We start from the raw sequence: 56,475 nt of genomic DNA on the forward strand, positions 1-56,475 counted from the left end.
GCGGAAACATTCTGGCCCGGCCCCCTGACCATCGTTCTGCCGCTGAAAGACTGGCAGGATACGGATCGCCCCATCCATCCGCTTGTGACGGCGGGACTGCAAACGCTTGCTATCCGTATGCCGCTTGGCCGTGTGCGCGATATAATCAGGGAGCTGGATAGTCCGGTGGCGGCACCAAGCGCCAACACGTCCGGCCGCATCAGCCCGACAAGCGCCCATGCCGTTGCGGGCGATCTCGGCGACAAGCTTGATCTGATCCTTGATGCCGGTCCGTGCGGCGTCGGCGTCGAATCCACCATCGTCAAGGTTGACGGCGATAGGGTGCATCTTCTGCGTCCGGGCGGGCTGGCCGCGGAAGAAATCGAGGCTGTCATCGGTGAAAAGCTGGTGCGCGCCGACCACACTTCCGCAATTCAGGCGCCGGGCATGATGACGTCGCATTATGCGCCTGATGCGGCGATGCGGCTCAATGTCGGTTCGGTGAAGCCGGGCGAGGCGCTGCTTGCCTTTGGCCCGCAGCGCGTGGCCGGTGCGGAAAGCGCCGCAACGATGATGAACCTCAGTGCCGACGGCAATTTGCGCGAAGCGGCAGCCAATCTGTTCGATTTCATGCGCAGGCTTGATGCAACGGGTGCCGCCACCATCGCTGTCGAACCAATCCCTTTTGACGGTCTCGGCGAGGCCATCAACGACCGTTTGAAACGCGCGGCGGCCCCGCGCTCATCCTCCCTTTGAATTCAAGAGACAGACTATGCTGGACACCGCTCTGATCGAACGCTTCTCCGCCATCGTGGGTGAAAAGAACGCGCTGACCGCGCCGGAAGACCTCGCCGCTTATCTCATTGAGCAGCGCGATCTTTATCATGGCCGCACGCCGCTCGTTCTTCGTCCGGGTTCGACGGAAGAAGTTGCGGCGATCATGAAGCTTGCCACCGAGACCAAGACGCCTGTGGTGCCGCAGGGCGGCAATACGGGCCTCGTCGGCGGGCAACAGCCGGACGAAAGCGGTACGGCCATCATCCTGTCGCTGGGCCGCATGAACCGTATCCGCAATCTCGATACGGTCGGCAATCTGGTGACGCTTGAAGCTGGTGTGATCCTGAAAAACCTTCAGGACGCCGTTGAAAAGGCCGGTCGCCTGTTTCCGCTGTCGCTGGGTGCCGAAGGCTCGTGCCAGATTGGCGGTAATCTTGGCTCCAACGCGGGCGGTACGGCAGTGCTAGCCTATGGCAATATGCGCGAGCTTTGCCTTGGGCTTGAAGTCGTGCTGCCGACCGGCGAGATTCTCAACGATCTTCGTTACGTGAAGAAGGACAATACCGGCTACGACCTGAAAGACCTTTTTGTCGGTTCGGAAGGCACGCTCGGCGTCATCACGGCGGCGGTGCTGAAGATATTCCCGCAACCGAAGGGCAAGGGCGTGGCCTATGCGGGCCTGCGCAACCCGGAAGATGTGCTGCGCCTGTTCCAGCTTGCGACTGAACATGCTGGCCCGTCGCTGACCGGCTTCGAACTGATGCCGCGCGTCGGGGTGGAGTTCACCGTGCGTCATGTCGACGGCGTGCGCGATCCGCTCGAAAGCCCGCATGACTGGTATGTGCTGATCGACATTTCATCCTCGCGTTCGGAAGAGGATGCGCGCACGACGCTGGAAACGATCCTGACCGAGGCATTCGAGAACGACATTATTCAGGATGCGGCCATCGGTGAAAGCGTGGCTCAGGCGCAATCCTTCTGGAAGATGCGCGAGGAAATGTCCTGGGCGCAGAAGCCGGAGGGCGGTTCGATCAAGCACGATATTTCCGTGCCGGTCGCTTCCATCCCCGCCTTCATCCATGAGGCAAATGCCGCGACGCTGGGAATGATCCCCGGCGCACGCGTGGTCTGCTTCGGCCATATCGGTGACGGCAACCTGCATTATAATGTTTCGCAGCCGGTCGGTGCCGACAAGGAGGCATTCCTTGCACGCTGGCACGAATTGAACCATCGTATCCACACGATCGTTGCGAGCTATGGCGGCTCAATCTCGGCGGAACATGGCATCGGCCAGTTGAAGCGCGAGGAGCTGGCTTTCTTCAAGCAGGATGTCGCGCTCGACCTGATGCGCCGTATCAAGTCGGCCTTCGATCCAGCCGGCATCATGAACCCCGGCAAGGTTCTGTAGGTGCCGCATAATTTCGGGAAGCAAGAACGGGCGGGTTTACCGCCCGTTTGTTTTAGTAAACGCTTCTTCAGAAGAATTTCCGAATTCTTACACCCGGTTGCATTCTGCTAACCAAAGGAAAAGGCAGGAAAAAGTTAACCCAACTCATTAAGCCCGTCGGTAATAAACCGCGCCTATTCTCCGTCTCAACAAGGGCAAAAAGCCCAACCGGGAAACCGGACATAGGACAGAGAGACAGAGGCGTCGAAAATGATGAGCAAGGGACTGAAGCCCGAGTGGGCAGGCCGGGAATTGCGGCTCGATCCGTTTCACTTTCCGCAGGTTGTGAGCTATGCGACCCGCGACGGCGGCACCGACGTTACCTTCACCATCAACGAGCGCGGCGCGGTGATCCGGCAGGTTCTGCCTTCAAGCGGCTTGCCTATGTCCATCGCACTTCCGGCCAATGCATTTGTGGGTGTTGCAGCCCGTGCGGTGGAGGACGAATTCGGCGAAATCACGGTGACGCTGGAGCTGATGCATGAAGATCCGCAGCTTTCGGTTCCCCTGCTTGTCGCGCATGATCTGACCGACGTTGCGGCCGACTGGCGCGCATGGGCCGCAAGCTTCAACCTGCCGATGATGCTCGTCGAGGAAGATGGCGTCGCCCGCCCGCTCTACGAAAGCACCGGCGCTGTCCGCACCGGCCAGCCTCAGGCTCGCCGTCAGGGACAGGAGCCGCGCCGTCGCCGTCCGCGTTTTCTTGCCCGCCGCAAGACGGGTACGCTTGGCGTTCGTCTGGTGATCTCCGGCAAGGAAATCATTGCGCGGAACTAAATCGAAAAGGGTCGCCCGATAAAAGGCGACCCTTTTAAAAACTTTGGCTGACCTCCAAAGAGCCCCCCGAATGTCTTGAGGCGCATCCCGAAAAGTGGAAACCGGTTTTCGGAAAAGATGCGCCCGGAAAAAGACGTTCGGGTTTATTTTTTTCGGCTGAGAAAGGCCATAACGGCCTCGCGGGCTTCATCCGAGGTCAGTCGCTCGGCAAAATGCCTGGCTTCACGCGCAATGCGTTCGGAAACTTTTTCAGCGGGCATGCGCATCAGCGCGCGGGCAATCTGCATGGCCTGCGGCGGTTTGGAGGCGATTTCTTCCGCTGCCTTCATCACATCTGTTTCCAGCGCATCGTCGGCAACGACCTGACAGACAATACCGGCTTCCTGCGCAGCTTCCGCGCTAAAACCGTGGCCAAGCGCCAAGAGAGCGAATGCCTTCTGATGCCCCATCAGCGGCGGAGCCAGCAGGCTGGAAGCCGCTTCCGGTACAAGGCCGAGATCGACAAACGGCGTGCGGAACAGGGCGCGCGACGTTGCAAATGTCAGATCGCAATGCAGGTGGATGGTCGTGCCGATGCCGATGGCCAGCCCGTCGACGCCGGAAACGATGGGCTTCTTCGCGCTGGAAAGAGCGCCCAGAAAGTCCAGAATGTCGTTGCCGAGATCGCCGCCCGACGCCGCGACCATGAAATCCTGCATGTCGTTGCCGGACGAGAACGCCCCCGGAACGCCGAGAAACACATGCACGCGCACCGCGTCATCGGCGTCGCCATCCTTGAGCGCCTTTGCCATGGTGGCATACATGGCGCGCGTGATGGCATTCTTCTTGTCGGCCCGGTTGAGGCGGATGATCTGGATCGCGCCTTTGCGCTCGATCAGGATATGTTCGCTCATGCTTGCGCCTCCAGCGCGGATTTGGCGGCGGCAAGGCTGGCGGCGCCCGTAATGACCGTGTCCTTCAGCGAGGACACTTCGGCGAGCATGTTTTCCGCGAAGAAGCGGCTCAGAACCGCACGTCCGCTATCGTCACCGGCAAGCGCCGCACGCGCAAGGTACGCGCCGCCTGAAACGAGCGACAAGAGGCGCTGGTAAGGCGTGGCTCCGGCAAGGGCAGCCTCAAGCTGTCCTTCCGCCACAGCCTTTTGCAGCCATTCGGTGGCCTCGCGGGCTTGCGCGATCGCCGCGGAAAGACGCGCGCCGGTTTCGCCCAGTTCCGGGCGATTGGATGCGGTCGCCTTGTCGGCATCATCCTGCAATTCTGCGAGAAAGCCCTTGATGTGCTCGCCTTGTCCAAGCGGCAGTTTGCGCATCACCAGATCGATGGCCTGAATGCCGTTGGTGCCTTCATAGATCGGGGTGATGCGGGCGTCGCGCAGCAATTGTGCCGCACCCGTCTCTTCGATGAAGCCCATGCCGCCATGAATCTGAACGCCCAGCGATGCGACATCCACGCCTGCATCGGTTGCAAAACTCTTGGCGAGCGGCGTCAGCAGCCCGGCGCGGTCCGACCAGAACTGCTGGTCCGCGCCGTCCGTCGCATGGCTCATGTCGATGGCATGGGCGCAGGAATAGGTGATGGAGCGGGCAATCTGCGTCAGCGCCTTCATGGTGAGCAACATGCGGCTCACATCCGGATGCTCAATGATGGGGCTCATGCCGGCTTTGGGGTCTGCGCCGATAGCGCGGCCCTGTTTGCGCTCCTTGGCATAGGCGAGCGCCTGCTGATAGGCGGCTTCGGCCACGCCGACGCCCTGAATGCCGACCAGAAGGCGGGCATTGTTCATCATGGTGAACATGCAGGCCAGCCCGCGATTTTCCTCGCCGATCAGGTAGCCGACGGCACCCTGTTCCTCGCCCTTCACGAAACCGTCGCCATAGATCATGGTGCAGGTCGGAGAGGCGTGGATGCCCATCTTGTGTTCAAGGCCGGAACAGAACAGATCGTTGCGGCGTCCAAGCGAACCGTCTTCATTGACGAGGTATTTCGGCACGAGGAAAAGCGAAATACCCTTTGTGCCGGCCGGGGCATCGGGCAGGCGCGCCAGCACCAGATGCACGATATTGTCGGTCAGGTCGTGTTCGCCATAGGTGATGAAAATCTTCTGGCCAAAAATGCGGTAAGTGCCGTCACCGGCGCGTTCTGCACGGGTGCGAAGTGCGCCGAGATCGGAGCCTGCCTGAGGTTCGGTCAGGTTCATCGTGCCCATCCACTCGCCGGTGATAAGCTTTTCGAGATAGACGTCCTTCAATTCCTTGGAAGCGTGCTTTTCAAGCGCCTCGACCGCGCCCATGGTCAGCGTCGGAGCAATGGCGAAGGCCAGCGTGCCGGAATTCCACATTTCGCTGACAGCCACCGACATCATGGTCGGCAGGCCCTGACCGCCATATTCCGGCGTGCCGGTGAGCGAGTTCCAGCCGCCGTCAATCCAGTCGCGGTAAAGCTCTTTCCAGCCCGGCGCGGTTGTTACGACGCCATCCTTGACTGTGGCGCCATGCTTGTCGCCGGTTATGCGCAGAGGCTCGACGCGCTCAGAGGCAAATTTGCCCGCTTCTTCCAGAATGGCGGCGGCAAGATCCGCGGAAAATTCAGGGAAACGGTTGTCGTCCAGGGCCTTTTCCAGCCCTGCAACCTTCATCAGCGTATGGGAAATTTCAGAAACCGGCGCGCGATACATCTTTCCTCCAAAATATGATTTGCTAGCTTCTCCTCAGAAGCCTCTCCTGCATCGGCGCTGTTTGCATTCCGGCAGGCGCCAAAACGGCCATCCGACATAAGAGCTATCGGCTTATTACGTAAACGTCAATGTTTTCGATACACGTCATCGTGATGGGATGGCGGTCGGGCATCCACGGGCAAAAGCCCCATCCGCAATGGCGAGAGCGCTTTAAAAAAGTGGATTATTGCGCGGTGATGAGGCCGATAGGCGATGTTAGGACTGCTTTTCCCGCTCCACGGCACGCCAGCCGATATCGGAGCGGTAGAATCCTTCCGGCCAGTCGATGCGCTTCACGGCTTCATAGGCTTTGGCCTGTGCCTCGGCGACCGTGTCGGCGATGGCCGTGACATTCAGCACGCGGCCGCCATTGGCAATGATGTTGCCGTCCTTCTCCGCCGTGCCTGCGTGGAACATCTTGACGCCATCCATGCCTTCGAGCTTGTCGAGGCCACGGATCACGCTGCCCTTCTTCACATTGGACGGATAGCCTTCCGCAGCCATCACCACCGTCAGCGCTGGCTGGTCTTTCCAGTCGAGCGAAACTTCATCCAGCTTGCCGTCCACGGCGGCATTGATGAGAGCGAGCAGGTCGGTGTTGAGGCGCATCATCAGCACCTGACATTCCGGATCACCGAAACGGGTATTGTATTCGATGAGCTTCGGGCCGTCTTTGCCGATCATCAGGCCGAGAAAGAGGATGCCGGAAAACGGCGCGCCGATTTCGGCCATGCCGCGCATCGTTGGTTCGATCAACTCGCGCATGGTGCGTTCGACGATTTCCGGCGTCATCACCGGAGCGGGGGCATAGGCGCCCATGCCGCCGGTATTGGGGCCGGTATCGCCATCGCCGACGCGCTTGTGATCCTGTGCCGAGCCGAGCGGCAAGGCGGTCTTTCCATCGCAAATGCAGAAGAAGCTTGCTTCTTCACCGTCCAGAAACTCCTCGACGACCACTTCGGCACCGGCGGACCCGAATGCGCCCTCGAAACAGGCGTCAACGGCGTCGAGCGCTTCATCGAGCGTCATCGCCACGACCACGCCCTTGCCTGCGGCAAGCCCGTCGGCCTTGACGACGATGGGTGCACCCTGCTGGCGGATATAGGCCTTGGCCTTGGGCGCATTGTTGAAGCGACCGTACGCGCCTGTCGGAATATCGAAGTGCGCGCAGAGATCCTTGGTGAAGCCTTTGGAACCTTCAAGCTGCGCCGCAGCCTTGGAGGGACCGAACACGCGGATACCCTCAGTGCGCATTTCATCGGAGAGGCCAGCGACGAGCGGTGCTTCCGGCCCGACCACCACGAGATCGATCTTCTCGTCCTTGGCAAAGGCAATCAGCGCCTTGTGGTCATCCACGCTGATATCGACCAGCTCGGCGGCTTCCGCGATGCCCGGATTGCCGGGTGCGCAATAGAGCTTTTCGAGCAGGGGAGAGGCGGCAAGCTTCCATGCCAAGGCGTGCTCGCGTCCACCGGAACCGATCAACAGAACTTTCATGCCTTGCTCCCTGCGCTTGAGGTAAGTAAACGTTTACTTACCTCGGCTCTCTATTGCCCATCGCACACGCGGGCAAGGGCAGGCTCGCGATTTTTCCAGAAAAAGCGGGTAGAGTCGTTCAGTTTCGAGAAAGCAGACGACCATGCAGCATCCGCAAACCAACCCACAGGTCAACTCCGGCATCCAATCCCGCGATGCGCGCGGGCGGGTAAAGGACGCTCCTTCCGGTCATTGGGTATATCGCGTCCTGCCGCACTGGCTCTGGCCTTATGCGCAGCTTGCCCGCTGGGACCGTCCCATCGGCTGGCAGCTTCTGCTCTGGCCATGCTGGTGGTCGGCGGCGCTCGTGGCGGGAGCGGGCGCAAAACCCGGAGACGGCGCCTGGGCCGTATTGCCATCTTTCTGGCATCTGTTTCTGTTTCTTATCGGCGCCATCGCCATGCGCGGTTCCGGCTGCACCTATAACGATCTGGTCGATCAGGATATTGACGACAAGGTGGATCGCACGCGCTCGCGTCCGCTGCCCTCGGGGCAGGTCACACGCGGGCAGGCAAAGCTGTTTTTGGTCTTGCAGGCACTGGTCGGCCTCGTGGTGGTGCTGCAGTTCAACTGGTTTTCCATCGGCCTTGGCATTTTCTCGCTTCTGATCGTCGCCGCCTATCCCTTCATGAAGCGCATTACCGACTGGCCGCAATTCGTGCTCGGTCTTGCTTTCTCATGGGGGGCGCTTATGGGCTGGGGCGCGGTGGAAGGCTCGCTGAGCCTGGCACCGGTGCTTCTCTATATCGGCGCGATCCTGTGGACGATCGGCTACGACACGATCTATGCGCATCAGGACAAGGAAGATGACGCGCTGGTGGGCGTGCGCTCCACGGCGCGTCTGTTCGGCAAGCATACCAAGACGGCGCTGATGATCCTCTATGGCGGGGCTATCGGCTTCTTCGCGGCGGCTTTCGCCGTGGCTGAGGTGCCGATGCCAGCCCTTGCCGGATTGCTTGCGGCGGGTGTGCATCTCTATCGCCAGATCATCGTGCTCGATATAGACAACCCCGACCAGTGCCTGAAACTGTTCAAATCCAACAATATTGTCGGCTGGCTGATCTTCCTCGGGCTGGTGTTCGGAAGCCTCTGGGTGGCGGTCAAGCCGCTGGTATAAACAAAAAGGCCACCGGAGATGGTGGCCTTGCTTTATCGGATCAGGGATAGAGCCTGTCCTTGTTCCAGTCGCCCTCCGGCGTTGGCCGCGTGAAGAGCACGCGGTCATGCAGGCGAAAGGCCCGGTCGTGCCAGAATTCAATCGAGACCGGCCGGATACGGAACCCCGACCAGTAGGGCGGGCGGGGGATGTCGCCGATGGCATATTTCGCGGTATATTCTGCAACAGCCTTTTCCAGCGCGAACCGGCTTTCCAGCGGGCGTGACTGCTTGGATGCCCATGCACCGATGCGGCTGCCGCGCGGGCGCGAGGCATAATAGGCATCGGCTTCGGCATCGCTGACTTTTTCCACCGGTCCACGCACGCGCACCTGACGGCGCAACGTCTTCCAATGGAAGCACATCGCGGCTTTTTCCGCCGACAGGATTTCCTTGCCCTTGGTGCTTTCATAATTGGTGTAGAAGACGAAGCCCTGCTCGTCAAAATCCTTCAGCAGCACCATGCGCACATTGGGCAGGCCATCCGGGTCAACCGTCGCCAGCGCGACCGCATTCGGGTCGTTCGGTTCGCTCTGTTTGGCATCGGCCAGCCAGTCGGCAAAGAGTTTGAACGGCTGGGAGGATTCGGTGAAGTCGTCGCTTGCGTTTGTCATTTTGGATTTTCAACAGCCTGTCGGAAATATGCGGATCATCCTGGAAGGGAATCTTCACCGGAGACCCAAGAGATAGGGGGGCGGGCCGAGCTTCTTCGATAACCGGCATTTTGTCCATGGCCTTGCCGGGATGTGTCGTCGCAGGCAGCGATTTGGTTCTTCCGCCTGCCGCCAATCGGTGCGAGGTGGCGGCTTTAGTTGCCTATGGTCACAGAAAGCCGGGCGCATCCTTAGACAACTGAATAAAGTAAGGAGTTGGGCGTTGTGCTCTGATTCCGATTTGTTTACCTTTCCGGCACACCGCTTGTTAACTCAAGCGCACCCATAATCCCTGCATCTTTAGCGTGTAGAACAAGGGAATAGCGTTGGCCGTCGAGACGCTTCGCCAGAAGGACAAATTCCGGAGCCCGTGCCGTGGCGCCAATGCGCTGCGCAAGGCTGCGATTGGCATAGGCCTTTTCTCGCTCGCCGGTTGCGCCATGGGCGGGGTGAGCATCGAAAAGGCAGTTCCTGATTCTTCCATGGTCACCGGGTCCGTGAAGTCGCAGCAGGTCGAGACCGATACCGGCAAGCTTTCCGATCAGTCCGCCATAAAGAACGTCGTTTCCGCGCTTGATTTCACGCAATGGGGAAAGAAACCGGTTCCGTGGGCCAATCCCGACACGGGAAGCCAGGGCACCATCACGACGATTGCCGAGAACAACAAGAACAATCAGCTCTGCCGCGAGTTCGAAACCTCGCGCGAGGCTTTTGACGGCGTTTCCATCTATCGCGGCGAAACCTGCATGGAACGCGGCGGTCAATGGACGGTGACGTCTTTCGCCCCGATCTGAAAAGAAAAGCCTGACCTGACTGGAACTTTGCGGGTCAGATGCGCATATTGTGGGCAACGAATCTTGTTCATCTCACAATTATTTCCTGAAAGAGGAACTATATGCGCGATCCCTATAGCGTGCTGGGCGTCGCCAAAACGGCGAAGCCCGAAGAAATAAAATCGGCTTTTCGCAAACTGGCCAAAAAGCACCACCCGGATCAGAACAAGGATGATCCGAAGGCGCAGGAGCGTTTTGCAGAACTGAATCAAGCCTACGAAATTCTGGGCGACAAGGACAAGCGCGGGCAATTCGACCGTGGCGAGATCGATGCCGAAGGCAAGCCTGCTTTCCAGGGCTTCGCAGGCGGGCAGGGCTTCGGCGGCGCTCATGGCGACCCCTTCGCCGGTTTCCGGCAGGGCGGCGGCAACAGCCATTTTGAATTTCGTTCCGGCCCCGGCGGGTTTCAGCAGGGCGGTGGCTTCGGCGGTGCAGAAGATATATTGAACGATCTCTTTGGCGGCGCTTTCGGCGGCGGTGCCCGCGCGGGCGGCGCGCGTCAGCGTGGCCCGGCGAAGGGAGCCGATCTTTCGGCATCCATTGATATCACGCTGGAGCAGGCTGCCGGCGCGGAAAAGGTCGAGGCGATTTTTCCCAACGGCAAGCACCTCAAGATCAAGCTGCCCAAATATGTCGAAGACGGTCAGACCATTCGCCTGAAAGGGCAGGGCGAGACCTTGGTGGGCGGAACGGCCGGTGATGCGCTGGTTACGATCCACTTCAAGGCGCATCCCCGGTTTCGTCTGGAAGGCCGCGACGTCCATGTGGACTTGTCGGTCGAGCTTGTCGACGCCGTTCTGGGCGGCAAGCAGGAGGTCGAGACGCTCGACGGGCGGATTGCGGTGAAAATACCGGCATGGTCGAGTTCGGACCGTGTGCTGCGGCTGAAAGAAAAGGGGCTCCCTCTCAAAGCCGGTGGACGTGGCGATCTTTACGTGCATGTGCGGATCATGCTGCCGGAAGGCGGCGACCGGGAACTGGAAGAATTCCTGCAGAAACGCAAACAAGCCTGAGCGCGTCTTCAATCGTTTGAAGCCGGGTGTTGTCTCTTTGCGGCAGTAAGGTGACAATGCCCGGCTTTTTCACTGCAATTGCTTGAAGGAGAGCCGAGGCTGTGCGATAGGGCAACAAGTTAATTGTTTTCAATGAGGACCCCTAATGACCGCACAGTCAGGTTTGTTGCAGGGCAAGCGTGGATTGATTCTGGGCGTCGCCAACAACCGCTCCATCGCATGGGGTATTGCGAAGGCCGCTCGTGATGCAGGCGCAGAGCTCGCATTCACCTATCAGGGCGATGCATTGAAGAAGCGTGTCGAGCCTCTGGCAGAAGAGCTTGGCGCGTTCGTTGCCGGACATTGCGACGTGGCGGATGCCGCCAGTATTGATGCTGTTTTTGAGACGCTTGAAAAGAAGTGGGGCAAGCTCGACTTCCTGGTGCACGCTATCGGTTTTTCCGACAAGGACGAACTGACTGGCCGCTATCTCGATACGTCGGAAGCCAATTTCACCAACACGATGCTGATCTCGGTTTATTCGCTGACGGCGGTTGCGCGCCGGGCGGAAAAGCTGATGAACGACGGCGGATCGATCCTGACGCTGACCTATTACGGCGCCGAAAAAGTCATGCCGAACTACAATGTCATGGGCGTGGCCAAGGCTGCTCTTGAAGCAAGCGTGAAATATCTGGCCGTCGATCTTGGCCCGCAGAACATTCGCGTCAACGCAATCTCGGCAGGCCCGATCAAGACGCTCGCTGCCTCCGGCATTGGCGATTTCCGCTATATCCTGAAATGGAACGAGTACAACGCGCCGCTGCGCCGTACCGTTACCATCGAGGAAGTGGGCGATGTCGGCCTCTATTTCCTTTCCGACCTGTCCCGTTCGGTGACGGGCGAAGTCCATCACGCGGATAGCGGCTATCATGTCATCGGCATGAAAGCGGTGGACGCGCCGGATATTTCGGTCGTGAAAGATTGAAGCAGCGAATACAAAATCCCGAAAAGCTGACCGGCTTTTCGGGATTTTTCTTTCCCAATGCGGGAAAGCTATCCACACATTGACTGACGGCATATTGAGGTAGAGCTGTGGCTCGGGAAATCATCTACTTTTCGCGTCACGGCGAGACGGACTGGAATGTCTCGCAGCGCATTCAGGGACAGCTCGACATCGATATCAATGCCCATGGCCGCACTCAGGCAGATCGCAATGGCGATATGCTGAAGTCCCTGATCGGCGACGGCGCGGGCTTCGACTTCGTGGCAAGCCCCTTGCGTCGCACCCGCGAAACGATGGAGCGCATCCGCCTACGCATGGGGCTCGATCCTTATGATTACCGCACCGACCCCCAATTGATGGAAGTCAACTTCGGTGACTGGCAGGGTTTCATGATGGAGGACATTGCAAGGGAACGCGAGGATCTCCTGGAAGCGCGAGCCCGCGACAAGTGGAATTTTGTGCCGCCCGGCACGACCGCTGAAAGCTATATGAGCCTGTCGCGCCGTATAGGGCGCTGGGTAGAGGCTGTGGAGTGGCCAACCGTTTGCGTCACGCATGGCGGCTGCATTCGCACCCTGTTTTACCTTTACGGCGATATGGATGGCCACGCCGCCGCTAATCTATCCATCCCGCAGGACAAGGTTCTGAAGTTCGAAAACGGCAAGCTTGAGTGGGTTTGAGAACAGCGGGCCTGACCAACAGTCTATTTGCGGGGGAGGCGCCGGTTTCGATGAGCCTTACGTTCAAGTTTCAGCAGGTCGATGTCTTCGCTTCCCGTCCGTTGGGCGGCAATCCGCTGGCAGTCGTTGTCGATGCAGACAGCTTGGACGACGCCCGAATGGCTGCGTTTGCAAACTGGACCAATCTGAGCGAAACCACTTTTCTGCTAAAGCCGACAAAAATCGGGGCGGACTATCGCGTCCGGATTTTCACCCCGTCGCGTGAATTACCTTTTGCTGGACACCCGACTTTGGGGAGCTGTCATGTCTGGCTGGCTTCGAATGGAAGAGCCGGTGACGGGGAAGTCGTGCAGGAATGCGAGGCCGGTTTGATCCGCATACGCAGGGACGGCGACATGCTTTCCTTTGCTGCGCCCGAACTGATCAGAAGCGATGCCCTTGAACCGCAATTGCTGCAACGCATCGCAGGAGCGTTGCATATCAGCATGGACGTCATTGTTGATGCGAACTGGGTCGATAATGGTCCGGGCTGGCTCGCCGTCCTTCTGAAAAGCAGGGAGGAGGTGCTGGCTCTGCGTCCGGATTTCGCTGCGATCTCTGGCCTCCGGGTGGGTGTCGTCGCGCCATGGAAACGGGCCGACGACGGTGACGCTGCCGATTTTGAAGTCCGCGCTTTTACCGCCGCTGGCTTTGAGGACCCGGTTACAGGAAGTCTGAACGCCGGCATAGCCCAATGGTTGATCGGCAGTGGCATAGCGCGCGCATCTTATATCGCCAGCCAGGGCACTGTTCTTGGGCGGGCAGGGCGCATCCACGTTCGGCGCGAAGCCGACGGAATCTGGATCGGCGGCAATGTCGTTACCTGTGTGGATGGCCACGTAACCCTTTAATCGACCGTGCTTGAGGGCGCTGCAGCTTACGGCGCTTCCTGAATATCGGTGATGAAGCGTGTGCTGTCGACCACATCATAGATGATGAGGACCTTCATGCCCTTGTTGATCGCGCTATAATCGAACTCGCCGGGCAGCTTGTATGTCTCGCCGTCATCCAGCGTTATGGTTTCGCTGTCCTTGTTGATGCCGGTGATCTTGCCTTCGGCATCGTCCGCCATCGCTACCGTGGAGAAAAGCGAAGCAATGATGAGGATTAATCCGACCAGATAATGCATGACGTCCGTTCCTTTGGTTGTGCCTCGGATTGGGTTGTCGCCTGACCGATTCGACACGATTGTCGCTGTTGATGTTCCGGCGCCCCACGCCTTCAGTCCCACAATGTAGCGTGCGGAATGTGTCAAAAAAAATGCCGTATACCGATCTCCAGAAGGAAATTTTACGTCACGGGGGAGCTTGATTTGACCGGCGTCGAAAAGCCCAATAAAACCGGCGCGTAAAGTAGCTGCTCTCTCCTTGGCCTGCTCCGGACAAGGACAATTTATTCAGGCGTCGCGCATGTCTCACAATAGTTTCGGCCATCTGTTCCGCGTAACCACCTGGGGCGAAAGCCATGGTCTGGCGCTCGGTTGCGTTGTTGACGGCTGCCCGCCCGGTATCACCTTCACGGAAGCTGAAATTCAGGCCTATCTCGACAAGCGCAAACCCGGCCAGTCCAAATATACCACGCAGCGCCGCGAACCCGATCAGGTGCGCGTGCTTTCCGGCGTTCTTCTGGACGATGACGGCGTGACCATGACGACGACCGGCACGCCGATCTCGATGATGATCGAGAACACCGACCAGCGCTCGAAGGATTATGGCGAGATTGCCCGCCAGTACCGTCCCGGCCATGCCGATTACACCTATGACGTCAAATATGGCATTCGCGACTATCGTGGCGGCGGCCGTTCTTCCGCCCGCGAGACCGCAGCCCGTGTTGCTGCTGGCGCCATAGCGCGCAAGATCGTGCCGGGGCTGGAAGTCAAGGGCGCGCTGGTTGCCATGGGCGTGCACGGCATCGACCGCCGCCGCTGGAACTGGTCCGAAGTGGACAACAATCCTTTCTTCTCGCCGGATGCGGGTTCGGTCGAATTGTTCGCGGACTATCTCGACGGCATTCGCAAGAGCGGATCGTCGGTTGGCGCGGTCATCGAGATCGTCGCTGAAGGCGTGCCTGCCGGCATTGGCGCGCCGATCTATGGCAAGCTGGATCAGGACATCGCCAGCCTGCTGATGTCGATCAACGCCGTGAAGGGCGTGGAAATCGGCAATGGTTTCGAGGCGGCGCGTCTTACCGGCGAGGAAAACGCCGACGAAATGCGCATCGGCAATGACGGTAAGCCGCTGTTCCTGTCAAATCATGCGGGCGGCATTCTGGGTGGCATTGCAACCGGTGCGCCGGTCGTGGCGCGCTTTGCCGTCAAGCCGACCTCATCGATCCTGACCCCGCGCCGCTCTGTCGATAAGGATGGCAAGGAAGTGGATGTGATGACCAAGGGGCGTCATGATCCATGCGTGGGCATTCGCGCCGTGCCGATCGGCGAGGCGATGGTGGCTTGCGCTATTGCCGATCATTATCTGCGTCATCGCGGCCAGACTGGCCGCGTCTGATTCATTTGGGGCCGGACTGGCCATAATCTAACCGGCGATTGGGCCAGTCGGTTGTCTGACATACAGAGGTCGAAATGAGCTATAATCAGAAACAGGTCGTTGATGCGCTTCGTGCTTTTGAACGCGGCGAGATCGTTGTGGTCATGGATGATGACGGGCGCGAAAACGAAGGCGACCTGATTGTCGCCGCCGTGCATTGCACACCGGAAAAGATGGCCTTCATCGTTCGTCACACGTCCGGTATCGTCTGCACCCCGATGACCCGCGAGGAAGCCAAGCGCCTCAATCTCGCGCCCATGGTTGCTGAAAACGAATCTGCCCATACGACGGCCTTTACGGTGACGGTCGACTACCGCCACGGCACGACGACCGGCATTTCGGCGGAAGACCGCACGCTGACCGTTCGCAATCTGGCGAACCCGAATGCCGGCGCTTCGGATTTCGTGCGTCCCGGCCATATTTTCCCGCTGGTTGCCCGCGAAGGCGGCGTTCTGATGCGGTCAGGCCATACGGAAGCCGCTGTCGATCTTTGCAAGCTCGCAAACCTGCCGCCCATCGGCGTGATCTGCGAACTGGTCAACGATGACGGTTCCGTCATGCGCGGCCCCGACGTAAAGGCTTTTGCCGAAAAACACGCGCTGCATCGGGTCACGGTTGCCGACCTCATCGCCTATCGCCAGCGCAAGGAAACGCTGGTCAAGCGCGTTGGCGATGCGCCGGTCAAGACCTGCGCAGGCGCCGCTCATGCTTATACCTATGAATTGCCATGGGAACCCATGCAGCACGTGGCTGTCGTGTTCGGCGACATTCGTGACGGCGAGGAAGTGCCGGTCCGCCTGCACCGCGAAGACGTGCTGAACGATGTGTTCGGCAAGGGCGGCAGCAATCTTGATGCCATCATGGAAAAGATGGGCAAGGAAGGTCGCGGCGTACTGGTTTATCTGCGCGAAGGCTCTGTCGGCGTGCGTTCCGATCATCATGATACCCGCGCCCGCGATGCGATCCAGAGCGACCATGAAAGCCATGCCGAAGCGGTCGCCCGCGAGGAAGAGTGGCGTCAGATCGGTCTCGGCGCGCAGATATTGAAGGATCTCGGCATCACGTCGATTGTGCTGCTGGCATCGCGTGAGCGCCACTATGTCGGCCTTGAAGGCTTCGGCATCGACATCGCCCGAACCGAAATCATCTGACCTCATTTCAGCGAGGTGGCACATGGCCGTCATGGTCATGTGCCGGTGAGATGCTATAGTGAAACTATGACGACACGGCTTTACTGGCATCCGATCTATCTTGAACATTTGACCCCGCCGGGCCATCCAGAGCGTCCGGATCGTATCCGGGCGCTGATGAGTGAACTGGAGGGGCCGGATTTCTACCGGCTCGACCGGGTGGAGGCACCGCGTGCCGACGAAGCGGCTGTGCTCCTTGCGCATCCTGAAAAGCATCTGGAAGCGATACGCGCCGGAATACCCGAGCCTGCTCCGGACGAGGAAGCGCCTGCGCCCGTGGTGCGGCTCGATGGCGATACCTATGTCAGCCCGAAAAGTCTGGAGGCCGCGCTGACGGCAATCGGTGCGGCCACGGCTGCGGTTGATGATGTATTTTCGGGTGCTGCAAATAATGTGTTCGTTGCGGCTCGCCCGCCGGGACATCATGCCGAACGTTCCACAGCGATGGGTTTTTGCCTTTTCAACAATGTTGCGATTGCTGCCCGCCATGCACAGCGCCGCTACGGTGCCGAGCGCGTCGCAATCGTTGATTGGGACGTGCATCACGGAAACGGAACGCAGGATATTTTCAAGGACGATCCAGGCGTCCTGTTCTGTTCGACGCATCAGTTTCCGCTATATCCCGGCACGGGGGCGAAGGATGAAACCGGCGTTGGCAATATCGTCAATGCGCCGCTTTCTCCCGATACCGGAAGCCGCGAATTTCGCGAGGCATTTAATAGTCGTGTATTGCCCGCCTTGGACAATTTCCGGCCAGATTTGATCCTTATTTCGGCTGGCTTCGATGCTCATTTTCGCGATCCGCTGGCCGAGCTAAATCTCGACGAGGCGGATTTTGATTGGGCGACAGGCAAACTCATGGAGCGGGCAGAAAGGTTCTGCGATCACCGGCTAGTGAGTGTGCTTGAAGGTGGATATGATCTAGAGGGCTTGTCGCAGTCCGCGTCTGCGCATATTACGCGGCTGTTGAAAGGATGAATCATGGTAACCGAACCGTCCAACGCCGACATTGCGGTAATGAGCTTCGAGGATGCGCTGAAGCAGCTTGAGAAGATCGTCGACGATCTGGAGCGGGGCGACGTGCCGCTGGAGGAGTCCATTCGCATCTACGAACGCGGCGAAGCCCTCAAGAAGCATTGCGACACGCTTCTGAAATCTGCCGAGGACAAGGTGGAGAAAATCCGCATCGGCCGCGATGGCCAGCCGGTCGGCACCGAACCGCTTGACCCCGAATAATCCTGCCCGAATATACTGGCTGCAATAAGACTGACCGGGCCAATCCGGTCAGAAAAGTGTCTTGAGCTGGGCGACATAGGGCGCCAGAGCGCCACTCAGCAGATAGGGGCCAAGGCCCCAGGCCAGCGTCCATCCCATAGCGCCGACAATATTTGCCGCCAGAAAATGCAGCGGGTCCATTTTCATCGAGCCCGCGATGATCCCGTTCAACTGCCGCAGAAGCACGACGAAGCGAGCAGTCGCCACCACATAAATTCCCTTGCTATCGAAAAGTTTCTCGAACTGCTCCAGCCGTTCCGGTGTGAGTTTGACAAGGTGCCCGTATCTGAGGATCAATCGTCGGCCACCAAAACGACCGATCAGGTATCCCGTACAGTCGCCAAGCACGGCGCCGATAAACACCGCAATCAGCACGGTTTCGATGTTGAGGGTGCCATGCAGGGCGAGCAGCGAGCTTGCAATGAGGGCGCTTTCACCGGGCAGGGGAGCGCCGAAGGATTCAAAATATACGATTACGAAAAGAGCAAGCGCGCCATATGCAGCAATATAAGGTTCCAGAAAGCTCATTGATTTGTAGGTCTTTCGGCAAATGTCGATCTGATCCCAGTCAGATCGAAACACGATAAAAGGCCCCGGACGAGCCGGAGCCTGAAATCTGTATCTAGCACATCAACCGATGGAACGCTTGCCGGTAATTGCGTGGTAGACCCACAACACGATTATCGAGCCGACTATCGCAATAACGAGGCTGATCGGATCGAATGCGCCGGTGACGCCACGTCCAAAAAGCTGAGACGAAAGCACACCGCCGACGATGGCGCCGACAATGCCGAGAGCAATATCCAGAAACAGGCCCTGACCGCTTTTATTGACGATCTTGCTGCCGATGAAGCCGGCAATCAAGCCCAGTATTATCCAGCTCATAACAGACATCTAATATCTCCCGATGCGCAAATGCACTTTTGCATCACGCACTTAGGAGATTTTCACACTGCTACAAAATTTGCAAGGTATAATGCTTGTCAAAATGGGAAACCCATTTACCTTTATCTTACCGAATGCACAGTTGGCATCGGATAACAGGGAGTATCGTGTGATGGGAAGTTATGATGACAACTCGGGCAATTCGCCTATTCCCGGCGGAAGCCTGGCGAAGCCGGTTCTGATTGCGCTTGGCGCCCTGCTGATCGGCAAGATGCTGAAGGGCCATGGAGATGACACGGCAGCTGCCCCGGCGCAGCCAGTACCGGCGCCGGATCAGTCGCAGGCAGGCGGCGGCCTGCTCGGTGGCATCCTTGGCGGGCTTGGCGGTCTGCTCGGTGGTGCGGCTGCTGGAAATGCTTCTGCGGCTCCCTCCGCGCCGGGGCCTCTCGGCGGCGGGCTTGGCGGTCTCCTCGATCAATTGAAACAGGCTGGCCTTGGCGACAAGGTGGATTCCTGGGTCGGTCAGGGCTCCAACCATCCCATCGAGCCGGGACAGCTCGGGGATGCGCTTGGCCAGAAAACGCTCAGTGAAATCGCGGAACATGCCGGCATCGACCAGCAGGAGCTTTTGAACCAGCTATCGCAGGTTCTGCCGGGTTTGGTGGACAAGCTGACGACAAACGGACAGGTTCCCGACACCAGCGCGCTTTCCAAGCTGCTGCAAGGCCGCTGACAAAATTTTGTATTGCGACTGGACCGCACCGCTTGTCGGTGCGGTTTTGTTTTGAACGTGCTTTCGATAAACTGCAATCAGCGCCTATATAAGCTCTACAGATTAATGGCTGGAGTCGCGTTTCATGAGTTTCTTTCCGTGTCCTGATCCGGTTCTTGGTGACAAGACGTCGGTAGACAGCATCGAAACGCTGGTCATCCCGCGTACGAGCGACATTGGCGGGCTGGAAGTGCGGCGAGCTTTGCCAACGGTGCGTCGCCGTCTGGTCGGGCCGTTCATTTTCTTCGATCGCATGGGGCCGGCTGTTCTGCGCGATGGCGAGGCGCTGGATGTGCGCCCGCATCCGCATATCGGCCTTTCCACGGTCACCTATCTTTTTGACGGACATATCCGCCACAGGGACAGCCTTGGCACCGAAATGGTCATTCGTCCGGGCGACGTGAACCTGATGACCGCCGGTCGCGGCATTGTGCACTCCGAGCGTTCGCCGGAAGAGGAACGCAATGGACCATTGCCGATTTCCGGCATTCAGACTTGGCTGGCACTCCCCGACGCGCTGGAAGAAATCAACCCGGAGTTTTTTCACACCAATGCTCCCGATCTGCCATTGATGGAGGATCGTGATTTTTCAGGACGGCTGATCATGGGCTCCATGCTGGGGCTCAAATCGCCGGTAATCCAGCACGCCGATACGCTTTATGCGGATATTCGAATTGAGCCGAACGGGCGTTTCCCGATCCCGCCCGCGGCCGAGGAGCGCGCTATCTATACGTTGCAGGGCAATGTCGGCATTGGGGGAGAAGTGTTCCCGCCGGATCGCTTGCTGGCCTTTCGTCCCGGCGACGATATCGTGGTGCAGGCCGGACCGGAGGGAGCGCATATCATGCTTTTTGGCGGTGCTGCCCTTGGCTCGAAGCGCTATGTATGGTGGAACTTCGTATCCTCTTCGCGGGAGAGGATTGAACAGGCCAAGGAAGAATGGCGCACCGGACGTTTTGATATTGTGCCCGGTGACGAGGAGGATTTCATACCTTTGCCTGAATAAGCATTATGAACCGAACCGTAGGACACGATGTCCCGCCCTGCTTGATCCCGTTGCATTGCTGCTATACCGACAACAAGACCTAACCAGAAACAGGTTGTTTGAATGTCCCGACCCTTGACCCCATTGCTTGACAAGGCGCCGACCCCGGATCGACTGCGTGCATTGCCGGAATCTGATCTGCCGCAACTGGCGGAAGAATTGCGCGCGGAGCTGATCGACGTGGTTTCGACCACTGGCGGGCATCTGGGCGCGGGACTGGGTGTGGTCGAACTGACGGTAGCATTGCACCATGTCTTCGACACGCCGCACGACCGCATCATCTGGGATGTCGGTCATCAGGCCTATCCGCACAAGATTCTGACCGGGCGTCGCGACCGTATTCGCACATTGCGACAGACCGGTGGCCTTTCGGGTTTCACCAAGCGCACCGAAAGCGAATATGATCCTTTCGGCGCCGCGCATTCGTCGACCTCGATTTCGGCTGGCCTCGGAATGGCCGTCGCATCGGATCTTTCGGGCGAAAAGCGCAATGTGATTGCGGTTATCGGCGATGGTTCAATGTCGGCGGGCATGGCCTATGAAGCGATGAACAATGCCGGTGCGCTCGATGCGCGCCTGATCGTCATCCTCAATGATAACGACATGTCGATCGCGCCGCCGACCGGCGCTATGAGCGCCTATCTTGCGCGCCTCGTCTCCGGCAAGACCTATCGCAGTGTCCGCGAGGCTGCGAAACAGGTTGCCAAGAAACTGCCGAAGTTCCTGCAGGACAAGGCCCGCAAGTCGGAGGAATATGCGCGCGCCTTCTTCACCGGCGGCACTCTGTTCGAGGAGCTTGGCTTCTATTATGTCGGCCCCATTGACGGGCATAATCTGGATCATCTGCTGCCGATCCTGAAAAATGTGCGCGATACGCAGGAAGGCCCGGTGCTGATCCACGTCGTCACGCAAAAGGGCAAGGGTTATGCGCCGGCGGAAGCCGCCGTCGACAAATATCACGGCGTCAACAAGTTTGATGTCATTACCGGCAAGCAGTCGAAGCCGCCTGCAAATGCGCCGAGCTACACCAAGATTTTCGGCACAAGCCTGATCGAGGAAGCCCGTCATGACGACAAAATCGTGGCGATCACAGCCGCCATGCCGTCGGGCACCGGGCTTGATCTTTTTGGCGAGGTGTTCCCGCAGCGCACATTCGATGTCGGCATTGCCGAGCAACATGCGGTGACTTTCGCCGCCGGCCTTGCCAGCGAGGGTTTCAAGCCGTTCTGCGCGATCTATTCCACCTTCCTGCAACGCGGCTACGATCAGGTCGTGCATGATGTTTCGATCCAGAACCTGCCCGTGCGCTTCCCTATCGACCGCGCCGGTCTGGTCGGAGCCGATGGCCCGACCCATGCGGGTTCGTTCGATACGGGTTTCCTTGCCGCTCTCCCCGGTTTCGTGGTGATGGCCGCTTCCGACGAGGCCGAGCTGCGCCATATGGTGCGCACGGCCGCTGAATATGACGAAGGTCCGATTTCCTTCCGCTATCCGCGCGGCGATGGTGTCGGTGTCGATCTGCCGGAACGCGGGCAATTGCTTGAAATCGGCAAGGGCCGCATCGTGCGGGAGGGCACGAAGGTCGCGTTGCTGTCCTTCGGAACGCGCTTGCAGGAATGCCTTGCCGCCGCCGATGAGCTGGGCGCTGCCGGTCTTTCGACCACGGTTGCTGATGCACGTTTTGCCAAGCCGCTCGATCATGATCTGATCCGCCGTCTGGCGCGTGAGCATGAAGTGCTGGTGATGGTGGAAGAGGGTGCGGTTGGCGGTTTCGGCAGCCATGTGCTGCAATTCCTCGCCACGGACGGCCTTCTTGATCGTGGCCTCAAGGTGCGCGCTTTGACTTTGCCGGATAGCTATCAGGATCATGGCAAGCCGGACGCCATGTATACCGAGGCCGGTCTTGACCGGGCGGGCATCGTACATGCAGTGTTTGCCGCTCTTGGCCGCGACCAACTGACCACCTCCCACCGTGCCTGAACCGGTTGGCGACAGGAACCTGCGGCTCGATCAGCTGCTGGTCGAACTCGGGCTGTTTGCAACGCGTTCGCGGGCGCGTGATGCAATTCAGCGCGGCACGGTCAAGGTGGACGGCAAGCCAGTCACCAAGCCGGGCCAGACGGTTTTTCGCACGGCAAACATCGCCGTTGACGATCCGGCAAGCGCATATGTCTCCCGCGCCGCCCTGAAGCTTATTGCGGCGCTCGACCATTTCGGCCTTGATGTGAAAGGGCGCACAGCACTCGACATTGGTGCTTCGACAGGCGGCTTCACACAAGTGTTGCTGGAGCGTGGCGCGAACCACGTACTCGCCATCGATGTGGGCCACGACCAGCTGCACGCGACCTTGTGCGCTGATCCTCGTGTCACCAAAAAGGAAGGGCTCAACGCCCGTGCGCTGGAATTTTCCGACCTGGATGGACGTGAAATCGATTGCGTGGTTTCGGATGTGAGCTTCATCTCGCTGAAACTCGCCTTGCCTGCGGCATTGGCCTTTGCGCAAAAAGATGCTATTTGCGCGCTTCTCGTAAAGCCGCAATTTGAAGCGGGCCGCGAGGCCATCGGCAAGGGCGGCATTCTGCGCGACCCGAAAGATGGTGAACGCATTGCAGAAGAACTGAGATTGTGGCTGGAGACGCAAGCCGGGTGGCGCGCGCTCGGCCTTTGCCCGTCGCCCATTGAAGGCGGCGACGGCAATCGTGAATATCTCCTGGCAGGAAAGAAAGACCGATGACGACGCCAAGTACTGGGCAAATTACAATCCGCTCGGTTGGTGCGGGCGGCGATGGCGTTGCCAACCTTTCCGACGGTCAGATTTACGTGCCTTTCACGCTGCCGGGCGAAGTGGCCAATGTCGCGCGCGACAAGAACCGCGCGACGGTTATGGCGCTTCTTGAAACATCGCCTGAGCGTCAGGCCCCTGCCTGCCGGCATTTCGAGGATTGCGGCGGCTGCGCCTTGCAGCATTGGCAGGATGAGCCCTATCGCCTGTGGAAGCGCGAACTGGTTGTTTCCGCGCTGAAGGGCAGGGGGATCGACACGGAAGTTGCCCCGCTGGAGGCTTGTCAGCCGCGCACACGCCGCCGCGCTGTTTTTGCGGCACGCAAGACGGAAAGGGGTGTGCTGCTCGGCTTCAACCGCCACTTGAGCCATGAAATCATCGATATAGTCGAATGCGCTGTAACTGTTCCCGAAATCATGGCACGGCTTGATGATCTGCGTGAAGTTGGGGCCTTGATTGCACCCGGTTCCAAGCCGTTCAAGCTGGCGGCGACACTGACGGCGTCCGGCCTTGATCTCGCGGCGAGCGGCTGCGGCGTGCTGGATGACAGCCAGCGCCGCGCCTTGACCGCGCTTGTCATGAAAAAGGGCTTTGCGCGTCTTTCGCACGAGGGTGAAATCATCGTCGAGCCGAAAAAGCCGCTCATTCATTTCGGCAAGGTGCCGGTTCCGGTTCCGCCCGGTTGCTTCCTGCAGGCAACGGAGGATGCCGAAGAGGCGATGGTGCAGCTCGTGCTGGCTCATGTCGGCAAGTCCAAGCGTGTCGCTGACCTGTTCTGCGGCGTCGGCACATTTGCGTTGCGGATTGCAGAAAAGAGCGCGGTTCATGCGGTCGAGAACGACGCGCTGGCGCTCGCGGCCCTTGATCGCGGCGTGCGCCATGTGCAGGGCTTGAAGCCCGTCTCGATAGAGCGCCGCGACCTGTTCCGCCGTCCTTTGATGCCGAAGGAATTGCTGCCCTATAACGCCGTGGTTTTCGATCCGCCTCGCGCAGGCGCGGAAGAACAGGCGCTTGAGCTGGCAAAATCCAAGGTGGAGAAGGTTGTCGCGGTTTCGTGCAATCCGGTGACGCTCGCCCGCGATCTCGCCATTCTGGTGAAGGGCGGTTATCGCGTCACGCGGGTCACGCCGATTGACCAGTTTCTCTGGTCACCGCATGTCGAAGCCGTGGCGACGCTGGTGAAGAAGTAAATCGATAAATGCCGGGCTCGATCACCCGGCATTTTCATTTCTGTCGGCAGGATCAGTTGGCCAGTCCGTCGAAATTCGTCAGAATGGTGGTCCAGCCTTTGATATGGCCGTCGCGGGCTTCAGGGCTGCGGAACTTGACCTGTTTCAGCGTAATGTCGGTGGTATTTGGATCTACTTCCTTGAGGTCTATCGTCACCACGCTGTCGTCCAGCGAGTGGGGCGAATTCCACGTGAACGCCAGGCGTGAATGTGGGTCGATTTCCAGATAAGTGCCCGAATGGGGCACGTCGCGATCGACCATGTGCATGACGATGGAAAAGCGACCGCCTTTCACCGCATCCGTGCTGACATCGGAAGGTCCGGTGCTGTCACTTGATGCACGCATGAATTTCGCCAGCGTTTCAGGCGACAGCCATGCGTTGAATACCTTCTCCCGTGGGGCCGCAATCCTGCGATTGACTGTCAGTTCGAGCTCACTCATTTTCATGTTCCTTAGAAACGAGTACATCTTCCAGCGCCGTGAGGCGCAGTTCCCAGACAGACTTCAGTTCCGCAAACCATGCCTCCACTTCCCGCACGGGCTCCAGCTCGGCGGCAATGAAATGCTCGCGTCCTAAAGTCTTGCGGGTGACCAGCCCTGCCTCCTCCAGCACCTTGATGTGTTTGGAGACCGAGTTGAGCGACATGTCGAAATGAGCGGCGAGCGCAGTCACCCTTGACGCGCCCTCCTGTACGAGAAGCGTCAAGATGTGCCGTCGGGTAACGTCCCCCACGGCCTTGAGAATATGCGACAAAGCATCATCGTTCATTATTCACCCGTGAGGTTGAATATACTGCATTGCGAAAGATAGTCAACCATATGGTTGAATATTTGCACGGCGCTCGACGGGAAGCAAGCGAATGGCATTGAAATTCCGGAAAGAATGGTTTTCCTGCCGGGTAAAATCTCCAGGGTTTTCTCAGGATTTTGAGGAAAGGGCGGCATCAACCGCCGCTTCGGCATGCAATCGTGTCGTGTCGAATACCGGCACGGGGCTGTCCTGCTGGCCGATGAGCAGCATGATTTCGGTGCAGCCGAGAATGATGGCTTCCGCCCCGCGCTCAACCAGACGATTGATGACAGCGCGGTATTTTTCGCGTGACGCATCGCGCACTTCGCCAACCACCAGCTCCTGATAGATGATGTCGTGCACGGTCTTGCGGTCGGCGTCGTCGGGCGTCAGAACCTCAAGCCCATGTTTGGCCGCAAGACGGCCCTTATAGAAATCCTGTTCCATCGTGAAGGCGGTGCCGAGGAGCCCGACTTTTGAGAGGCCCGCAGCCTTGATCTTTTCCGCCGTTGGGTCGGCGATATGCACAAGGGGGATCGATGTGGCGTTTTCGATGTCGTCAGCCATCTTGTGCATGGTGTTGGTGCAGATCAGGATGAAGTCAGCGCCGCCCCGTTCAAGGTTCTGCGCGGCCTCGATCATGAGCGTGGTCAGCTCATCCCATCGGCCTTCATGCTGGAGGCGCTCGATTTCACCAAAATCCATGGACCACATCAGGCTCTTGGCGGAATGCGTTCCGCCAAGCCGTGCGCGGATTTCCTGATTGATGATCCGATAATATTCCTGCGAGCTTTCCCAGCTCATTCCGCCTATCAGACCGATGGTCTTCATCAACCTCTCCCGGATAAGATTAAGGGCGGATCGCTCCGCCCCTGCCGTATGCTCATATGTTCTGGTGAAAGCCGCCGCGATCACATCTTTTCGATGATCTTCTGGTCGCCTTCATATGCCTTGCCATTGGCGGCGATGATGGCGGGAACGATATCTTCCGCCTTGTCGATGACTAGCGGTTTCACCTGATGCGCGGTGTGCAGAAAGCCTTCCGCCGTCATATGCTCAAGTAGCGAGAGCATCGGCTGCCAGAAATTGTTGATGTTTGCGAAAACCATCGGCTTGCGATGCTTGCCAAGCTGCGCCCAGGTCATCATTTCCACGATTTCCTCAACCGTGCCGATGCCGCCGGGCAGCGTGACGAACGCGTCCGATTTCTGGAACATGAGATGCTTGCGCTCGTGCATGTCGCCGACGACGATAAGTTCGGTCAGCTGTTCGGCCTTTTCAAGGCTTGCTTCCTTGTCGAGCAGGAAGGTCGGGATGATGCCGGTAACCTCGCCGCCAGCTTCCATCACGCCTTGCGCAACCGCGCCCATGATGCCGCGCGTGCCGCCGCCATAAACAAGGCGCAGACCGTGTTCGGCAATGGACCGGCCAAGCGCAACGCCCGCATCGCGATAGATGGGATTCAGGCCCGTAGACGAGCCGCAATAAACACAGATGGATCGAATCTCAGACATGATTTCTTGTGCTCTTTTGGTCTTTCAGCGTCAAGCGCCTCCGGTTTCATTTTGCGGAGAAGATTAGCGGCGGGCGGCGGTCGCGGTTGGACATTTGTGGAGATTGTTATATCTCAATCGGTATGTGTTTCAGATCGTGAAGTGGATTGGATATGAAGAACTGGGTTGTCTTTCTCGGGCTCATCTTTGCCGCGTCATCCGCAACAGCGGGCGAAATCAATATCAAGCTGCCGGACGACACCGAAGTGACGACCAACTCCGTTCTCTACAAATGCGGCGAGAAAAATATCTCGGTAACCTACTACAATGCCGGTGATATTTCGCTTGCGGAACTGGAGCTGGAAGACGAAACCGTCATCGCCTCCAACGTCATCTCCGGCTCTGGTGCCAAATATGCCGGCGGCGTTTACATCTGGTGGACCAAGGGCGAAACGGCCGATCTTTATAACCTTATGGACGATCCGGACCAGTCGAAGCCGACAAACTGTGTAGAACAATAACCCTGCTAATAAAAAGCCTCGTACCTTTTGCTGTTTCGGTGCAGATTTCTTGTGGGGGGAAGCCAAAAGCTATAAACCCGTCATTATAGTCTCTGGCGTGGGTTTCGAAACGAAATGCAAAAGAACAGTTTAGGATTGCTGGGTATCGGGTTCGTCGCGATCGTCGTCGGGCTCGGCCTTTATTGGAATGCGACACGATCTCGCGTTGAGGCACCCCAGTCCGATGTCGCCGCGCCAGCGTCGAACAATGCACCAGCCCAGCCCCAGGCGGCGCCGTCCGAGACAAAAGCACCAGAAGCGCAGGGATCCGCAGCGACGAAGCCCGCGAGCGAAGCCGCGACAGGCGATGCGAAGCCTCAGGCCGCGCCGACCCAAGAACCTGCTGCGCAGGTAGGCGCTGCTTCGCCACAACAGCAGAACAACACGCCGATTTTCGATCTCCTGCGGGTCGAGCCAGATGGTTCGGTGGTGATCGCAGGCAAGGCGCTTCCCAATGCCGATGTCGAAGTCGTGGCAGGCGCGACTGTTGTGGGTAAGGCCAAGGTTGGACCCAATGGCGATTTCGCCATCGTTCTGGATGAACCCTTGAAGGCGGGAGACCATCAGTTGGTCCTGCGTTCCACCGGCGCAGATAACAATGTTGCCACCTCCGCGCAGACTGCCATCGTATCGGTGCCTGAAACCAGGTCGGGGCAGGTGCTGGCGCTGGTCGAGGAGCCGGGGCAGGCGAGCCGTCTGATTACGAAGCCGGAAACGGCGCCGAAGCCGCAGGATACGGAAGCCGCTCCCGAAGCTGCCGCCAAGGCCGACAAGCCGGCAGCCAAGCCCGCGCAGGCTTTGCCGATTGCAATCGAGGCGGTGGAGATCGAAGGTCAGTCGGTTTTCGTGGCAGGCAAGGCCAATGGCGGCAATCGCGTCATCGTCCACGCCAACGATACATTGCTTGGCGCAAGCCTCATTTCGCCGGATGGCCGTTTCCTTGTGCAGAGCAAACAGCCGCTCAGTGTGGGTGACTATATCATTCGCGCCGACCTGCTCGACAACGCCAACCGCGTTCTGGCGACGGCACGAGTTCCGTTCCGCCGCGAAGCTGGCGAGAATATCTCCGCAGTTGCTTCCGATACGGAAGGCCAGACGACCACGCCTTCGGAAGTGCATGGTGAAGCTGCGGCTCCCCTGCAGAAAGTGGAAGGCTCCGTCATTATCCGGCGCGGAGATAATCTCTGGACGATATCCAAGCGCACCTATGGTAAAGGTACGCGATACACCACTATCTATCTCGCCAATCGCGACCAGATCCGCAATCCGGACCTGATCTGGCCTGGGCAGGTCTTCAATATGCCGAAGGAACCTTTGGGTGAGGATGAGGTGAAGCGCCAGTTGGAAGATCACGCCAACTGACCATGGCTTTCAGAGCGGTTTCGGCGGGGCCGATGGTCACGATAGTGTGTTTTCATATTGCCGTGCTTTTGGAGAAAGAACGCCTCGAAAACTTGAACTCTGGAGCATAATCGTATATCGTCGATATACGATGAAGATAATTCTCGACAAGAATTCAGCTGAGGCTGTTTCCGATCTCGCGCAGATCGGGATTGACGATGAAGCCGCGGCGCGCATTTGCGCGGCGCTCGGCCATCCTGTCCGTATTCGCATTATCCGGCAGTTGATAATGGAGGATGCCTGCTGCTGCAAGGATATTGTCGGCAAGCTCGACCTTGCTCAATCGACGGTCTCCCAGCACCTCAAGGTTCTCGTGCAGGCTGGTCTTATCGATTATCGGCCTGAGCGCCAGTCGTCGCGTTACAGCGTCAACTGGCAGCAAATGAACGCTGTCCGCACGCATTTTGCTTCGTTCAAAGGCGCATGCTGCGGTTAGAACCTATCCCGAGAAGCGGGAGCCGGTTTTCGGAAAAGATGTGTCAAACAAACAGATAAAGCGATGACGGAGTTCATCTCGTACGAAATCGCTTGAGCCCACCGACTTGAAAGAACGCACCATGAGTTCCCCCAAAACGGTTTCCGCCGATTCCGGCGAGACGTTCAAGACATTGCGAAATCTCTGGCCCTATATGTGGCCGTCCGACAGGCCGGATCTGCGCATGCGCGTCGTCTGGGCCACGTTCTATCTGGTGATTTCCAAGATTGTGCTCATCCTCGTTCCCTATTTCTTCAAGTGGGTGACGAATGCCTTGACCGGCCAGTTGAACCCGCCGGATTATATTCCGCTGTTTCTGGTCGGTGCGGTGATGCTGGTGCTGGCTTATAACGGCGCCAAGATTATACAGGCCGGCCTCAACCAGCTTCGCGACGCCTTGTTTGCGAGCGTCGGCCAATATGCGGTGCGCCAGCTGGCCTATAAGACCTTCGTGCACATGCACCAGCTGTCTCTGCGTTTCCATCTGGAAAGACGCACGGGCGGGCTTTCGCGCGTCATCGAGCGCGGCACCAAGGGGATTGAAACGATTGTCCGCTTTACCATCCTCAACACGCTGCCTACCATTCTGGAATTTGCGCTGACGGCGGTTATTTTCGCCTTCGCCTACGGCATTTCCTATCTGCTCGTCGTTGCCGCAACGGTCTGGCTCTATACCTGGTTTACGATCAAGGCGAGCGACTGGCGCATCAGCATCCGCCGGGAAATGAACGATTCCGATACGGAGGCCAACACCAAGGCAATCGACTCGCTTCTCAATTTCGAAACGGTCAAATATTTCGGCAACGAGCACATGGAAGCCAAGCGCTTCGATGCTTCGATGGCGCGTTATGAGAAGGCGGCTACCCAGACCTGGACATCGCTCGGCTGGCTGAACTTCGGCCAGGCCGTGATCTTCGGTGTCGGCATGGCAATTGTCATGGTCATGTCCGCGCTGGAAGTCCGCGCCGGAACGCAGTCCATTGGCGACTTCGTTTTCATCAATGCCATGCTGATGCAACTGTCCATTCCGCTCAACTTCATCGGCTTTATCTATCGTGAAATCCGTCAGGGCCTGACCGATATCGAGCAGATGTTCGACCTTCTCGACGTAAAGCAGGAAGTGGTCGATAAGCCCGGTGCGCCGGCGTTGAAGATCGACAAGGGCGCAATCCGCTTTGAAGACGTGCATTTCGCTTATGATGCGAACCGTCCGATTCTCAAGGGGATCAGTTTTGAAGTTCCCGCAGGAAAGACAGTCGCGATTGTCGGACCGTCAGGCGCAGGCAAATCCACCATCTCCCGGCTTTTGTTCCGCTTTTACGATGTCCAGTCCGGAAAGGTTTCCATTGACGGTCAGGATGTCCGTGATGTCGCGCAGGAAAGCCTGCGCAAGGCCATCGGCATGGTGCCGCAGGATACCGTGCTGTTCAACGATACAATAGCCTATAACATCCGCTATGGCCGGCCCGATGCAACGGATGAAGAAGTGGAAAAGGCGGCTGAACTGGCGCAGATTTCGAGCTTCATCAAACATTTGCCGGAAGGCTACAGATCCATGGTAGGCGAACGCGGCCTCAAGCTTTCGGGCGGCGAGAAACAGCGTGTCGCCATTGCCCGCACGATCCTGAAGGCTCCGCCGATCCTCATCCTTGATGAGGCAACTTCCGCACTCGATACGGCCACCGAACAGGAAATCCAGTCCGCGCTCGATATCGTCAGCCGGGGCCGCACCACGCTTGTCATCGCGCATCGTTTGTCGACGGTCATCGGTGCAGATGAAATCATCGTCCTGAAGGATGGCCTGATTGCCGAGCGGGGCACGCATCGCATGCTGCTCAAGCACAAGGGGCTTTATGCTTCCATGTGGGCTCGCCAGCGCGAGGCTGACGAGGCGGAAGAACGTCTGCGCCAGGTGCGGCAAAGCGACGAACTGGGCGTCGTGACCCGCGGTGTCCCGGCGGCGGAATAGTCGGTTCGCGGGGCGGCTTGGTATATTAGGGTGCGATCACGTGCCCTAACAGCCGTGAATAATTTGCGAAATGGATTTTGATTCCGGATAGGATGAGGTAAATAACGGCCAAACTCAAAGGAAGAGCGATGAGCCTTACTGACACTATCCGCAATACTTTCGTGCCGATCCATCGGGAAGGCTATCCGTTTATCGCGGGCTTTTTCGTGGTTTCGCTCATTCTGGGCTGGCTCTGGGACCCGCTGTTCTGGATCGGCATGGTGCTGACCGTCTGGTGCATCTATTTCTATCGTGATCCCGAGCGTGTAACGCCAATGGACGATGATCTGGTCATCAGTCCCGCCGATGGCAAGGTTTCCTTTGTCGGCCCGGCAGTGCCGCCAGCCGAGCTGGACCTTGGCGCCGAGCCGCGTATGCGCGTGTCGGTTTTCATGAATGTGTTCTCGGTACATATCAACCGTTCCCCCGTGCGCGGCAAGATCGAGAAGGTCGTGCATCGTCCGGGCAAATTCCTCAATGCGGAACTGGACAAGGCTAGCACGGATAACGAACGCAATAGCGTGCTGATCGAAAGCCCGCATGGCAAGATCGGTGTTGTTCAGATCGCTGGCCTCGTCGCCCGGCGCATTGTTTGCTGGTCGAACGAGGATGACGATCTGTCCGTTGGCGAACGGTTCGGCCTGATCCGCTTCGGATCGCGCGTCGATGTCTATCTGCCGGCAGATGCGACCGTTCGTGTCGCGGTTGGCCAGACGGCAGTCGCCGGTGAAACCGTGCTGGCCGATTATGGCAGCGGACGCGGCGAGCCAGTGGTGCGGATCGCCTAAGCCGATGGAAGCGCCTTTTCCGCCTTTTGAGCCCAACGGCCGCGTGGATTCATCGCGCGGCCCGAAGCTGTCGCAGATACCCCTGCGTATCGTCGTTCCCAATGTCATCACGGTCCTCGCCATCTGTGCCGGTCTGACCGGTATTCGTCTGGCCTTTGAAAACCGTTTCGAGCTTGCCGTCGTGATGGTGCTCGTAGCAGCCTTTCTTGACGGCATCGACGGGCGTGTGGCCCGCATGATGAAGGGATCGTCCAAGTTCGGCGCCCAGATGGATTCGCTCGCCGACATCGTCAATTTCGGCGTAGCGCCTGCTCTGGTGCTCTATGCCTTCATGCTTGATCAGGCGCGTTCCTTCGGCTGGATCGCGGCGCTTCTCTACGCCATTGCCTGCTGCCTGCGGCTGGCACGTTTCAATGTCATGCTGGAAGACCCGAACCGCCCGGCCTGGCAAAGCAATTATTTCATAGGCGTGCCCGCACCTGCAGGCGCAATGCTCGTCCTGCTGCCGGTTTATCTCGGTTTTCTCGGCCTGACCCCGACGCGGGCGCTCGCTTTCGGTGTGGCGGTCTATACCGTGGCCATTGCGTTTCTGCTGGTAAGCCGCCTGCCGGTTTATAACGGCAAATCGGCCGGCAGCCTTGTCCGACGCGATATCGTCATGCCGCTGATCCTGTTCGTGGTTGTTTACGTCGCGTTCCTGATGAGCTTCACCTGGCAGACATTGAGCATCACGGCGCTCGCCTATCTCGCTTTCCTTCCGTTCAGTCTGGCAGCGTGGAACAGGCGTGAAGCTGCTGACAGAAAGGCTGCGGAAGCGGCCAGCGCCGAAGAGGACGCGTCGTCAGAGGAAAACTGATGGCAACGCCCGTCTGATGAAACGAACGCGCTCCTCGACCGGTGATTTCGGGAGGAGCGCGATCTCATATCCGAGCCGCCTGTAGGTTTTGTCCATCGCATCGAACGTGCGCACGGCTTCATCGAAATCCTGTTGGCGTTCCGCATCCTGCCCGAAGATTTCAGCCCATGGCGGCGCCAGGAACACGGTACTGTTATATCTGATCCGGTGGGCGGCCTCTTCCATATGCTGTGGGACGGGCAGGTCGCACAGCATCAGATAGCCGATCACATCGGGAACGCCGCGGTCGAAGAAAACGGTACCAGCCTGTTGTTCTGCCATGGCGTGAGAGCGCATCTCCCAGCAAAGCATTAACTCGGCAAAAAGTGTGCGATCCTTCCAGGGCAGGGCATTGCCGCCAATAGCGACCTGATCCTGAATAATGGCGCGTCCGGCTTCAACGGTACGGGCGAAGCCGTCCTTTTCAAGGGCATCGATCAGCGTGCTTTTGCCTGATCCCGGTCCGCCGCTGATGACGATGAAACGCTCGTAATCCTTAGTCATAGGTCCTCCAATAGGAAAGGGCACGCGCACCAAACTGGCAGCACGTGAGGAAGGAGTCTGAGAGGGGAGAATGTCCGCTGAAAAAGAGCCGTCAGGCGGCTAGAGGCGGAAGATAGTTCAATAAATAGAACCGGCCTTGCATATAGGCAAGGCCGGAAGAAAGAAATCAGCTCGGCAAATGATAGTCGAGGAAGCGGTCTTGCCGGACGTCGAAAAGCTTGCCGCTGACTTCGAGTTTTGGATCGGCAAGCTTGACGATTTTTTCCGCGACGGACTGCGGCGTCGGCAGTGTTTCCGGATCTTCGCCCGGCATCGCTTGAGCGCGCATTGCCGTGCGGGTGGCGCCCGGATTGACCGAGTTGATCTTGAGCTTCATCTGTTTCGTTTCTTCGGCCCAACTGCGAGCCATGACTTCGACAGCAGCTTTCGAGGCAGCATAAGGCCCCCAGAAGGCGCGGCACGTATGCGCCACACCGGAAGACAGCAGAATGGCACGCCCTGCATCGGAAGCGCGCAGCAGCGGATCGGTAGAACGGATAAGGCGCCAGACGCTGGTGACGTTGACGTTCATGACTTTCTCGAAGGTCTTGGCTTCAACATGGCCGATGGGCGATATCGTGCCGAGAACCCCCGCATTGGCGACCATGATATCGAGCTTGCCCCAGCGCTCATGAATAGAACCACCGAGGCGATCGATCGCTTCCATGTCGGTAATGTCGAGGGGTACCAGCGTTGCGCTGCCGCCGAGTTTGCGAATGTCGTCGTCCAGCTCTTCAAGCCCGCCGACCGTGCGCGCAACGGCGATCACATGCGCGCCGCGTTTTGCCAGTTCTAGCGAAAGAAAATAGCCGATACCGCGCGATGCGCCTGTTACCAGTGCAATGCGGCCCGTAAGGTCGATGCTCATCTAGTCCCCATATGTCATTCAAACACAAGAAACAGGCGGCCTTTGGGGCCGCCTGCGTGAAAGGATTGGGCGATCAGCCGTTGCTGGCAAGCAGTGACAGCGTGTGCACGTTGCTCTCGCCTTCCTGATCGAGAAGACGGGTTGGATATTCGCCCGTGAAGTAGTGATCGGTAAAAGCTGGCGCTTTCGGATCACGCGGCTTTCCGCCGACTGCCTTGTAAAGCCCGTCGATGGAAAGGAACGCCAGAGAATCCGCGCCGATATAGCGGCACATGGATTCCAGGTCTTCATGCTGGTTTGCCAGCAGCTTATCGGCATGGGGGGTGTCGATACCGTAGAAATCAGGGTGGTAAATCATGGGACTTGCCACGCGAATATGCACTTCCTTTGCGCCTGCATCGCGGATCATTTGCACGATCTTGACGGACGTGGTGCCCCGCACGATGGAATCGTCCACCAGCACCACGCGCTTGCCTTCGATCATGGCGCGGTTGGCCGAATGCTTCAGCTTGACGCCAAGCGCGCGAATTTGCTGCGTCGGCTCGATGAAGGTGCGGCCCACATAATGGTTGCGGATGATGCCATATTCGAACGGAATGCCGCTTGCCTGCGCGAAGCCGAGAGCGGCAGGCGTGCCGCCATCGGGCACCGGCACAACCACGTCGGCCTCGATACCGGCTTCCTTGGCAAGCTCCATGCCCATGTTCTTGCGCGCGACATAGACGCTGCGACCGCCGACGACGGAGTCAGGGCGGGCGAAATAGACATACTCAAACAGGCAGAGCCGTTCCGGCTGCGGATTTTCAGCCTTGATGGATTCGGTGGTGATGGAGCCGTCTTTCTGGATCTCGCAGATAACGACTTCGCCGTTTTCGACGTCGCGAATATACTTCGCTCCAATAATGTCGAGGGCGCAGGTTTCCGAGCAGAAGATTGGTTTTCCGTCCAGTTCGCCCATGACAAGCGGGCGGATGCCGATGGGATCGCGGGCGGCGATCAGCTTGGTGCGGGTCAGCGCCAGCATGGCATAGCCGCCTTCGACCTGCCGGATGGCATCGACGAAACGGTCAGACGAGGATGAGTGGCGCGAGCGGGCAATCATATGCAGCACGACTTCCGTGTCGGACGTCGCTTGGAAGATCGCGCCGGAAGCGATCAACTGTTTGCGGAGTGTGAGGCCGTTGGTGAAATTGCCGTTGTGAGCGATGGCGATGCCGCCAACTTCCAGCTCCGCGAACAAGGGCTGCACATTGCGCAGAATGGTCTCGCCGGTGGTGGAATAGCGCACATGGCCGATGGCGCGGTCGCCCGGCAGGCGGTTCAACGTCGCCGCATCGGTGAAATGGTCACCGACGAGGCCCATATGACGTTCGGAATGAAAACGGCGATTGTGATAGGAAACGATGCCGGCGGCTTCCTGTCCGCGATGTTGAAGGGCATGAAGGCCCAATGCGGTCAACGCGGCTGCGTCCTCATGGCCAAGAATGCCAAATACGCCGCACTCTTCATGCAGGGTGTCTTCATCCAGCATAAAGGAGGCATTTTCAGAAGAATGGCTGGTCATTGCCGCAAGGCCTTTCGATTGCAGAGGCAACTAAAGCGCCTCTCTATCACAAGATGGCTTTTTGTTAAAAGCGAAGAGTTCGCCGCTGCGTCGATATAGTCTCATCCGCATCAGTATCACATGTTACAGGCGAATAATCTCGCAAATTCCCGCCTGAAATATGATCGCGGGACTAAAATAACAATGTTTGAGCGTCAACTTGGCTATTTTGCTTCCAGAATCAGAAAAGCCGCCAGCATGGCTGACGGCTTCCCGATAATCGAAAACAGCTTATTGCTGCGCAGGCGTATCGTCCGGAACTGGCGCTTCTTCCTGTTCGCCCGAAGCGGGAGCATTCTGCTGAGGCTTGAACCTGTCAATCATCTGGTCGGGATTGGCTGGAAGGAGATCAATCAACTGCTGGCCAAAGGAATCGAGCATCGGCTTGGATTTGGCATTGGTTACCCATGCTGGCTGGTTGGTTGGGACAAGCCAGTTGAAGAACAGCATGGCAACGACAACGAGAAGCACGCCGCGCACGCCACCGAACAGGAAACCCAGTGTACGGTCGAGTGCACCGATGCGGCTGTCGATGATGAAATCGGCAATCTTCATGGTGATCAGCGACACGACAATAAGCACGACCAGGAAAACCGCGCCAGCGGCGGCAATCTTCGCGATGGTTTCGTTGTTGATGTAAGGCTGCACGAAAGGCAGAACCGGTTGGTAGAAAAGATAGGCAGCAGCTGCTGCTGCCGCCCACGATACCAGCGACAGCACTTCGCGGGAGAACCCGCGAACCATCGCCAGAACGGCTGAAACCAGCGTTATCCCGAGTAGAATTCCATCAAGCATGGTTATCGGCATTCTGGCCTGTCCTCAGTTATTATGCGCAACTTGTTCCACGCGCAGGGCAGTCAAAGATGCTGGAGTTTATCACCGGAAGGTTGACAGATTCTTCCAGTCATAAAACTCCAGATTTATTGCTTCTTTCCGGAGCCTGAAGCCGCGATACGCGCCACCAGATCGGGCAAAGCCGAAGTTTCCATGAGGCGGAAGCTGCGATCTTTCCAGAGTTCGCCGCTGCCGCCGGGCACTTCTGCCTGCCGGAAGCCGAGTTTCTCCGCTTCCTTAAGCCTCTGTACCGCATGCGTTACCGCGCGAACAGCACCGGAAAGGCTGATTTCGCCGAAATAAACACAATCTGGCGGAAGGGCAATACCGGCCATGGATGAAACAAGTGCGGCAGCCACAGCTATATCCGCAGCAGGCTCGCTGATACGATAACCGCCTGCAACATTCAGGTAGACATCGTGCTGGCCGAAACGAACGCCGCAATGCGATTCGAGAACGGCGAGGATCATGGCAAGACGCCCGCCATCCCAGCCGACGACCGCACGACGCGGTGTGCCGAGCGAGGAGGGCGCGACAAGGGCCTGAATTTCCACCAGCACCGGGCGCGTGCCCTCCATACCGGCGAAGACGGCGGCGCCGGGAGCCTTGGCATTGCGCTCGCCGAGAAAAAGCTCGGACGGGTTTGAAACCTCGCGCAAGCCGCCATCCGACATTTCGAAAACGCCGATTTCGTCGGTCGGGCCGAAGCGGTTCTTCACCGTTCGTAGAATGCGGTAATGGTGGCCGCCTTCGCCCTCGAAATAGAGAACGCCGTCAACCATGTGCTCAACCACGCGGGGACCGGCAATCTGGCCCTCCTTGGTCACGTGGCCGACCAGCACAACCGCTGCGCCCGTCTGCTTGGCATAGCGGATCAGCGCTTGCGCCGACGAGCGCACCTGCGTGACCGTGCCGGGCGCGGAGTCTGCCATGTCGGTCCATAGCGTCTGGATCGAATCGATGATCACCAGATCCGGGCGTTTGCCGTCTGAAATGGTGGCGATAATGTCTTCGACATTGGTTTCGGCGGCAAGCTCCACTGCCGACGATACAACGCCGAGACGCTGCGCGCGCAACCGAATCTGTGCGACGGCTTCTTCGCCTGAAACATAGACAATGCGATGTCCGCGATTGGCGAGCGCCGCCGCTGCCTGTGTCAAAAGCGTGGATTTGCCGATACCGGGATCGCCGCCGATCAGAAGCGCGGAACCACGCACGAAACCGCCGCCGGTAACGCGGTCAAGCTCGCTGATGCCGGAAATGATACGCGGCGCATCCTCTATGTCGCCGGAGAGCGAGGTGAGGGCGACGGCGCGTCCCTTGCGCTTGGACAGCATGGCACCCGGCCCGGAGCCGATGCCGCTATTGGTGCCTTCCTCGACGAGCGTGTTCCACTCGCCGCAGGAGTCGCACTTGCCTGCCCAGCGCGAATGGACCGCGCCGCAATTCTGGCAAATGAATTGAACGCGCGCCTTGGCCATCAGACGCGCTCCATCGCGAATGTGAGTTTATTCATACTGTTCCGGGAGATAAGAACCCTCGGCCAAGTCTGCAAATCGCGTGAACTCGGACTGGAAAGCGAGCTTGACCGTGCCGGTAGGCCCATGACGCTGCTTGGCGATAATGACGTCCGCAGTGCCACGCACTTTTTCAAAGTGCTGCTTCCATTCTTCATATTTCGGGTCAAATTCGTCGCGCGGCTCGAGATTCTTGACGTAATATTCCTCGCGGAACACGAACAGCACCACGTCAGCGTCCTGCTCAATGGAGCCCGATTCGCGAAGGTCGGAAAGCTGCGGGCGCTTGTCGTCGCGGCTTTCCACCTGACGAGAGAGCTGCGACAGCGCGATGATCGGAACATTGAGTTCCTTGCCAAGCGCCTTGAGGCCGGTGGTGATTTCGGTGATTTCCTGCACGCGGTTCTGCGCGGAAGCTTTCGACGAGCCGGTCATCAGCTGTACGTAGTCGATCACCAGAACGTCGAGACCGCGCTGGCGCTTGAGGCGACGCGCACGTGCTGCAAGTTGGGCAATCGAGATGCCGCCGGTCTGGTCGATATAGAGCGGAATTTTCTGCATTACCTGCGAGCAGGCGACGAGCTTCTCAAAGTCGGTCTCGGTGATGTCGCCGCGGCGGATTTTCGAGGAGGAAACTTCCGTCTGCTCGGAAATGATACGGGTGGCGAGCTGTTCCGCCGACATTTCGAGCGAAAAGAACCCGACGACGCCACCATTCACGGCTTTCATCGAACCATCAGCCTGCTGTTCGCCTTCATAGGCGTTGGCGATGTTGAAGGCGATATTGGTGGCAAGCGAGGTCTTGCCCATGCCGGGACGACCGGCAAGGATGATCAAGTCGGAAGGCTGCAAGCCGCCCATCTTCGCGTCGAGCGAATGGATGCCGGTCGAAATGCCGGAAAGATGGCCATCGCGCATGAAAGCGGCGTTGGCCATATCCACGGCGGTTGTCACCGCGTCCTTGAAGGGCAGGAAGCCGCCGTCATACCGACCTGTTTCCGCCAGTTCGAACAGGCGGCGTTCGGCGTCCTCGATCTGTTCCTGCGGCGCCATGTCGACAGGCGCGTCATAGGCAACATTCACCATGTCTTCGCCGATGCCGATCAGCGCGCGGCGCGTCGCCAGATCGTAAATGGCGCGGCCATAATCTTCTGCGTTGATGATGGTAACGGCTTCGGTTGCGAGGCGCGTCACATACTGGAAGATGGTGAGATCGCCGACCTTGCCTTCGGTAGGCAGGAAGGTCTTCATCGTCACGGGGTTGGCCATCTTGCCGACGCGGATAAGATCGGTCGTGATCTCATAAATACGCCGGTGCAGCGGCTCGAAGAAATGGGTGGGCTTGAGGAAGTCCGATACCCGGTAAAACGCATCGTTATTGATCAGAATGGCGCCGAGCAGCGCCTGTTCCGCTTCAATATTGTGGGGTGCTTCACGATAGAGCGCGTCTTTCTGCTCCCGCGCGTCATCGAGTTTGCGTACCGCCGCTTCCGCCATGATTCCAATTCCTGTCCCTGATGCAACCAGCTAACCCTCAGGCGATGCCAAACGCAACGACGCTTCGGGTGATTCCTGCTGGAAGAGACAAGCTATACCATGATTCACACTGATCCACAGTTGGGATCGTCGTTCGGTCAGCCCGCTATTGACGCGGACTGACCTATCGAATCGGCGGAATTAAATTCAGGCGTTCATGCTTTTCCTGACGGCCCGCACCTCGCTATTGGCCCCTTTGGGGGCACTGTCGAGGCGTTTGAGGCGCTTCTCCTCGGCCTCGATATAGTTGCGGGTCAGCGGAACGGATTCCTGTTTGTGAGCGATCTGAATGTGGAACACCATCATGTTCTGCCAGCGGAACGCGCTCTCCGATGCAGCAAGATAAAATTCCCACATGCGGCAGAAGCGCTCGTCATAAAGCGCCTTTGCCTTGTCGCGATTGGCCATGAATGCCTCTCGCCACGCCTTCAGCGTTTCCGCGTAATGCAGCCGGAGGATTTCAATGTCAGTGACATAAAGCCCGGCCTTCTCGATATGCGGCAGAACCTCTGAAAGTGCGGGGATATAACCGCCGGGGAAGATGTATTTGCGGATGAACGGATTGGTGGCTCCCGGCCCATCGGCACGTCCGATGGCGTGCAGCAGAAAGACGCCATCCGGCTTCATCAGCCGCGCCACATGCTGAAAATATTCGGCGAAATGGCCGACACCGACATGCTCGAACATGCCGACCGAAACAAGCCTGTCAAACTTGTCGTTGATATTGCGATAATCGGTCAGCTCGAATTTCGCACTGTCGGCCAGTCCCTCATCCTTCGCGCGCTGGTTGGCGATAGCGTGCTGCTCTTCGGACAAGGTTACGCCCGTGACATTGGCCTTGAGATGGCGGGCGAGATAAAGCCCCATGCCGCCCCAGCCGCAGCCGATATCGAGCACCTTGTCGCCTTCCTTTACCAGCATCTTGGCGGCGATATGGCGTTTCTTGGCAAGCTGCGCCTCGGCAAGTGTGGCATTTGGCGGATCGAAATAGGCGCAGGAATACTGTTTGTCGGGATCGAGAAACAGGTCGTACAACTCGCCCGAGAGATCGTAATGACTTTTGATATTGCTCGATGAACGCGAAATCGTGTTCATCTGCTGGAAGCGGCGGAAGAGCACGCGCAGTTTCCCGGCGGCTTTCATCCACGGCTCGGTTGCCGCTGTCGGTCCGGTATTTTCAAACACCACCTGAAGCAGCGTATAGATATCGCCTTCCAGAAAGTCGATCTCGCCATCCATGAAGCATTCGGCAAGCTTTAATTCCGGGTCGAGCGCAACGGCCCGCTCGGCATGCCGGGTCTTGAACTGAACATGAACCGGCGCGCCGGTCCTGTCGCCATACTGAAATCGCGACCCCTCGGAATCGGTGACAATCAGGTCACCGATTTTAATCATATGCGAAAGAACAGTACGCAACATTCCATACATCGGCCCCATCTCCTCTCCAGGATGAAGCGAGTGCACGTCCATGCGTTTGCATGGCAGGCGGCGGTGCATGGTATCAGAGCCGCTCTGTCATCAGATTTCAGGCAATATCCCAATCGGTCAATCGGCCTAGGGAGTCGTGCCCAAGCAACGCAGACGTTTCCGTCGGCACCCTCTACAATCCAATACTAATGAACAGAATAGGGAGTTTTATCGATCTGAAAAGAGAAAATGCCCGGCGAAGGCCGCCGGGCACGATCATATAAAGTTTACCACGATGGGAATGAACGCCGGTTGGCCGGGCATTCCCGCGGATAATAGGTGGCTAATTAAGCCTGATCTTCAGCTTCGTCTTCGTCGTCGAAGACTTCTTCCGACAGAGGCTGTTCCTCGATGCCATAGATGGCTTCGATCGAGGTCAGGTCTTCACCCTTTGCCTGGCGTTCGGCTTCTTCGGTCGAACGGGCGATGTTGACGGTTACCTGAACCTGAACTTCCGGATGCAGCGAAATCGAGACTTCGTGCAGGCCGATGGTCTTGATCGGGTGGTTCAGTTCAACCTGATTGCGATGCAGGGTGAAGCCGTTGGCGGAAATGATTTCGGCGATGTCACGGGTCGAAACGGAACCGTAGAGCTGGCCGGTTTCACCAGCCGAACGCACGACGATGAAGCTTTCGCCATTGAGCTTTTCAGCAACGGCGCTGGCTTCGTTCTTGCGTTCCAGGTTCTGGGCTTCGAGCTGGGCACGCTGGCCTTCGAACTTCTTCTTGTTGGCTTCGTTGGCGCGAAGAGCCTTGCCCTGCGGCAGCAGGAAGTTACGGGCATAGCCGTCCTTGACCTTGACGGTTTCGCCCATCTGGCCGAGGCGGCCAATGCGTTCCAGAAGAATGACTTCCATTGGAGTTTCCTTTCGAGTTTCTGACTGGGTTTATTGACTGTCGGCACCCGGCATTTTCGAAACCGGCGCACCGCGCGAAGTGTCGAAAAGTCCAAGAACCATGAAGACGAAAAGCAGGAATGCGAAGAGTATGATCGCAAAATAGGCAAGCCATAGCGCCACCGGGCGCCATACCTTGCCACGCGTGCGAAAATGCATGATGGCAAGACCTGACATAATGAAGCCTGCGCTAAGAGCGCCGGCAACGACGGTTGCAATCAGTCCGGCTCCGCCGGGGAGAAATGCAACCGCAAGGGCGACCGCGAAGACAAGCAAAGCCGGACGCGGCATACGCAGCGTCGCTGGCCAGTCGTCGCGCGGTCGGCGCAGGCGGCCCGACATGGAGATCAGGCGCTGCGCCAGATAAAGATTGCCGACGAGAATCGCGAGGCACGTCGCAGGCTGGATTGCAGGCAAGGCGACCATCAGCAATGCGGTCACATTGTCCCGAATGTCCTCGCTGGCTGTGAACTGTGGATCGGCTTCGGCAACACGATCGATGAGCGTACTTGCGAGTTCGCGCGCCATGTCCGGGCCAAAGCCGAGAATTGCGCCGATAACGATGAAGCTGAGCGCCACCATCAAGGCGAGCCGGAACACGATGTCCGACAGTGGATACCAGACGAGAATATCCTTTGGTCCGCCCACTTCTTCCGCTGGCCGCGCGAGGCCGGACAGGTAGGCGCCGATTGCTGCTGGAATGAAGCTCGTCAATGCCATCAAGAGGGCTGCGAGCGGGACGGCGACAACGCCGACGGCAACCGTGGCGGTGGCGGCAGCAACGATGCCTGCGCTCGACCCCCAGCCAAGGGCAACAATGAAGATGGGAAGCGGTGTCAGGAAATAGAGAACCATGACCATAGCGGCCATCGCGCCACCCTGAACGATGACGCCGGACGACATCAAGGCCGAGGCAAGCCCCGCCAATATGCCGATACCGATAATGGTTCCGTTGAATTTCATCGCTGTCCTGCTCCGGTCTCGCCGGTTCGTGCAGTTAGAGGACTCTGCCCCAACTTGGGTTTTTGGTACGTCCGCTACGCCCATCGCAACGGAGGAAACGGGAGGAGGCGAACCACCTCCCGAATTCTTCTTACTTCACGACGTAAGGCAGCAGGCCGAGGAAACGGGCGCGCTTGATCGCCTTGGCGAGTTCACGCTGCTTCTTCTGGCTGACAGCCGTGATACGGGAAGGAACGATCTTGCCACGTTCCGAAATGTAACGCTGCAGAAGCTTGATGTCCTTGTAGTCGATCTTCGGTGCGTTTGCGCCGGAGAACGGGCACGTCTTGCGACGGCGATGGAAAGGACGACGGGTCGGGATCTGATTGATATCAACCATGATTATGCTCCTTCACCAGCTTCGTTGTCGCGTGGGCGACGTGGGCCGCGATCACCGCGATCGCCACGGTCGAAACCGCCTTCACGGCGGCGCGGACGGTCGTCGCCATCGCGTTCGCGACGGTCGTCACGGCGGGTGAGCATGGCCGACTGGCCTTCTTCGTGTTCTTCAACGCGAACGGTGAGGAAACGAAGAACGTCTTCGTTGATGCGCATCTGGCGTTCCATTTCGGCAACGGCTGCAGCCGGAGCGTCAATGTTTACGAGCGTGTAATACGCCTTGCGATTCTTCTTGATGCGGTAGGTGAGGGGACGCAGACCCCAGCTTTCGACCTTACCGACCTTGCCGCCATTAGCTTCGAGGACACCCTTGAACTGTTCGACGAGAGCGTCGACCTGCTGCTGGGAAATGTCCTGGCGGGCAAGAAGCACATGTTCATAAAGAGCCATTGGCTTTGCCTTTCTTCTGTTACAACATGCTGACACCAGCGGCTAAGCCTCTGCGACTTCTCTTGATCCGGCAAACCGGAGAAGAAAGGACGCGCAACTTGAGACGGTCGAGAGCGGAGACACGGGAGGCAGAAGCGCTTATGACTTCTACGGACAATGATGCAATTAATTGCACCGTTTGGCCGGCCCTCCGTTCAGCCCCCAGCTGGTGCCGAGCAATGAACGGGCGGCTATTACGTGTTTTTCCCCGGCTTTGCAAGGCGCAAACGGCACAAAAACCGGGAAATACTTGACTTTGCTGCCCGCGCTGGGGCACATCGCGCCAAATTGCGCAATTAGAGCGCATCCCGAAAAGTGTGAAACGGTTTTCGGATAAGATGCGCGTTAAAGTAAAAATTGGAGCGCCGGCCTGATACAGTCAGGTCGAAACGCGCTCCAATGGCAAAGATGAAAGAGGCTTTCATGGCGGTAGCATTCACTTTTCCAGGGCAGGGCAGCCAGGCTGTGGGCATGGGCAAGGCTCTGGCAGAGCAGTTTGCAGAAGCGCGCGCTGTTTTCGAGGAAGTGGACGCGGCACTGGGCGAAAAGCTTTCCGCTACCATGTTCGAGGGACCGGAAGACGTACTGACGCTCACCGCTAATGCCCAGCCTGCGCTGATGGCGGTCTCGATGGCCGTGCTGCGGGTCATGGAAGCGCGCGGCTTTTCCCTGAAGGATAAGGTTTCCTACGTCGCCGGGCATTCGCTTGGTGAATATTCCGCGCTTTGCGCAGCAGGAACGTTCTCGCTTGCCGATACGGCACGTCTCCTGCGCATCCGAGGCAACGCGATGCAGAAAGCCGTTCCCGTCGGCGAAGGCGCCATGGCGGCCATCATCGGTCTGGAACATGGCGACGTGGAAGCTGTCTGCACGGAAACCGGGGCTTCCGGTTCGGTCCAGATCGCCAATGACAATGGCGGTGGTCAGCTCGTCATTTCCGGCTCCAAGGCTGCGGTCGAACTGGCTGCCGGGCTGGCGTCCGAAAAAGGCGCCAAGCGCGCCATCATGCTGCCGGTGTCCGCGCCCTTCCATTCGACTTTGATGGGTCCTGCCGCTGACGCCATGCGCGAAGCACTCGCTTCGGTCGAAAAGCACAATCCAATCGTTCCGCTTATCGCCAATGTGCGCGCAGCGCCCGTCACCGATGCCAACGAGATTGCCGATCTTCTCGTCGAGCAGGTTACGGGTCAGGTGCGCTGGCGTGAAACTGTCGAATGGTTTGCGGCCAATGGCGTCACCACGCTTTATGAAGTAGGTTCGGGCAAGGTTCTGACCGGTCTGGCGCGCCGCATCTCGAAGGATGTGGCTGGCGTGGCTGTCGGTTCGGCTGAAGAAATCGAAGCGGCGCTTGCCGCCCTCAACGCTTAAAAGGGACTTCGCATGTTTGATCTGACTGGCCGCAAGGCTCTGGTAACCGGCGCAACCGGCGGCCTCGGTGAAGCGATTGCCCGCGCACTTCATGCGCAGGGCGCAATCGTGGGCCTGCATGGCACGCGTGAGGAAAAGCTGAAAGAACTTGCCGCTGAACTTGGCGACCGCACCTTCATCTTTCCGGCCAATCTGTCTGACCGCGAAGCTGTAAAGGCCCTCGGCCAGAAGGCCGAAGAGGAGATGGGCGGCGTCGACATTCTGGTCAACAATGCCGGGATTACCCGCGACGGGCTCTTCGTTCGCATGAGCGACGAGGACTGGGATGCCGTGTTGAACGTCAACCTGACGTCCGTCTTCAATCTGACGCGCGAACTGGCCCATCCCATGATGCGCCGCCGCAATGGCCGCATCATCAACATCACCTCCATCGTTGGCGTCACCGGCAATCCCGGCCAGGCGAATTACTGCGCATCGAAGGCAGGGCTTATCGGCTTTTCCAAGTCGCTGGCGCAGGAAATCGCAAGCCGCAATGTTACCGTGAACTGCATCGCTCCGGGCTTCATCGAATCGGCCATGACCGACAAGCTGAACGATAAGCAGAAGGAGGCGATCATGAGCAATATCCCCATGAAGCGCATGGGCGTTGGCGGCGATATTGCTGCTGCCGTTGTCTATCTGGCAAGCGATGAGGCAGCCTATGTGACCGGTCAGACCCTGCACGTCAACGGCGGCATGGCCATGATCTAACCCTCCTTCTCCCCGCAATTATGGTATAAAATGCCTTAATACGGGGGGTGGAGAAGGAAAAGGCGCTTTGCCTTGCTCAAGAAGCATGGTAATGCGCCCATCGAGAATTGCGGCATTCTGGGTAGAAGCGCTGCGATCCTGTTCCGAAAGGAATATCCACAGGATGACTGTCCGGGCGGCTTCGCTCGAAACTTGGCAGACATCTTATAACTTGATTACAATCCTGCATGCCGCTAACCAAGGCAGAGCAACAAACACACAGGTCGAGGTTCCGACATGAGCGATACCGCAGAGCGCGTCAAGAAAATCGTTGTTGAACATCTGGGCGTAGATGCCGACAAGGTCACGGAAGGCGCAAGCTTCATTGATGACCTCGGCGCAGACAGCCTCGACACGGTCGAGCTGGTCATGGCTTTCGAAGAAGAATTCGGCGTTGAAATTCCTGACGACGCTGCCGAAACGATCCTTACGGTCGGCGACGCTGTGAAGTTCATCGACAAGGCGTCCGCCTAATCTGAACTTGCGCATTGGGCTGGGGTTCTCGCGAATCCCGGCCCTGCTTGTCTTTGGCTGTTTCTTTCGTATTCACGGTCGAAACGCACATGCACAAAGGTCCGTTCGAGGCCTGTTGTGAATCTGCCGGAACGCTGGTCGAGAACGCGTTCGATATGGCAGGCTCCGGTTTTAACAATTGGAGCACCATCCCTTTCAGTCAGGCCCGGACATATGTTCTGCCGGTTAAAGCCTGCGGGGCGCGGTGCTTGTGACATAACAGAATTTTAAGGGGTGGATATGAGGCGTGTCGTCATCACCGGTCTTGGTCTGGTGTCGCCGCTTGCCAGCGGTGTCGAAGAGACCTGGAAGCGTCTTATTGCCGGTGAAAGCGGTGCTCGCCGCATCACGGAATTTGAAGTTGATGATCTGGCCTGCCAGATTGCCTGCCGCGTCCCGGTTGGCGATGGCGCCAATGGCACCTTCAATGCCGACCTCCATATGGAGCCGAAGGAACAGCGCAAGGTTGATCCTTTCATCGTTTATGCCGTCGGCGCTGCCGATCAGGCGCTGGACGACGCCAACTGGCATCCAGAAAGCGACGAAGACCAGATTCGCACCGGCGTTCTCATCGGTTCCGGCATCGGCGGCATCGAAGGCATCGTCGAAGCGGGCTATACGCTGCGCGACAAGGGTCCGCGACGCATCTCGCCATTCTTTATTCCCGGCCGTCTGATCAATCTGGCTTCTGGCCATGTTTCCATCAAGCACAAGCTGCGCGGCCCGAACCACGCGGTCGTCACCGCCTGCTCGACCGGCGCGCACGCCATTGGCGACGCTGCCCGCCTGATCGCTTTCGGCGACGCGGATGTGATGGTCGCTGGCGGTACGGAATCCCCGGTAAGCCGAATCTCGCTTGCAGGCTTCGCTGCCTGCAAGGCGCTCTCCACGAAGCGCAACGATGACCCGACCGCGGCATCGCGTCCTTATGATGAAGACCGCGACGGCTTTGTCATGGGTGAAGGTGCGGGCGTTGTGGTTCTTGAGGAGCTTGAACACGCTTTGGCGCGCGGCGCGAAGATCTATGCCGAAGTCATCGGTTATGGTCTTTCCGGCGATGCTTACCACATCACCGCTCCAAGCGAGAACGGCGAGGGTGCGCAGCGCTGCATGGAAATGGCCATCAAGCGCGCCGGAATCACGCCGGACCAGATCGACTACATCAATGCGCATGGCACTTCGACCATGGCCGATACCATCGAACTGGGCGCTGTCGAGCGCGTGGTTGGCGACGCCGCGTCGAAAGTTTCGATGTCTTCGACCAAGTCGTCCATCGGTCACCTGCTGGGTGCTGCTGGTGCTGCCGAGGCGATTTTCTCGACGCTTGCCATCCGCGATAACATCGCGCCTGCGACGCTCAATCTGGACAATCCTGCGGTCTCCACGAAGATCGATCTGGTTCCACACAAGGCCCGTGAACGCAAGATCGATGTGGCGCTGTCGAACTCCTTCGGGTTCGGCGGAACCAATGCTTCGCTGATCCTGCGCCGATATTCCTGATCGGTATTGCTGAAATAAATCTCGGAATCAAAAAACGCGGGGATTTCTCCGCGTTTTTGCCAAAATATAACCGGATGCGATGTTTAAAATTGTGAACACCGGTTAGTGTGGTCGCAACTCCGAAGAGTTTCATCCGCTCTGACGAAATTAAGTGCATAGCCGTTCTGGGCGGCCATTCGACGGAAAAGTCGGAAGCTGCGCCAAAATAGATAGACGGAGCTTTTCGTATAGTTTGGTTGAACTATTCAGGGCTCTGGACCGAGGTGATTGAGTGAATTCAGAGGCACCATCCGGAACACCGCCCGCGGACGAGCAGCCCACGGGCGCGACGCAGGAAACGAACGCGACTTCAAAACCGTTCGTGCCGAAATCTGCGTCTGAAGCTCTGCGCCCCGAGCCGGGAACGCCGCCGCCGCGCAAGCGTTCACGCCATGCGCGCAGCCAGATCGTGGTGTTCATGAACTTCATGCTGTCGCTCGTCGTGCTGGTTCTGCTCGGTGCGTCCGCCTTGTTCTATTTCGGCAAGATGCAGTTCGATGCTCCGGGTCCGCTTGCTGCCGAGACCACATTTCTTGTCAAGCGCGGTGCCGGCATCGCCGAAGTCTCCAATAGTCTGGAAAACCGTGAAATCGTCAGCGATGCGCGCATCTTCCGCTATGGTATGCGCACGCTCGGACACGAAAATGATCTGAAGGCGGGCGAATACGCCATCCCTGCGGGTGCGACGATGCGCGATGTGATGAATATTCTCATCAGCGGCAAGTCCATCATGTACCCGCTGACCATCCCGGAAGGTCTGACGGTGAAGCAGATTTTCGACCGTATTTCGGTTGATCCGATTCTTGTCGGTGACATGCCGAAGGACATGCCGCCGGAAGGCTCGCTCTTCACCGATACGCTGAATTTCACCCGCGGCACGACGCGTTCGGAAATCATCGACCGTATGATCGCTTCCCAGAAGAAGCTCGTGGACGAAGCCTGGGCAAAGCGTAATCCCGACCTGCCGGTCAAGGACAAGAACGAATTCGTGACGCTGGCTTCCATCGTGGAAAAGGAAACCGGGATCGCGTCCGAGCGCCCGCATGTGGCCTCGGTCTTCGTCAACCGCCTGAAGAAGGGCATGCGCATCCAGTCCGATCCGACCATCATCTATGGTCTGTTCGGTGGGGCCGGCAAGCCGTCTGATCGCCCGATCTTCAAGTCGGACATCGAAAAGCCGACGCCTTACAACACCTATGTGATCAACGGTCTGCCGCCGACGCCGATTGCCAATCCGGGCAAGGCGGCACTGGAAGCTGTTGCCAACCCGCTGGATACGGAGGACCTCTATTTCGTCGCCGACGGAACGGGTGGCCACGTGTTCTCAAAGACGTTGCAGGAGCACAACGCCAATGTTCGCAAGTGGCGCTCCGTGGAACAGCAGAGGAATAGCGGCAACGTTCCAGATCAAAGCGCGGGACAATAGAACGGCCTCTGGTGAGTTTGTTTTAACCGAAGCCGGCGGCAGATGCCGGCTTCGGTTCGGTTTTTGAGTAAGTCCGCACCTCTGCGGACATGAGTTGAGGGGATGGAACGCATGGCGCTCCAAAGCATGACCGGATTTGCACGCCACGCCGTGCAGCACATCGTGGACGGCGGCGACGTGCGCATTGTCTGGGAGGTGCGTTCCGTCAACGGCAAGGGGCTCGACCTCCGGCTGCGTCTGCCGCAAGGTCTGGAAGCGGCGGAACACCCAGTCCGCTCGATGCTGGCACGCCATTTTTCACGCGGGAATTTTCAGGCAAGCCTCAACGTAGAACGCAGTGAGGCTCAGGCCGGTTTCACCATCAACCAGGCGATGCTCGCCGAGGTCCTCAAGCTTGGTGCGGATTTGCAGGCCAGGCACGGTCTCGCGCCTGCGAGTGTTGATGGCATTCTTTCGCTGCGTGGCATCATCGACCAAGTACAGGTGGCTGACAACGAAGACGAACGCGGCGTGCTGGAAGCGGCCATCGTCTCGAGCTTTGAAGAGGCGCTCAAGGCAATTGCCGACGCCCGCAAACAGGAAGGCAAGGCTCTTTTCACCATTCTGTCCGCGCATGTCGATACTATTGAACGACTGACCGAGGGTGCCCGCCGTGACCCCTCGCGCAGTACCGATGCGATCAAGGCCCGTCTCGCGGGGCAGGTGGCTCTGCTATTGGATGCCGCGCGTGAACTCGATGAAGCGCGGCTCTATCAGGAAGCGGCGTTTCTGGCGACCAAGGCGGATATTCAGGAAGAACTTGATCGGCTGGAAACGCATGTGGCGTCCGCCCGCAAACTTCTTGCTGACGGCGGCCCCATCGGACGCAAGCTCGATTTTCTTTCACAGGAATTTAATCGTGAAGCAAATACACTGTGTTCCAAATCGAACGCGGCGTCGATCACAGCCATCGGTCTGGAACTGAAGGCGGTCGTGGATCAGTTTCGCGAACAAGTGCAAAATCTGGAGTAACAGGTATCATGGCCATCTCTTCGGTTGAAAATGGCGTCGCACGCAGAGGCTTGATGGTGGTGATCTCATCGCCCTCCGGGGCGGGAAAGTCGACCATCGCCCGGCTTTTGCTAGAAGACAAGAAGATGAACCTCTCCTTGTCGATCAGTGTGACGACGCGCCAGCGCCGCCCGAGCGAGATCGAGGGGGTCCACTACCATTTCAAGACCATACGCGAATTCGAGCGTCTGCGGGACAATGACGAACTGATCGAATGGGCCGAAGTTCACGGCAATTTCTACGGCACGCTCCGTGAAACTGCCGAGATTGCGCTGGCCGACGGTCAGGACATGCTCTTCGACATCGACTGGCAGGGCGCAGACCAGTTGCAGGCAAAGATGCCTGCCGATGTGGTCTCGATCTTCATCCTGCCGCCGACCATGCGCGAACTGCAGCAGCGCCTGAACCGCCGCGCCGAAGACACGGCGGATGTCATCGAGACACGCTTGCAGAATGCCCGCTTCGAGATCCAGAAATGGGTGAAGTACGATTACATCGTCATCAATGAAGACCTCGACCGCTCCTTCGCCGCGATCAAGTCGATTATCGAGGCCGAACGTCTTCGCCGCGACCGCCGCCCGGGCCTGTTCGATTTCGTAACCGGTTTGCTGGAAGAAGAGCCGGGCGTCTAAGACGAGAACCGGCTTTTACGAAAGCCTGATGGTTATTCTGTCCGTTTCGTTTGCGAGGCGGATGAACGCTTCGAGAAACGGTTGACCGCCGCGTGTTTTCAACTTGGCGAGCGCATCGACATTCTGGAAAACGAGTTCGCACTCTCCGGGCCAGCCGGGACCTTGCCATTGCACTGCGTCCCAGAACGAGTCCAGTGTGTAGCCGAAGGCTTCCGAATTCTCCGTAGGAACGGCCGAAAGATAACGTCGCCAGAGTTCGTCAGCGCTCTTTATTCCTGTGCAATCAATTATGTAGACGGGCAGCATGTCAGCCTAGCAGGATCAATAGGCCATCCACCATGCCAAGGACGAGGATGAGCGCTCCCATGGCGATGGCTGTCAGGACCAGCACCCGTCTTTGCCGGTCACGCTTTTCCGTTCGCTTGCCCGTCCAGTCGTAGGGCGATTGAGGCATTTCTCTCTCCAGATCGGCGCGGCATTGAAAGTCGCCATGCAGCTGTATCCGTAACCTGCACTTTACCGCCCTTATCCGCAAGCAAGATGAAGCTAATAAATATGTGCGCTCGCATGGTGTGACGGCATGGCTATACAGCCGTGCCGCCCACCGTTACCTGATCCATGCGCAAATGCGGCTGGCCGACGCCGACGGGAACCCACTGGCCGCCTTTCCCGCAATTGCCGCTGCCGGTATCGAGTTTCATATCGTTGCCGATCATCGAAATACGCTGCATGGCATCCGGGCCGTTGCCGATCAGCATCGCACCCTTGATCGGTGCGCCGACCTTGCCGTCCTCAATCATGTAGGCTTCCGTGCAGCCGAACACGAATTTGCCGGATGTGATATCCACCTGGCCGCCACCGAAGGAAACGGCGTAGATGCCTTTCTTCATGGAGGCGATGATCTCCTCAGGCGTCTTGTCGCCCGAAAGCATGTAGGTGTTGGTCATGCGTGGCATGGGTGCATGGGCATAGGATTCACGGCGCCCATTGCCGGTTGCTTCCATGCCCATCAGGCGCGCATTCTGTCGGTCCTGCATGTAGTTGACGAGTTTGCCGTCCTCGATCAGCACGGTGCGATTGGTCGGCGTGCCTTCATCGTCGATGGTGAGAGAGCCGCGACGCTCGGCGATCGTGCCGTCGTCGACCACCGTCACGCCTTTCGATGCAACCTGCTGGCCGAGGAGACCGGCAAAAGCGGAGGTCTTCTTGCGATTGAAGTCGCCTTCAAGCCCATGGCCAACCGCTTCATGCAGCATCACGCCCGGCCACCCGTTTGCCAGAACGATGTCGAATGTGCCTGCGGGGGCGGGGATGGCCTCCAGATTGACGAGCGCCTGCCGCAATGCCTCATTGGCGGCATGCTGCCAGCTTTCAGTCGTGACGAATTCGCCAAATCCCTTGCGTCCGCCAACCGTATGAGAACCTGATTCCTGGCGGTCGCCATTGCCTGCCACCACCGAGACGCTCAACCGGACCATGGGCCTTATATCGCGCACGAAGTGACCATCGGCACGCAATATTTCGACCTGCTGCCACGATCCTGCAAGCGAAACGGAAACCTGTCTCACCTTCGGGTCCTTGGCGCGCAGATAGGCGTCAATCTGCTGCAACAGTTGCACCTTGGCGTCGAAGGTCGGGGAACCGATGGGATTTTCGTCCGTGTAAAGATGACGGTTGGTGCCAGCGGGCGCCGCCGAATAACTCCCGCCGTAGCCCTTGAGGGTTGCGGAAACCGCATCGGAAGCGCGTCGCAAGGCGGCCACAGACAGATCACCCGCATGGGCATAGCCGATGGCTTCACCGGCGACTGATCGCAACCCGAATCCCTGATCCTGATTGAAGGAGCCGGTCTTGAGGCGGCCATTGTCGAAAACGAGAGCCTCCGCCTCGCGATATTCCACGAAGAGTTCGCCATCATCGCTGCCTTTCAGGCTTTGGGCGACAAGGCGCTCGATATCATCGCGGCTGGCGTCGAAACTGTCGATCAGGCTTTTCATAAAAATAAATCCTGCAGCATGTGTTTGCTGCAGGATGTAAGCCTTAAATCGGTTGAGAACAACCGGTCATCGCAGTTGTGATCAGGGCAGGGCGTCGAAGCCTTCGCCGAAGCCCTTCAGATCGACGGGAATGCCAACCCCTTCTTCCGGTGTCTGGAAGACGATGAAGGTCGCTGCCTTGCCGGAGCGCAACGTCTTGAGAAGATCATCCTCAAGGATCACCTCGGCGTAGCAGCCGTCTTCGAAGCAGCGGACGAAATAGGCGCGACCGATGTCCTTGCCGTCGACATTGAGGCCAAGGCCATTGGGAAGCAGGACACCAAGCGGCGCCAGAACACGAAGAATGCGGGCCTTGTTGTCAGCCGTCTTGAGAACAACAACCGAAAGGCCGAGTTCCGGACGCTTTGCAGCGACCACGTTCTGGATCAGCGCACACTGTTCCGTCTTTGCGCCAGCGGGCGTGTCACAGAGAACGGACCATGCGCCGTGCTGCGACTTGAGCTTGCCGCTCTGCTGCGGGCTGGACGGAGCCGCCTGCGACTGCGCAGCCGGTGCCTCCTGTGGGGTTTGTAACTGCGCCGGTGCCTGCTGGGCAAGCGAAGGAAGCGTAGCAATGGCAAGCGCCATGCAGGCGCCCGTTGCTAGTGTTGCGAGGCGCTGGCTGATCGTGCGGCGGGCAAGCATGCGAAAAGTCATGAAATCTCCAGATCGAATCACCGGGACGTTAACGCGCTGCATTGGCCATGAAAAGCGCCGCGACCGGCGTTTCTCTGTCCTGGCCATCATAGCAACGGTGATACCGTCTGTTGCATCGATTGTCACGCGGCACGTTAAAGGAAGCGTCTTGTCAAATCATGGCTTCATTAAGGGTTTCGTGCGGTTTTCCAAAGTTTTCATGGTGGGCTGGAATAACTCCGCCAGGCCGAATAATCCGGGACATTCGTAATTCTTCGCGCGGCTGCGCGCAAAAATGCCGCACAGGAACATATTCGCCTTCCTTGCGGTGTGCGCTAAGGTGTGGTTTGAACGCCGACGGGGGATGCGGCCGTCTTTAGCGTCCGGCGTCCAGCTCGAAAGGGCGAAAAGGGAGAGAGTTCTGGTGGATAAGATTGTTGCCACAACGAAGGGCGCCTTCGGCGGCGCTCTTGCAGTGCTGTGGACGACTGGTGCCGCTTTTGCGGATCAGCCCCGTCCCTGGGAATGGAGATTTCAGGACGCAGCGACTGGGATTGCCGAACAGATTCATTGGTTTGAGCGTTATACGCTCTGGTTCATTATTCCGATTACCCTGCTGGTTCTGTTTTTGCTGGTTTGGGTCGTGCTTCGCTTTCGCGCAAGCGCAAACCCCGAGCCGTCCAAAACCAGCCATAATACCGCTATTGAAGTGATCTGGACCATCGGGCCCGTGATCATTCTTCTGTTCCTCGCGGTCCCGTCTTTCCAGCTTCTGACGGCGCAATATTCGCCGGAAGATCCGACGCTGACGGTGAAGGCCACAGGATACCAGTGGTACTGGGGTTACGAGTATCAGGTCGATAATCCGGTGAGCTTTGATTCCCTCCTTCTGAAGGATGGTGATCGCGCCGCTGCCGGCAAGGAAGACAAGTCCCGCTATCCGCGTCTCCTGGCCGTCGACAACGAAGTCGTGGTTCCGGTTGGCGAAACGGTTCGTCTTCTCGTAACCGCTGCCGACGTCATCCATTCTTGGACGATCCCGGCCTTCGGCGTGAAGATGGACGCTGTCCCGGGCCGTATCAACGAAGCCTGGTTCAAGGCGGACAGGGAAGGCCTTTACTACGGTCAGTGCTCGGAGCTTTGCGGCAAGGATCACGGCTTCATGCCAATCGCCGTGCGCGTTGTCTCCAAGGAGCAGTATCAGACCTGGATCGCCGCTGCGGGATCGGATCTGAATGGCGCCAACAAGGCGCTTCAGGCCGCTGTCGAAGGTGGCGCAAACGATAAGGTGGCTGCGGCGGGTCTCTGATCCCGAACGCCAAGACTGTTGAAAAACGGGAGCGAATTCCATGGCTGGCACAGCAGCTCACGAGCATGGTGCCCACGACGACCACAAGCCTCACGGCTGGGTTCGTTGGGTATACTCGACCAATCATAAAGACATCGGTACCCTGTACCTGATTTTTGCAATCATCGCCGGTATCATCGGCGGCGCGCTGTCCATCGCGATGCGCGCCGAACTCCAGGAGCCGGGCATCCAGATCTTCCACGGTCTGGCACAGATGGTTTACGGTGTTGAGGGCGATGCGGCTCTCGATGCCGGCAAGCATATGTTCAACGTGTTCACCTCGGCACATGCCCTGGTCATGATTTTCTTTATGGTCATGCCTGCGCTGATCGGCGGTTTCGCCAACTGGATGGTACCGCTGATGATCGGCGCGCCGGACATGGCTTTCCCGCGCATGAACAACATTTCGTTCTGGCTGCTGCCGCCTGCGCTGCTGCTGCTGCTCATCTCGCTGTTCATGCCGGGTCCGGCAGGCGGCTGGGGTCCTGGCGGCGGCTGGACGCTGTATCCGCCTCTGTCGACTTCGGGTCAGCCCGGACCGGCCGTGGACTTCGCCATCCTGGCAATCCACATCTCTGGCGCATCGTCCATTCTCGGAGCGATCAACTTCATCACCACTATCCTCAACATGCGCGCGCCGGGCATGACGCTGCACAAGATGCCGCTCTTTGCCTGGGCCGTGCTGGTGACGGCGTTCCTGCTTCTGCTTTCGCTGCCGGTTCTGGCAGGCGGCATCACCATGCTGCTGACCGACCGCAACTTCGGAACGACCTTCTTCACGCCGGATGGTGGCGGTGATCCGATCCTCTACCAGCACCTGTTCTGGTTCTTCGGGCATCCGGAAGTGTATATTCTGATCCTGCCGGGCTTCGGCATCGTTAGCCACATCGTGTCGACCTTCTCGCGCAAGCCGATCTTCGGTTACCTCGGCATGGCCTACGCCATGGTCGCCATCGGTGTCGTCGGCTTCGTCGTCTGGGCGCACCACATGTATACGGTCGGCCTTTCGCTCGACACGCAGCGTTACTTCGTGTTCGCCACGATGGTCATCGCGGTTCCGACAGGTATCAAGATCTTCTCCTGGATCGCGACGATGTGGGGTGGCTCGATCACCTTCCGCGCACCAATGCTATGGGCGATCGGCTTCATCTTCCTGTTCACGGTCGGTGGTGTGACGGGCGTTCAGCTCGCCAATGCCGGTCTCGACCGCGCGCTGCATGACACCTACTACGTCGTGGCCCACTTCCATTACGTGCTGTCGCTGGGTGCGGTATTTGCGATCTTCGCGGGCTGGTACTACTGGTTCCCGAAGATGAGCGGCTACATGT

The 56,475-nt window shown here is 58.4% G+C and carries 59 protein-coding genes (2 of these 59 only partly in view); 33 read left to right on the plus strand and 26 right to left on the minus strand.

Annotation, left to right across the window (positions count from 1 at the left end; all coding sequences use genetic code 11):
• From F9K78_RS10940 to F9K78_RS10955, 3 genes are all read left to right on the plus strand, one after another.
• A protein-coding gene (locus F9K78_RS10940; protein WP_121985562.1) for an L-threonylcarbamoyladenylate synthase crosses the window boundary here: on the plus strand, positions 1-735 show its 3' portion. The gene continues 249 nt to the left of window position 1, outside the view; the window shows 735 of its 984 coding nt (coding positions 250-984); its start codon lies beyond the left edge, outside the window; its stop codon occupies positions 733-735.
• Positions 736-751: 16 nt separating this feature from the next.
• Positions 752-2,164 (plus strand): FAD-binding oxidoreductase, encoded by a 1,413-nt coding sequence (locus F9K78_RS10945; protein ID WP_121980580.1) that lies wholly within the window; start codon positions 752-754, stop codon positions 2,162-2,164.
• A gap of 249 nt (positions 2,165-2,413) precedes the next feature.
• Positions 2,414-2,980 carry a DUF6101 family protein gene (locus F9K78_RS10955; protein WP_121980579.1) on the plus strand — a complete coding sequence of 189 codons (567 nt, stop codon included), beginning with the start codon at positions 2,414-2,416 and terminating at the stop codon, positions 2,978-2,980.
• 143 nt (positions 2,981-3,123) lie between these two features.
• Here F9K78_RS10955 and F9K78_RS10960 read toward each other — a convergent pair whose 3' ends face one another.
• The 3 genes from F9K78_RS10960 to purD all read right to left on the minus strand — a co-directional run bounded on the left by F9K78_RS10960 (position 3,124) and on the right by purD (position 7,190).
• A complete protein-coding gene (locus F9K78_RS10960) occupies positions 3,124-3,873 on the minus strand; it encodes a crotonase/enoyl-CoA hydratase family protein (protein ID WP_121980578.1) in 750 nt (249 codons plus the stop codon).
• Positions 3,870-5,654: an acyl-CoA dehydrogenase gene (locus F9K78_RS10965; protein WP_121980577.1), complete on the minus strand. Its 1,785-nt coding sequence runs from the start codon at positions 5,652-5,654 to the stop codon at positions 3,870-3,872. The genes F9K78_RS10960 and F9K78_RS10965 overlap by 4 nt, the downstream gene beginning before the upstream one ends.
• A gap of 255 nt (positions 5,655-5,909) precedes the next feature.
• Complete coding sequence (gene purD, locus F9K78_RS10970) at positions 5,910-7,190, minus strand: phosphoribosylamine--glycine ligase (RefSeq protein ID WP_121985560.1); 1,281 nt, start codon at positions 7,188-7,190, stop codon at positions 5,910-5,912.
• Positions 7,191-7,332: 142 nt separating this feature from the next.
• Between purD and ubiA the strand changes: the two genes are divergently transcribed.
• Positions 7,333-8,346, plus strand: a complete 1,014-nt coding sequence (ubiA, locus tag F9K78_RS10975; RefSeq protein WP_121985559.1) for a 4-hydroxybenzoate octaprenyltransferase — start codon at positions 7,333-7,335, stop codon at positions 8,344-8,346.
• Positions 8,347-8,386: 40 nt separating this feature from the next.
• On the opposite strand, the gene pdxH is transcribed toward ubiA, so the two are convergent.
• Positions 8,387-8,998 carry a pyridoxamine 5'-phosphate oxidase gene (gene pdxH / locus F9K78_RS10980; RefSeq protein ID WP_121985558.1) on the minus strand — a complete coding sequence of 204 codons (612 nt, stop codon included), beginning with the start codon at positions 8,996-8,998 and terminating at the stop codon, positions 8,387-8,389.
• Between the two features lie 365 nt (positions 8,999-9,363).
• On the opposite strand from pdxH, the gene F9K78_RS10985 reads away from it, so the two are divergent.
• The 5 genes from F9K78_RS10985 to F9K78_RS11010 all read left to right on the plus strand — a co-directional run bounded on the left by F9K78_RS10985 (position 9,364) and on the right by F9K78_RS11010 (position 13,435).
• Positions 9,364-9,831 (plus strand): RT0821/Lpp0805 family surface protein, encoded by a 468-nt coding sequence (locus tag F9K78_RS10985; RefSeq protein WP_121985557.1) that lies wholly within the window; start codon positions 9,364-9,366, stop codon positions 9,829-9,831.
• Positions 9,832-9,932: 101 nt separating this feature from the next.
• On the plus strand, positions 9,933-10,883 hold the full coding sequence (locus F9K78_RS10990; protein ID WP_121980572.1) for a DnaJ C-terminal domain-containing protein: 951 nt from the start codon (positions 9,933-9,935) through the stop codon (positions 10,881-10,883).
• Positions 10,884-11,028: 145 nt separating this feature from the next.
• Complete coding sequence (gene fabI / locus F9K78_RS11000; protein WP_121980570.1) at positions 11,029-11,847, plus strand: enoyl-ACP reductase FabI; 819 nt, start codon at positions 11,029-11,031, stop codon at positions 11,845-11,847.
• Positions 11,848-11,954: 107 nt separating this feature from the next.
• A complete protein-coding gene (locus F9K78_RS11005) occupies positions 11,955-12,545 on the plus strand; it encodes a histidine phosphatase family protein (protein ID WP_121980569.1) in 591 nt (196 codons plus the stop codon).
• 50 nt (positions 12,546-12,595) lie between these two features.
• Entirely contained in the window at positions 12,596-13,435 is an 840-nt protein-coding gene (locus F9K78_RS11010; RefSeq protein ID WP_121980568.1) for a PhzF family phenazine biosynthesis protein, read from the plus strand.
• Between the two features lie 26 nt (positions 13,436-13,461).
• Here the strand turns inward: F9K78_RS11010 and F9K78_RS11015 are convergent, their stop codons facing one another.
• Positions 13,462-13,713 (minus strand): DUF1344 domain-containing protein, encoded by a 252-nt coding sequence (locus F9K78_RS11015; RefSeq protein ID WP_121980567.1) that lies wholly within the window; start codon positions 13,711-13,713, stop codon positions 13,462-13,464.
• A gap of 280 nt (positions 13,714-13,993) precedes the next feature.
• Between F9K78_RS11015 and aroC the strand changes: the two genes are divergently transcribed.
• The 4 genes from aroC (at position 13,994) to F9K78_RS11035 (ending at position 17,553) form a co-directional block, all read left to right on the plus strand.
• Positions 13,994-15,088, plus strand: a complete 1,095-nt coding sequence (gene aroC, locus F9K78_RS11020; protein WP_121980566.1) for a chorismate synthase — start codon at positions 13,994-13,996, stop codon at positions 15,086-15,088.
• Positions 15,089-15,162: 74 nt separating this feature from the next.
• Complete coding sequence (gene ribB, locus F9K78_RS11025; protein WP_121980565.1) at positions 15,163-16,278, plus strand: 3,4-dihydroxy-2-butanone-4-phosphate synthase; 1,116 nt, start codon at positions 15,163-15,165, stop codon at positions 16,276-16,278.
• A 66-nt stretch (positions 16,279-16,344) separates the two neighbouring features.
• Entirely contained in the window at positions 16,345-17,295 is a 951-nt protein-coding gene (locus F9K78_RS11030; RefSeq protein ID WP_121980564.1) for a histone deacetylase family protein, read from the plus strand.
• A gap of 3 nt (positions 17,296-17,298) precedes the next feature.
• The gene (locus F9K78_RS11035; protein WP_002963588.1) at positions 17,299-17,553 is read left to right on the plus strand and encodes an exodeoxyribonuclease VII small subunit; all 255 of its coding nucleotides are present in this window, start codon (positions 17,299-17,301) and stop codon (positions 17,551-17,553) included.
• Positions 17,554-17,601: 48 nt separating this feature from the next.
• On the opposite strand, the gene F9K78_RS11040 is transcribed toward F9K78_RS11035, so the two are convergent.
• A complete protein-coding gene (locus F9K78_RS11040; RefSeq protein ID WP_121980563.1) occupies positions 17,602-18,120 on the minus strand; it encodes a DedA family protein in 519 nt (172 codons plus the stop codon).
• A gap of 102 nt (positions 18,121-18,222) precedes the next feature.
• Positions 18,223-18,486 carry a GlsB/YeaQ/YmgE family stress response membrane protein gene (locus tag F9K78_RS11045; RefSeq protein ID WP_121980562.1) on the minus strand — a complete coding sequence of 88 codons (264 nt, stop codon included), beginning with the start codon at positions 18,484-18,486 and terminating at the stop codon, positions 18,223-18,225.
• 163 nt (positions 18,487-18,649) lie between these two features.
• Here F9K78_RS11045 and F9K78_RS11050 point away from each other — a divergent pair, with 163 nt between their 5' ends.
• The 5 genes from F9K78_RS11050 (at position 18,650) to F9K78_RS11070 (ending at position 24,266) form a co-directional block, all read left to right on the plus strand.
• Positions 18,650-19,210: a YidB family protein gene (locus F9K78_RS11050; RefSeq protein WP_121980561.1), complete on the plus strand. Its 561-nt coding sequence runs from the start codon at positions 18,650-18,652 to the stop codon at positions 19,208-19,210.
• Positions 19,211-19,334: 124 nt separating this feature from the next.
• Positions 19,335-20,255 (plus strand): pirin family protein, encoded by a 921-nt coding sequence (locus tag F9K78_RS11055; protein ID WP_121980560.1) that lies wholly within the window; start codon positions 19,335-19,337, stop codon positions 20,253-20,255.
• 102 nt (positions 20,256-20,357) lie between these two features.
• A complete protein-coding gene (gene dxs, locus F9K78_RS11060; protein WP_151682180.1) occupies positions 20,358-22,274 on the plus strand; it encodes a 1-deoxy-D-xylulose-5-phosphate synthase in 1,917 nt (638 codons plus the stop codon).
• The gene (locus F9K78_RS11065) at positions 22,267-23,028 is read left to right on the plus strand and encodes a TlyA family RNA methyltransferase (RefSeq protein ID WP_151682181.1); all 762 of its coding nucleotides are present in this window, start codon (positions 22,267-22,269) and stop codon (positions 23,026-23,028) included. Before dxs ends, F9K78_RS11065 begins: the two co-directional genes overlap by 8 nt.
• Positions 23,025-24,266, plus strand: a complete 1,242-nt coding sequence (locus F9K78_RS11070; protein WP_151682182.1) for a class I SAM-dependent RNA methyltransferase — start codon at positions 23,025-23,027, stop codon at positions 24,264-24,266. The genes F9K78_RS11065 and F9K78_RS11070 overlap by 4 nt, the downstream gene beginning before the upstream one ends.
• Before the next feature lie 52 nt (positions 24,267-24,318).
• On the opposite strand, the gene F9K78_RS11075 is transcribed toward F9K78_RS11070, so the two are convergent.
• The 4 genes from F9K78_RS11075 to F9K78_RS11090 form a co-directional block, all read right to left on the minus strand.
• Entirely contained in the window at positions 24,319-24,747 is a 429-nt protein-coding gene (locus F9K78_RS11075) for an SRPBCC family protein (protein ID WP_113368648.1), read from the minus strand.
• The gene (locus F9K78_RS11080; protein ID WP_021586135.1) at positions 24,740-25,075 is read right to left on the minus strand and encodes an ArsR/SmtB family transcription factor; all 336 of its coding nucleotides are present in this window, start codon (positions 25,073-25,075) and stop codon (positions 24,740-24,742) included. Before F9K78_RS11080 ends, F9K78_RS11075 begins: the two co-directional genes overlap by 8 nt.
• A gap of 150 nt (positions 25,076-25,225) precedes the next feature.
• Entirely contained in the window at positions 25,226-25,927 is a 702-nt protein-coding gene (locus F9K78_RS11085) for an aspartate/glutamate racemase family protein (protein ID WP_112701001.1), read from the minus strand.
• A gap of 80 nt (positions 25,928-26,007) precedes the next feature.
• Entirely contained in the window at positions 26,008-26,610 is a 603-nt protein-coding gene (locus F9K78_RS11090; protein ID WP_112701000.1) for an LOG family protein, read from the minus strand.
• Positions 26,611-26,762: 152 nt separating this feature from the next.
• Here F9K78_RS11090 and F9K78_RS11095 point away from each other — a divergent pair, with 152 nt between their 5' ends.
• The 6 genes from F9K78_RS11095 to pssA all read left to right on the plus strand — a co-directional run bounded on the left by F9K78_RS11095 (position 26,763) and on the right by pssA (position 32,677).
• The gene (locus tag F9K78_RS11095) at positions 26,763-27,110 is read left to right on the plus strand and encodes an MliC family protein (RefSeq protein ID WP_151682183.1); all 348 of its coding nucleotides are present in this window, start codon (positions 26,763-26,765) and stop codon (positions 27,108-27,110) included.
• Positions 27,111-27,224: 114 nt separating this feature from the next.
• Positions 27,225-28,511, plus strand: a complete 1,287-nt coding sequence (locus tag F9K78_RS11100) for an Ig-like domain-containing protein (RefSeq protein WP_031346452.1) — start codon at positions 27,225-27,227, stop codon at positions 28,509-28,511.
• Positions 28,512-28,641: 130 nt separating this feature from the next.
• The gene (locus F9K78_RS11105) at positions 28,642-28,986 is read left to right on the plus strand and encodes an ArsR/SmtB family transcription factor (RefSeq protein ID WP_151682184.1); all 345 of its coding nucleotides are present in this window, start codon (positions 28,642-28,644) and stop codon (positions 28,984-28,986) included.
• A gap of 121 nt (positions 28,987-29,107) precedes the next feature.
• The gene (locus F9K78_RS11110) at positions 29,108-30,994 is read left to right on the plus strand and encodes an ABCB family ABC transporter ATP-binding protein/permease (protein ID WP_151682185.1); all 1,887 of its coding nucleotides are present in this window, start codon (positions 29,108-29,110) and stop codon (positions 30,992-30,994) included.
• Positions 30,995-31,122: 128 nt separating this feature from the next.
• Positions 31,123-31,821, plus strand: a complete 699-nt coding sequence (locus tag F9K78_RS11115; RefSeq protein WP_006466209.1) for a phosphatidylserine decarboxylase — start codon at positions 31,123-31,125, stop codon at positions 31,819-31,821.
• A gap of 4 nt (positions 31,822-31,825) precedes the next feature.
• On the plus strand, positions 31,826-32,677 hold the full coding sequence (gene pssA, locus F9K78_RS11120) for a CDP-diacylglycerol--serine O-phosphatidyltransferase (RefSeq protein WP_100648183.1): 852 nt from the start codon (positions 31,826-31,828) through the stop codon (positions 32,675-32,677).
• On the opposite strand, the gene F9K78_RS11125 is transcribed toward pssA, so the two are convergent.
• From F9K78_RS11125 to rpsF, 11 genes are all read right to left on the minus strand, one after another.
• Positions 32,663-33,220, minus strand: a complete 558-nt coding sequence (locus F9K78_RS11125) for an AAA family ATPase (protein WP_151682186.1) — start codon at positions 33,218-33,220, stop codon at positions 32,663-32,665. The genes pssA and F9K78_RS11125 overlap by 15 nt on opposite strands.
• A 166-nt stretch (positions 33,221-33,386) precedes the next feature.
• Positions 33,387-34,127 (minus strand): SDR family NAD(P)-dependent oxidoreductase, encoded by a 741-nt coding sequence (locus tag F9K78_RS11130; RefSeq protein ID WP_121980549.1) that lies wholly within the window; start codon positions 34,125-34,127, stop codon positions 33,387-33,389.
• A gap of 73 nt (positions 34,128-34,200) precedes the next feature.
• Entirely contained in the window at positions 34,201-35,691 is a 1,491-nt protein-coding gene (gene purF, locus F9K78_RS11135) for an amidophosphoribosyltransferase (RefSeq protein WP_121980548.1), read from the minus strand.
• A 270-nt stretch (positions 35,692-35,961) separates the two neighbouring features.
• Entirely contained in the window at positions 35,962-36,537 is a 576-nt protein-coding gene (locus F9K78_RS11145; RefSeq protein ID WP_121980547.1) for a CvpA family protein, read from the minus strand.
• 113 nt (positions 36,538-36,650) lie between these two features.
• The gene (gene radA, locus F9K78_RS11150; protein ID WP_151682187.1) at positions 36,651-38,045 is read right to left on the minus strand and encodes a DNA repair protein RadA; all 1,395 of its coding nucleotides are present in this window, start codon (positions 38,043-38,045) and stop codon (positions 36,651-36,653) included.
• Between the two features lie 27 nt (positions 38,046-38,072).
• On the minus strand, positions 38,073-39,578 hold the full coding sequence (locus F9K78_RS11155; protein ID WP_112590386.1) for a replicative DNA helicase: 1,506 nt from the start codon (positions 39,576-39,578) through the stop codon (positions 38,073-38,075).
• Between the two features lie 186 nt (positions 39,579-39,764).
• Entirely contained in the window at positions 39,765-41,045 is a 1,281-nt protein-coding gene (locus tag F9K78_RS11160) for an SAM-dependent methyltransferase (RefSeq protein WP_121980545.1), read from the minus strand.
• Positions 41,046-41,371: 326 nt separating this feature from the next.
• The gene (gene rplI, locus F9K78_RS11165; RefSeq protein ID WP_006470673.1) at positions 41,372-41,941 is read right to left on the minus strand and encodes a 50S ribosomal protein L9; all 570 of its coding nucleotides are present in this window, start codon (positions 41,939-41,941) and stop codon (positions 41,372-41,374) included.
• A gap of 30 nt (positions 41,942-41,971) precedes the next feature.
• On the minus strand, positions 41,972-42,943 hold the full coding sequence (locus F9K78_RS11170; RefSeq protein ID WP_151682188.1) for a DUF2232 domain-containing protein: 972 nt from the start codon (positions 42,941-42,943) through the stop codon (positions 41,972-41,974).
• 130 nt (positions 42,944-43,073) lie between these two features.
• Positions 43,074-43,322, minus strand: coding sequence for a 30S ribosomal protein S18 (rpsR, locus tag F9K78_RS11175; protein WP_006466219.1), 249 nt, complete (start codon positions 43,320-43,322; stop codon positions 43,074-43,076).
• Positions 43,323-43,324: 2 nt separating this feature from the next.
• On the minus strand, positions 43,325-43,771 hold the full coding sequence (gene rpsF, locus F9K78_RS11180) for a 30S ribosomal protein S6 (protein WP_121980543.1): 447 nt from the start codon (positions 43,769-43,771) through the stop codon (positions 43,325-43,327).
• A 462-nt stretch (positions 43,772-44,233) separates the two neighbouring features.
• Here rpsF and fabD point away from each other — a divergent pair, with 462 nt between their 5' ends.
• The 7 genes from fabD to gmk all read left to right on the plus strand — a co-directional run bounded on the left by fabD (position 44,234) and on the right by gmk (position 51,127).
• Positions 44,234-45,178, plus strand: a complete 945-nt coding sequence (gene fabD, locus F9K78_RS11190; protein WP_151682189.1) for an ACP S-malonyltransferase — start codon at positions 44,234-44,236, stop codon at positions 45,176-45,178.
• Positions 45,179-45,190: 12 nt separating this feature from the next.
• On the plus strand, positions 45,191-45,928 hold the full coding sequence (gene fabG / locus F9K78_RS11195; protein WP_151682190.1) for a 3-oxoacyl-[acyl-carrier-protein] reductase: 738 nt from the start codon (positions 45,191-45,193) through the stop codon (positions 45,926-45,928).
• 276 nt (positions 45,929-46,204) lie between these two features.
• Positions 46,205-46,441: an acyl carrier protein gene (locus F9K78_RS11205; protein WP_002963616.1), complete on the plus strand. Its 237-nt coding sequence runs from the start codon at positions 46,205-46,207 to the stop codon at positions 46,439-46,441.
• 279 nt (positions 46,442-46,720) lie between these two features.
• Positions 46,721-47,980 (plus strand): beta-ketoacyl-ACP synthase II, encoded by a 1,260-nt coding sequence (gene fabF / locus F9K78_RS11210; protein WP_151656361.1) that lies wholly within the window; start codon positions 46,721-46,723, stop codon positions 47,978-47,980.
• Positions 47,981-48,251: 271 nt separating this feature from the next.
• Positions 48,252-49,445: an endolytic transglycosylase MltG gene (gene mltG / locus F9K78_RS11215; RefSeq protein WP_006466224.1), complete on the plus strand. Its 1,194-nt coding sequence runs from the start codon at positions 48,252-48,254 to the stop codon at positions 49,443-49,445.
• Positions 49,446-49,556: 111 nt separating this feature from the next.
• Complete coding sequence (locus F9K78_RS11220) at positions 49,557-50,456, plus strand: YicC/YloC family endoribonuclease (RefSeq protein ID WP_151682191.1); 900 nt, start codon at positions 49,557-49,559, stop codon at positions 50,454-50,456.
• 8 nt (positions 50,457-50,464) lie between these two features.
• On the plus strand, positions 50,465-51,127 hold the full coding sequence (gene gmk, locus F9K78_RS11225; RefSeq protein ID WP_006466226.1) for a guanylate kinase: 663 nt from the start codon (positions 50,465-50,467) through the stop codon (positions 51,125-51,127).
• A 15-nt stretch (positions 51,128-51,142) separates the two neighbouring features.
• Here gmk and F9K78_RS11230 read toward each other — a convergent pair whose 3' ends face one another.
• The 4 genes from F9K78_RS11230 to F9K78_RS11240 form a co-directional block, all read right to left on the minus strand.
• Entirely contained in the window at positions 51,143-51,433 is a 291-nt protein-coding gene (locus F9K78_RS11230) for a barstar family protein (protein WP_151658541.1), read from the minus strand.
• 1 nt (position 51,434) lies between these two features.
• A complete protein-coding gene (locus tag F9K78_RS21890) occupies positions 51,435-51,581 on the minus strand; it encodes a hypothetical protein (protein ID WP_167518110.1) in 147 nt (48 codons plus the stop codon).
• Positions 51,582-51,711: 130 nt separating this feature from the next.
• Positions 51,712-53,124, minus strand: coding sequence for a metalloprotease TldD (tldD, locus tag F9K78_RS11235; protein WP_151682192.1), 1,413 nt, complete (start codon positions 53,122-53,124; stop codon positions 51,712-51,714).
• 81 nt (positions 53,125-53,205) lie between these two features.
• Positions 53,206-53,820 (minus strand): invasion associated locus B family protein, encoded by a 615-nt coding sequence (locus F9K78_RS11240; RefSeq protein ID WP_025091926.1) that lies wholly within the window; start codon positions 53,818-53,820, stop codon positions 53,206-53,208.
• A 403-nt stretch (positions 53,821-54,223) separates the two neighbouring features.
• Between F9K78_RS11240 and coxB the strand changes: the two genes are divergently transcribed.
• Positions 54,224-55,108, plus strand: a complete 885-nt coding sequence (gene coxB, locus F9K78_RS11245; protein WP_025091927.1) for a cytochrome c oxidase subunit II — start codon at positions 54,224-54,226, stop codon at positions 55,106-55,108.
• Between the two features lie 40 nt (positions 55,109-55,148).
• A protein-coding gene (gene ctaD / locus F9K78_RS11250) for a cytochrome c oxidase subunit I (protein ID WP_006466231.1) crosses the window boundary here: on the plus strand, positions 55,149-56,475 show its 5' portion. It continues 332 nt past the right edge of the window; the window shows 1,327 of its 1,659 coding nt (coding positions 1-1,327); its start codon is at positions 55,149-55,151; its stop codon lies beyond the right edge, outside the window.

Origin of the sequence: Brucella pseudintermedia (assembly GCF_008932435.1) — a bacterium.
Taxonomy (GTDB): domain Bacteria; phylum Pseudomonadota; class Alphaproteobacteria; order Rhizobiales; family Rhizobiaceae; genus Brucella; species Brucella pseudintermedia.

Coding starts and splice junctions, on each gene's coding strand:
- F9K78_RS10945 (WP_121980580.1), top strand. CDS start 752: ATGCTGGACACCGCTCTGATCGAACGCTTCTCCGCCATCGTGGGTGAA.
- F9K78_RS10955 (WP_121980579.1), top strand. CDS start 2,414: ATGATGAGCAAGGGACTGAAGCCCGAGTGGGCAGGCCGGGAATTGCGG.
- F9K78_RS10960 (WP_121980578.1), bottom strand. CDS start 3,873: ATGAGCGAACATATCCTGATCGAGCGCAAAGGCGCGATCCAGATCATC.
- F9K78_RS10965 (WP_121980577.1), bottom strand. CDS start 5,654: ATGTATCGCGCGCCGGTTTCTGAAATTTCCCATACGCTGATGAAGGTT.
- purD (WP_121985560.1), bottom strand. CDS start 7,190: ATGAAAGTTCTGTTGATCGGTTCCGGTGGACGCGAGCACGCCTTGGCA.
- ubiA (WP_121985559.1), top strand. CDS start 7,333: ATGCAGCATCCGCAAACCAACCCACAGGTCAACTCCGGCATCCAATCC.
- pdxH (WP_121985558.1), bottom strand. CDS start 8,998: ATGACAAACGCAAGCGACGACTTCACCGAATCCTCCCAGCCGTTCAAA.
- F9K78_RS10990 (WP_121980572.1), top strand. CDS start 9,933: ATGCGCGATCCCTATAGCGTGCTGGGCGTCGCCAAAACGGCGAAGCCC.
- fabI (WP_121980570.1), top strand. CDS start 11,029: ATGACCGCACAGTCAGGTTTGTTGCAGGGCAAGCGTGGATTGATTCTG.
- F9K78_RS11010 (WP_121980568.1), top strand. CDS start 12,596: ATGAGCCTTACGTTCAAGTTTCAGCAGGTCGATGTCTTCGCTTCCCGT.
- F9K78_RS11015 (WP_121980567.1), bottom strand. CDS start 13,713: ATGCATTATCTGGTCGGATTAATCCTCATCATTGCTTCGCTTTTCTCC.
- aroC (WP_121980566.1), top strand. CDS start 13,994: ATGTCTCACAATAGTTTCGGCCATCTGTTCCGCGTAACCACCTGGGGC.
- ribB (WP_121980565.1), top strand. CDS start 15,163: ATGAGCTATAATCAGAAACAGGTCGTTGATGCGCTTCGTGCTTTTGAA.
- F9K78_RS11030 (WP_121980564.1), top strand. CDS start 16,345: ATGACGACACGGCTTTACTGGCATCCGATCTATCTTGAACATTTGACC.
- F9K78_RS11035 (WP_002963588.1), top strand. CDS start 17,299: ATGGTAACCGAACCGTCCAACGCCGACATTGCGGTAATGAGCTTCGAG.
- F9K78_RS11040 (WP_121980563.1), bottom strand. CDS start 18,120: ATGAGCTTTCTGGAACCTTATATTGCTGCATATGGCGCGCTTGCTCTT.
- F9K78_RS11045 (WP_121980562.1), bottom strand. CDS start 18,486: ATGTCTGTTATGAGCTGGATAATACTGGGCTTGATTGCCGGCTTCATC.
- F9K78_RS11050 (WP_121980561.1), top strand. CDS start 18,650: ATGGGAAGTTATGATGACAACTCGGGCAATTCGCCTATTCCCGGCGGA.
- F9K78_RS11055 (WP_121980560.1), top strand. CDS start 19,335: ATGAGTTTCTTTCCGTGTCCTGATCCGGTTCTTGGTGACAAGACGTCG.
- dxs (WP_151682180.1), top strand. CDS start 20,358: ATGTCCCGACCCTTGACCCCATTGCTTGACAAGGCGCCGACCCCGGAT.
- F9K78_RS11070 (WP_151682182.1), top strand. CDS start 23,025: ATGACGACGCCAAGTACTGGGCAAATTACAATCCGCTCGGTTGGTGCG.
- F9K78_RS11075 (WP_113368648.1), bottom strand. CDS start 24,747: ATGAGTGAGCTCGAACTGACAGTCAATCGCAGGATTGCGGCCCCACGG.
- F9K78_RS11080 (WP_021586135.1), bottom strand. CDS start 25,075: ATGAACGATGATGCTTTGTCGCATATTCTCAAGGCCGTGGGGGACGTT.
- F9K78_RS11085 (WP_112701001.1), bottom strand. CDS start 25,927: ATGAAGACCATCGGTCTGATAGGCGGAATGAGCTGGGAAAGCTCGCAG.
- F9K78_RS11090 (WP_112701000.1), bottom strand. CDS start 26,610: ATGTCTGAGATTCGATCCATCTGTGTTTATTGCGGCTCGTCTACGGGC.
- F9K78_RS11095 (WP_151682183.1), top strand. CDS start 26,763: ATGAAGAACTGGGTTGTCTTTCTCGGGCTCATCTTTGCCGCGTCATCC.
- F9K78_RS11100 (WP_031346452.1), top strand. CDS start 27,225: ATGCAAAAGAACAGTTTAGGATTGCTGGGTATCGGGTTCGTCGCGATC.
- F9K78_RS11105 (WP_151682184.1), top strand. CDS start 28,642: ATGAAGATAATTCTCGACAAGAATTCAGCTGAGGCTGTTTCCGATCTC.
- F9K78_RS11110 (WP_151682185.1), top strand. CDS start 29,108: ATGAGTTCCCCCAAAACGGTTTCCGCCGATTCCGGCGAGACGTTCAAG.
- F9K78_RS11115 (WP_006466209.1), top strand. CDS start 31,123: ATGAGCCTTACTGACACTATCCGCAATACTTTCGTGCCGATCCATCGG.
- pssA (WP_100648183.1), top strand. CDS start 31,826: ATGGAAGCGCCTTTTCCGCCTTTTGAGCCCAACGGCCGCGTGGATTCA.
- F9K78_RS11125 (WP_151682186.1), bottom strand. CDS start 33,220: ATGACTAAGGATTACGAGCGTTTCATCGTCATCAGCGGCGGACCGGGA.
- F9K78_RS11130 (WP_121980549.1), bottom strand. CDS start 34,127: ATGAGCATCGACCTTACGGGCCGCATTGCACTGGTAACAGGCGCATCG.
- purF (WP_121980548.1), bottom strand. CDS start 35,691: ATGACCAGCCATTCTTCTGAAAATGCCTCCTTTATGCTGGATGAAGAC.
- F9K78_RS11145 (WP_121980547.1), bottom strand. CDS start 36,537: ATGCCGATAACCATGCTTGATGGAATTCTACTCGGGATAACGCTGGTT.
- radA (WP_151682187.1), bottom strand. CDS start 38,045: ATGGCCAAGGCGCGCGTTCAATTCATTTGCCAGAATTGCGGCGCGGTC.
- F9K78_RS11155 (WP_112590386.1), bottom strand. CDS start 39,578: ATGGCGGAAGCGGCGGTACGCAAACTCGATGACGCGCGGGAGCAGAAA.
- F9K78_RS11160 (WP_121980545.1), bottom strand. CDS start 41,045: ATGTATGGAATGTTGCGTACTGTTCTTTCGCATATGATTAAAATCGGT.
- rplI (WP_006470673.1), bottom strand. CDS start 41,941: ATGGAAGTCATTCTTCTGGAACGCATTGGCCGCCTCGGCCAGATGGGC.
- F9K78_RS11170 (WP_151682188.1), bottom strand. CDS start 42,943: ATGAAATTCAACGGAACCATTATCGGTATCGGCATATTGGCGGGGCTT.
- rpsR (WP_006466219.1), bottom strand. CDS start 43,322: ATGGTTGATATCAATCAGATCCCGACCCGTCGTCCTTTCCATCGCCGT.
- rpsF (WP_121980543.1), bottom strand. CDS start 43,771: ATGGCTCTTTATGAACATGTGCTTCTTGCCCGCCAGGACATTTCCCAG.
- fabD (WP_151682189.1), top strand. CDS start 44,234: ATGGCGGTAGCATTCACTTTTCCAGGGCAGGGCAGCCAGGCTGTGGGC.
- fabG (WP_151682190.1), top strand. CDS start 45,191: ATGTTTGATCTGACTGGCCGCAAGGCTCTGGTAACCGGCGCAACCGGC.
- F9K78_RS11205 (WP_002963616.1), top strand. CDS start 46,205: ATGAGCGATACCGCAGAGCGCGTCAAGAAAATCGTTGTTGAACATCTG.
- fabF (WP_151656361.1), top strand. CDS start 46,721: ATGAGGCGTGTCGTCATCACCGGTCTTGGTCTGGTGTCGCCGCTTGCC.
- F9K78_RS11220 (WP_151682191.1), top strand. CDS start 49,557: ATGGCGCTCCAAAGCATGACCGGATTTGCACGCCACGCCGTGCAGCAC.
- gmk (WP_006466226.1), top strand. CDS start 50,465: ATGGCCATCTCTTCGGTTGAAAATGGCGTCGCACGCAGAGGCTTGATG.
- F9K78_RS11230 (WP_151658541.1), bottom strand. CDS start 51,433: ATGCTGCCCGTCTACATAATTGATTGCACAGGAATAAAGAGCGCTGAC.
- F9K78_RS21890 (WP_167518110.1), bottom strand. CDS start 51,581: ATGCCTCAATCGCCCTACGACTGGACGGGCAAGCGAACGGAAAAGCGT.
- tldD (WP_151682192.1), bottom strand. CDS start 53,124: ATGAAAAGCCTGATCGACAGTTTCGACGCCAGCCGCGATGATATCGAG.
- F9K78_RS11240 (WP_025091926.1), bottom strand. CDS start 53,820: ATGACTTTTCGCATGCTTGCCCGCCGCACGATCAGCCAGCGCCTCGCA.